Below are 57671 nucleotides of genomic sequence, written 5' to 3'. Positions count from 1 at the left end.
TTGTCGTCGACGTCGAACGCGCGGAACATGTTGACGAGCTTGTCGCGCTGGAACTCACTTGCCACGATGGGCCTTCCTTTCGAGGTCCCCCCTTCTGTCGGGGTCCCCCGCGATCCTGCCCATGAGCGGTCGTACCCCAACGGCGCCTGGTCGCACGGAAGGGCGTGCCCGACTCCCGGCTCATACACCCGTGCCTCGCGCGCCCCGTTTGACGGCCCGGGTTCACCCGTAGGGGTATCCCACAACCCGATCCGGGCCGGCACATGGCGCCCTTCAGGAAATGGTGAGCGAGGGGGACACCCCTTGCCGCACCCCATCGGTCACGCAGATGTCCGACAGGCGGTCAGCGCACCGTCGCCTGCTCCACCCGAGAAGCCTCGGGGGATGTCGTGGCACGTTTGCGCGCAATCCCTTGTCACAGCGACCGTACTCATCGCCCGCGGACGCGGATCGGCGGCCCGGTAGGGTCCACGGCGATGGTGCCGAGCGGTGTGGGAGTGAGCATGGCAGGACGGATGCGGGAAGAGGCGTTCCGGCTGGAGCAGGAGCAGGAGCGTTATGCCCCTCATGTCCGTCCGATCAATGAGCTGGTCGACGCGCTGCGCGGGCAGGACGGGCGTGGCTGGATGCCGTATGTCGCACCTTGGCACGGTGGTGTGGAGGCTCGCGTGCTGTCCGTTCTGCGGGACCCCGGCCCCAAGACGCAGGAGGGTGTCGGGTCCGGATTCCTCTGCGTCGAGAACGACGATCCGACGGCCGAGCTCCAGGCCCTGATCTTCGAGGGGGCGGGGGTCGCGCCACAGGACGTCACTCCCTGGAATGCCTACCCCTGGTACATCAACCGCCTGCCCAAGGCGGCCGAGCTCCAGGCCGGTGTCGAGGTCCTGAGGCAGTTGCTGAGGTTGATGCCGAGGACCGAAGTGGTACTTCTCCAGGGCGGCCAAGCCCAGAGCGTGTGGCGCCGCCTGCTCAAAACACACCCCGGAGCTGTCCGCGACCGGACCCTGGAGGTGATCAGCACCTACCACCCTGGACGACAGGCGCTCTTCGTGGGAGACCGGGAGGAACGCGTGCGCCGTGCCCAACACAGAATCGACTCCTACCAGAACGTCGGTGACGTGCTCCGCAGATCGAACCGGCAGTTGTGAAGTTCCGCCGCGCCGCCACAGGCCAGGCCATCACCAGTACGGCCCTGGCTGCGTCACGCTCGGCTCCGGACGATCGCCGCATCAGCAGGCCCGGGCCCGGCGGACAGGACGTCCGTCGGGCCCGTCGGTGAGCCATGAGCCGTCGCCCAGGGGCTTCATTTCGTACGGGCTGGTCGCCTCGACGGCGATCTCGTCGCCGACCGCGCCCGTTCGGACGTCGACCAGGTGGTGGCGGAACCACTGCTCCCCGCCCTGACTCGCACCACCCAGGACGACGCCTGGCAGACGAGGACCGCCCCGCTGTCTGCGTCGTACACGACCCACTGGTCGACCCCGCTTCCCCGTCGCGCCGTCACGTCCGGCCGATAGACCCACACGGCCCGGCCGTCCAAGGACAGCGCACATCCGGGCCGGTGGCCGTAACGCTCGTCGGAGTACGACTCGAAGGCCGCCGACCACAGCAGGCGCAGCACCAGGACGACCGTGTGGACTCTGGGGCGATGACGGGGATGACCTTCGTGTGGAGCTGTGATCCGCGTGGGAGCCGCACTGGACAGCACCACACAGCGGGCCGCCTGTCCCCCGCCGCGCGTACCCATCAGGGCAGATAGTCGGCGACCCGCTCGGCGAAGGCCTCCGGTGTCAGGACCTCCACGCCGAGTTCGGCGGCCTTGACCGCCTTCGAGCTCGGCTTGCCGTTCGCGGACGGTGCCGCGACGAGGATGGACGTCTTGGCGCTGACACTGCTGCCCGCGCGCCCGCCGGCCTTCTCGATCAGGGCGTTCATCTCGGACCGGCCCAGGCCCTCCAGCGGACCGGCCATCTTGCCGGTGACCACGACGACCTGGCCGTCCAGCGGTCCTCCGCCCTGCGCCGCCGACGGATCCACGGGCTCGACCATGTTCACGCCGGCCGCGATGAGTTTGTCGATGACGGCGGCCAGCGCGGCAACCTGCTCGACGATGACCGGTGCCTTCTCCGGGCCGATCCCCTCCACGTCCTGCACCTCGGCCACGTCGGCCGCACGGATCGCGTCCATCGTGCCGAAGTGGCGGGCGATACGGCGTGACATGCTGCGCCCGGTGCCGAGCACTCCCAGCGCGCAGAACACCCGGTTGAGGGGGCGGGCCTTGGCGGCCGCGATCTGCTCGGCGAGCTTGACCGCCCGCTTGGAACTGCCGGCGGCCGTGGTGAGCTGGTCGACGGTCAGGGTGAAGAGGTCCGCGACGTCGGTGACGTCGCCCGACTCGACGAGGGCCGCCACGTACGTCTTGCCCAGGCCGTCGATGTCGAGCATCTCGCGCCCTGCGGCGTACTCGATCAGCGCCGGGAGCGCGCACGCGGTGCCCTTCGCGCAGCGCCAGCGCTCCTGGGACTTGTTGATGTCCCCTCCGCAGTTGGGGCAGGCCTCGGGCAGCGGAACCTCCTGCGCTCCGGCCGGGCGGAGCTGGACCACGGCCGCCTGGACGCGGGGGATGATGTCGCCTGCCTTGTACACCGTCACGGTGTCACCGAGGTGGAGGTCCCTGCGGCGGATGTCGGCGGGGTTGTGCAGGGTGGCCCGGGTGACGGTGGACCCGTCGATCTCGACCGGGGTGAGGATCGCGGTCGGAGCGAGGACCCCGGTACGGCCGACCTCCCAGACGACCTCCTGAAGCACGGTCTGCCGCTCGACGGCGGGCAGCTTGACCGCGATGGCCCAGTGCGGGAAGCGGGTGCCGAAACCGGCCGACTGCTGCTCGGCGGTGTCGTTCAGCTTGACCACCACGCCGTCGATGCCGACGGGGAGCTCCGCGCGCATCGCGGCGACCGCGTCGATCCTCTCCTGTGCCGCGGCGAGGTCGGCGACGACGTGCAGGCCGGCGGGAGAGGCCGCGGTCGTCTGCACGCCGGCCTCAGCCACTGCGGCCAGTGTCTCGGCGTGCGTCGCACCGGCGGGCAGAAACGGTTCCTCTTCCGTCCCTCCAACCCGCTGCCCGTCCAACTGCCCGTCCAGGGCTCGGTTCAGCTCGACCGCTCCGTAGGCCCAGAACGTCATCCGGAGCCGGTACGGCCGGTCTTTCGCCCGGAGCGTGCCCGCCGTACCGTTGCGGGGGTTGACGAAGACCTGCGCCCCATGGGCGGTGCGAACCTCGTTCGCCGTCTCGAACTGTTCCTGGGTGAAGGCGACCTCACCACGGACCTCGAAGGTCACCGCCTTCGCGAGCTGCTCGGGCAGCCCGTCGATCTGGCCGATGACGTGGCTGACGTCCTCGCCGTGACTGCCGTCGCCACGGGTGATGACCTGCACCAGACGGCCGGCCCGGTACCGGGCGGCGACGGCGGCACCGTCGATCTTCGGCTCGACCGTGAAACCGCCCTCGGGGGCACAGCCCAGACGGCGCTGCACGGAAGCTCCCCACGCCACCAGCCCCTCGGCGTCGAAGACGTTGTCCAGGCTCAGCAACCGGGTGGTGTGCGCGACTTCGCCGACCGGAGCGGCACCGTCGGCGACCAGACCGGTGGGCGAATCCGGGGACACATCGGCGGGGTTGTCTTCCTCCCAGGCCAGTACAGCCAGCCGGAGCCGGTCGTACGAGGTGTCGTCCAGGGCGCTGTCGCCGTCGTCGTAGTACGACTGCGAGGCCTCGCGCAGGCGCCGGAGGGCGGCCTCGTACTCGGCGTGGCTGGACAGATCGGGCATGCTCGACAGCGCCTCTTCGGCGGGAAGAATCGTCATGAGGAGATCCTCTCGCGAGGGTCTGACATTGGCCCGCAGCCGCGAACTGGCGACGACCTCGGTCGCCCAAGGGCCGACTTCTACGCGGAGATCACCGGCTCGACTTGCAGGTGGGGGCTCAGCTGCTCCAGGGGTCAGGCGCCGCGACTGTCCCTCGGCTCCATGCCCGCAGCATCCGGGCCATCCAACCGCCCCAGCCGAAGGTCAGGAGGTAGGCACGCACGCGTGACTGCAGCCCACCGACCGCGGCCGCGAAGGAGCATCACCACCAAGACGAGACCGAACCATGCCGCGGCCGCTCCACCGATGATCAGGCCCCACCGGGCGCCGCCGAAAGCAGCGAACAATGCCACTGTGACGGCCGTTATGGCGAGCCCAAAATGGGCACCGCCGATATCCACCCATAGAAGCGGGAACCCTGCCCGCTGCGTGACTGCGGCCGATGCGGGATTTTCGGGATCAACCTGGATCACCACCTCCGCCCCGCCCTCACTCGCCGCGTGCATGGACGCCAGCAGGAACGCACCGTTCGCCAGGCCGCGCCCCCGCCAGGACGGATAGAGGCCGTAGGCGAGATTCACCCGGCCTGGCGCCAGACCTTCTCCTGCGAAACGCAGATCGATCGTGCCCGCAAGCACCTCGCCAGCACCCTCCCGGATGCCGAACGCCCGGAGTGGACCGGCGGTGCCCCACTGCTCCAGGCAGTGCCGGAAGAAAGCGGCAACCCCCTGTCAGTGGGCGGACCTAGCCTTGCGGTGCAAGCAGATCTCAAGGGGGGAAACGCGGTGTTGACGTTGGACGAGGCAGTGGTCCAGCTTGACGACAGGGCCTCGGCGAAGCGCCGTGCGGCTGCGAAGCGACTGCGCGGACTCGCCGCCCCGTCTGCCGGCCCGTCGCTGCTGCGGGCCCTCCAGCGCGAGGTGCGCGATCGACGGACGTGGGAAACCCAGTACCAGATGGTCATGGCTCTCGGAGCATGCGATCACCGGCCGGCAGTCCCGTTTCTGAGCGATCTGGCTCAGCAGCCCCGGGACGCGACGTCGTTGCACGACGCCCTCGGCGACTCGATCGTGCGTCTGCGCTGCGCCGAAGAGGGAACCTCTGCCCCTGTGCGATGGTGTCTGGACAGCGGGACACCGGAGCTTGCCGACGGGGCCCTCCGAGCTGTCGCCATGCTGCGCTTGGTGCCCGAGCCGGCAACCGTCGACTACATCCTCGACTTTCTCGCACCGTTGGATTCTTACGATGGACTGCGCTTCTGGGCAGCAGCGGCCGCAGCCGGATGGCCGGGTGCGCGGGTCCGCGCGTTCTTGGAGTGCTGCGCGGCAGGCCCACGGGCGGACGTCGCTGATGCAGCGGTCGTATCGCTGGAAGGCACGTACCGGACCTATCGCCCGTTCTAGGGCCCTGGTGGGTCGTATGAGGTGGCTCTTCCGTAGCCTGGTGCGTCCGAACGAGGGGGATCACTTGTCGCGGTATACAGCTGAAGCTGAAGCGGGGATGAAAGGGATCACGTTCCCCGCTTGGCACGGAAGTCACTATGTGACCCTCGCTGAGCTGCTGGTCCGGCTCGGCAGCTTCGGTCTGGAGCTGCGTTGGCGTGTCGAGTGTGACGAGAAGTGGGACCTCACCGCGGAGTTGGAGCGCCGTTCCGCGGGCGACGGCATGGACACCCTGACGCTGCTTTCGCTGACCGCTCCCGGCATCCAGCTGATCGACGCCGAGGCCTGCGGGTTCGCGGAAGGCGTGCTGGTCGTGGTCCTGACCGAATTCGACAGTTCCTTGTGGGACGTCAGGGCTGCCGACGAGCGCGTGCTCAGCGGACTTCGGGTTCACTACCCGGGGGTCAGGGACCTCTGAGCGGGGCCGTCACCCGCTACGGAGCCGAAGGCGGGGGCAGACAGCCGCGTCGACCACCCTGCATGAGATCTGGGACGGTGCGTCTCGATCCGGCACTCGGCGTCCCTTAGGCTTCGGCCGCGCTCAGAATCCGATGCCACATAACACCCACTGGCGGTCATGCGACCCGATCAGCCGTCAGTTCTTCTTCAGCTCCTCCGCGAGCATCACCAGGATGCCGCTGGGACCGCGGACGTACGTGAGCTTGTAGACGTCCTCATAGGTCGCCACACCGCGCAGCGGATGGCATCCGTGCTTCGCGGCTGTCTCCAGGGCTTTGTCGATGTCGTCGACCGAGAAGGCGACGCGATGCATGCCGATCTCGTTGGGACGGGTGGGGTTCGTCTCGATCGCTTCGGGGTGGATGTACTCGAATAGCTCAAGGCGGCCTTGACCGTCCGGTGTCTGGAGCATCGCGATCTTGGCGTGGTTGCCATCGAGGCCGACGGCCGTGTCGGTCCAGTCACCGCTGACCGTGTCACGGCCGAGGACCGTGAGACCGAGGTCGGTGAAGAAGGAGAGGGCTGCTTCGAGGTCGCGAACAGCGATGCCGACGTTCTCAAGTTTGATGGCCATGCACTGCATGCTACCGAGCCGGGCAAAACGGGCGCTTCCGGCATGGGCGTAGCCGACTACTCCCTTGGCTCTCCGATCGGAATCGAGGCTAGTGACCGATCCCGTGGGTCATCGCCGCAGTCGGGGAAGGTGCGACGCCCGACAGCTTCGCCGCGGTGCCCCGGGCGAGCTCGAAGGCCGCCACCGGGTCTCCGTTCCTGCGCCAGGGCTCGGCCCCGCACCACGGGCCGATCAGGCGGAACTGCTCCAGCGCGGCCGCGTACATTTTCGCGCGCAGCATGTGGTGCGCCAGCAGATGCCGCAGTACGGGCAGGTGCTCGTTGTCGGGGGCGACCGCGGCGAGTGAAGCGGCGACCGCGTCCAGGCGCTTCCTCGCCGCGCGTGTGACGGGCTGCGCCAAGCTGTCGGTCTGCTTGGCCAGTTCCTCCAGCGCATGCAGGTGCATTCCGGCGAGGGGACTGCCCTGCGGAGCCTTCCGGACCGCCTGCTCGGCGAACCTCATCATCAGCTTGTCGTTGCCGAACCACTTGGCACACCAGTACTGAAGAGCCTGCCAATGGCCGGAGTAGTGGTACGGGGCGCGGGAGACCAGTCCGTCCCAGAGCGGCTGGAACTGGTCGTGGTCGTACTGGGCTCCGCGGGCGGCGGTGACCATGACGACCCAGGGGCCCGGGTTCTCGGGGTCGAGCAGCGCGGCCTTCCGTGCTTCCGTGATCGCGGCCGGGAGCATGGCCTTGAAGCGGGCCATCCGCTCGCGCGGGACCTTGTTGGCGTACTCGGTCCCTCGGATCTCCCAGGCCTGGTGGACCATCAGGCCGGCGCGGACGGTCGCCGCGTCGCAGTTCTCGGGTCTTGCCGTACGCCACGCCTCCAGCCAGGCCTCGTCCTCACCGGCGACCTGCTGCAGGAGCTCGATCCTGGACCAGCGCTCGTCCCAGTCCTTGCCGGCCGCGTCGACATAGGCTTCGGCCGCGTGCCAGTCACCCTCCCACGCGGCGTCGGCCACGGCCCGCATCTCCTGGAGCCGGTACGGCGCCGGCGGCGGGCCCGGGCGTTGGGGGTCGAGGATCGCCCGGGGCACGAGACCGTAGTCGGCGGCCACGAAGTGCTCACGCACCCATCGGGTGACTCGGCGGGAGTTGAGGAAGAGTCTGAGGAGCACGATGAGGAACACGCCGAGCAAGGCGCCGAAGAAGATCGTCACGGCCGAGAATCATCCGCCATACCGTCACTCTCTGCAAGAGTTCAGGCCATAGGTGGGCCTGGCGGGCTGCCTTGGCGCGTTCGCTGTGATACGCGTATGGGTTCACACGCGCCACCTCTCCACGCGCCGGCATGTCGGGCACTCATGCTCAGCGAGCTCGTGGCGAGGTGTCCGCGCGAGCTCGCGCATCGAACCCGCAGGCCCCCCGGACGCGGTCACTTCAGCGGCCGTACATCGACTTGCAGAGCTCCCCGGCGCCCATGGGGGCCTGGATGCCCTCGGCCTGACGGCAGAGCTGGCGCATTTCGGGAACCTGGCCGCTCGACGGCTGTCGCCTCTGTTGCGGCCGAGGCTTCGTGGGCGTGTTACCGCCCACCGCGACGGGGGCCGGCTTCGCGGGCTTTCGCTGCCCCTTGGCGTTCGGGCGCCTCGTCGGTGCCGTCCGGTGGGCCGGGGGCTGCCGGGCGGCGGGCGCGCCAACAGCACGGTCCCTCTTCGCAGCTTCGGGGACGGACCGGGCCGGCGCCCTCGGTGGCGCGGTGCCCGGCGTGGGGTCGGTGACGGAGAGGTCCTCGCGCGGGGCGGCAGGGGTGAGGGCGGGCCAGGTCGGGAGCGGGGACGGAGGCCGTTCGGCGGCCGGCACGAGGTGGGCGGACCGGTCGGACGGCCGCGGGGCAGGGGCGTGAGGGACGCCTACACATCCGCCGGCCAGGAGCGCGGCGAGGAGGAGACCCGTCGTACGGAGAGGATGCACGAAGATCACGCTGCCCGAGTCGGCCCTCGGCCCGCGAGCGGCACGGGCAGGGTCCACCGTGACGAGTGAACAGGCGCTGCCGGTGGACGTCCGTGGAGCCGCGCCGTTGAGCCTCCGCCGGCGCCACCCCCGGCGCCGGGGTCCGTGACCGCTGCTCCCGAGCTCCGTAGCCGATCCTGATGCGATCCGGCCCCGGGCGTCCGCGTCCCGGGCGGTTCATCCGCTGTCGGTGGGGAGCCAGCAGCCGTGCAGGCCGAGGGGGACCCGGACCGGGATCCTGGCCCTGGCCACGGGTCCCGAAGCCGGGTCCTCGGCGGGGATGACCAGGAGCCAGCTCGTTCCGTCGGTGCGGTCCGTGGCGTACGTCAGCCAGTGGCCGTGTTCCTCGGAGTCGCTGCCCGGCTCGGGCGCGAAGACCGGCTCGCCGACTGCCAGGTTTCCGGCCGGCCAGACGCGGGTGGTGCCGGTTTCGACGTCGTAGAAGCGCAGGGCGTCGTACTCGCCGGACAGGAGATCCGCCTGTCCGGTCTCCGTGGCCAGGGCCGTGTAGCGGTGGCGGCGGCCGATGCGCCGGTCGTCGACCCGGGGGAACTCCACGCGCGAGTCGTCCAGCACCGTGCGGGTCATGCTGCCCGCCGCCGGATCGATGCGGGCCCGCACCAGACCTACGGTGACCGGCTCCGCCTCGGCCTCCGGGGCCTGGCCGACGGTCAGCCTGCTCCACTGCACGTAGTCGAGGACCACCGGGGCGTGTGCGTCGGATCCCTCGTCGTGTGCGTTCACGGTGTGCCACACCCAGAAGGCCTCGTCGGCCGCCCAGACGGGCGCTCCGCCGTCACGCGGGACCAGTACGACGCGGGTGCCGCGCTCGGGTCGCCAGGCGAGCAGCGAGCCGCCCGTCATCACCGCGTCCAGGTCGAAGAAGGCGGGGGCGAGGACGATGACCACGTAGCGGTCGGTCAGGGCCATGTCGTGGATCATCATCGGCTCGTCCATGCCGTCCACCGGCGTCGGCCCCCGGGCGACGACACCGTCGCGCGCGACGACCGACCACGTGAGGTACGGCGGTTCCAGGGCGTAGCAGAAGACGAACATCTCGCCCGAGACCGGGTCGATCTTGGGATGCGCGGTGATGCCCACGGGCAGGGCCCCGCCGAAGTCCTCGCGACCCATCGTCTCCAGGCCGTCGTCGACCCGGAAGGGGCAGGCCGACTCGGCGAGCGCCAGCAGGCGGCCGGCGTGCCGGACGACATTGATGTCGGGGAGGTCCTTGAACGTGCCGGCGAGTTCCGCTCCGACCTGGCCGGCGTCCGGCGTGATCAGCGACTCGACGCCGCCCCACAGGGCCCGGCCGGCTCGCTCCTCCGCCTTCATCGCCGGGGTGCGTACGAAGCGGTTGCGGTAGCGGGCACGGCCTTCGGACAGCCATACGCCGTGCAGCATCCCGTCGCCGTCGATGGGGTACAGGAAGGAGCCGATCGGGGTGAAGCGGGGGTTGGGGCCGTTGCGCAGGTACAGGCCGTCCAGCGTCGCCGGGATCTCGCCCGTGATCTCCAGGTCCACGACGTCGACCTCTTCGGTCACAGGCGCGAACGAGCCCAGCAGGTGGGGGACGCGGGTGGGGTCGAAACGGGGTCGTGTGTGCGTGTTCACTGGGGCCTCCCGGCTGTGCCCGGCCCGCCGGGGTTCCGGGGCAGCGGCATCGGCCACCGCGCGGGGTGCGGGCGTGCGTCACCTTCCAGTGAAACGCGATACGGGTACGTGTGCCACGCGTCCCCGTGAGACCCGAGACTGGCCCGTGTGCCGCGCGTCCCGCGTGTCCGTATCGCGTCGCGGTGGGACGCGATACGGGCACGCGTGTCACACGTCGTGGCCCGGCGCGGCGCGCCGCCGGGTCCCCGGGGTCAGATCCGTGTCGACAGGGGGACCGTGATCTGCTTCAGCCAGCTGCCGGTGGCGAAGTCGCGGGCCTTGACGACGACGCGGTCGTGGAAGACCTCGACCTGGAGGCCCTGGTTGAAGGTGCCGGGGACCGAGACCTCGCCGCCCTGGCCGTCGTCCGTGTAACCCGTCTGCACGGCACCCGTGTTGATCACGGAGAAGCCGTCGAGGTTGGCCGTGCCGGGGACGATCCGGCGGACGTACCAGTCCGAGAGGGCGAGGTCCCAGTGGGTGTGGCCGCAGAAGAGGAAGACGTCCCGGTGGCGGCCGAGGATCCCGAGCAGGCGGTCCGCCTGGAGGTAGTCGCGGGAGTACAGGCGGTTGTGACTGCCGGAGACGGTGTTGGGGAGGGGGTGGTGGGTGATGACCATGACGGGCTTGCGGCGGCGCGCCCAGTACGCGAGGCGCTGTTCCAGCCAGGTGAGTTGGGCCTCGCTGAGCCACACCTCGTCCCAGAGCTCGGGGTCGTGGAAGTGCATGTACTTCTCGGTGCCGAGGCTCAGGACCGGGATGCCGCCGAAGGAGTGCTCCGCGTAGACCGTGTTGCGGCCCGCGAAGCCGTAGAAGCTTCGGAACAGCGAGTCCTCGGTGGTGCCGTTGGGCCAGGTCTCCTGCGCCAGGGTCGACGGGTCACGCCATTTGGGGACGTAGAACTCGTGGTTGCCGATGGCCCAGGCGACCGTCCGGGCGTGGGTGTGGCGGGAGAGCTCGGCGGTGACCGCCGCGTACTCGGCGTCGTACCCGCGCGGCGTGATGTCTCCGGCGACGGCGAGGCCCGCGCTCGCGGGGTTGGTCCGGCGCATGTCCTCCAACGCCACCCCGAGGTCCCGGAGATCCCCCTGGATGTCGCTGATGACGTTGAAGGCGGCGACGGGACGGTGTCCCTGAGCGGTGTGCGTGGGGGACGCCGCACTCGCCGGTATCTGGGAGGCGGCTACCGCGCTCACCGCTCCTGTCGCGACGGTGAGCAGAGACCTGCGATCCACGAGGGGTTCCTCTCGGGCCGGCGGTGACCACCGGAGAGCGCGACGCATCCTGACGCTCCCCCTGATCAAGCCCTGCGCATACGCGTCCGGGGCCACCGCTCTCGAACTAGACCCGTTATGGATACGCAACCTGGCCGACCTGCTCCCCGCCCCCGAGTGTCTGCCGTATGAACGTATCCCTACGGGAGGGCTCGGCCTGCTCCTTCGGATCACTCCCGCGGGCGTGCGATAGGTTGCCCGCCATGACTCGACTCGGAGCTTTCGCCTGGCCACCCGCCCCGATAGTCACCGAGCGGCTCACGCTCCGCCGGTCCGAGGCACGGGACCGCGCGGCGTTCATCGAACTGTTCGCCTCGCTGGAGGTGGGTGCTTACACCGGTGGCGCTCGGCCGCGTGACGCGCTCGAACGCGCGGTGCCCGAGGTTCCCGGGCGGCGTCCCGGCCTGTTCGTGATCGATGTCGACGGAGCGATGATCGGCATGATCACGCTCGACCGGCGCGACGCGGAGCGTCCGGGACACGTGCGCCCCGATGCCGGAGAGGCCGAACTCGGTTACATGGTCCTGCCGGAGGCGTGGGGACGCGGGTACGCCGCCGAGGCCTGCGCGGCGGTCCTCGGCTGGTTCGCCGACGCGCTTCCCGGCGAGCCGGTGGTCCTCTGCACCCAGACCGCCAACGACCGCGCGATGCGCCTCGCGGCGAGACTGGGGTTCACCGAGGTGGAGCGGTTCGAGGAGTACGGCGCCGAGCAGTGGTTCGGTGTGTGGACCCCGGTCACGCCGGCCGGTTGAGCGCGGTCACACCGTAGTGGTGTCCGGCGTCCGCCGAGGTTCGCTGACCGCCGCACCGAGGCCGAGCTCCGCCGTCGGAACGCGGAACGTCTCCCTCAGCCCCCAGGCGCACAGGACGAGGACCAGCGCCGCCGCCGCGGAGTAGAGGCCGACGCCGATCGGGTTGTTGTCGTACGCGATGAACAGCGCGGTCGCGGCGGTCGCGGCGGTGCCTCCGCCCAGCGCCGCACCCGTCTGGTACGTGGCGGAGATGGACGAGTAGGGCGTGGCCGCGGGGAACTGTTCGCCGAGGAAGGCGGGTATGCAGCCCTGCGGCGCTGCCATCAACACGCTCACCAGGACGTAGGCGAGGGTCGCCAGGCCGAGGACATGGCCGTCCACCAGGGGGAAGTAGACGAAGAAGAAGCCCGCGTAGGCGAGGGTGCCGAGGATCACCACCGGCTTGCGGCCCCTCCTGTCGGAGAGCGTCGCCATGGCCGGCACGGCGAGCGTGAAGGCGATCGAGCCCGCCACCTGAAGCAGCAGCGACTCGGTGTAGCCGTAGCCGCGCTCCTCCGCGTACGTCATCGTGAAGATCGTGCCGATGTACGCCAGCGTGCTGTAGCCGAACGCCACGCCGATGGCCAACAGCATCTGGCGCGGGTGCCGCTTGACGGATTCCAGGATCGTTACGCGGGGCGCGCGTTCGGCGCGTGACTCCTCGTGCGGCATGCGGTTGCGGGCCACCACACCGACCAGGACCAGCAGGCCACCCAGCCAGAACGGCGCGCGCCAGCCCAGGCCTGGAGCTGTTCCTCCGGCAGCAGGGTGATCGCGGTGAAGACGCCTGTCCCGATGAGGCTGCCGATGCCGATTCCGGCGCTGCCGAGACGCAGCACGACGAGCATGACCGGTGCGGCGACCCCGACGGTGTCGTACGAGGGCAGGCAGCCGATGAGGAAGGTGCTCCCGCCCATGATCAGCAGCGTCAGCATGGTCCTGCGGCCGATCCGGTCGCCGAAATGACCGAACACGATGCCGCCGAGCGGGCGGGCGACGAATCCGCTGCCGAACGCTGCGAAGGCGACCAGGGTGCCCACCGAGCGGTCGAAACCGGGGAAGAAGACGGTAGGAAAGACAATCGCGGCGGCCAGGCCGTAGATGATGAAGTCGTAGAACTCCAGGCCCGTTCCGAAACCGGAGATGAAGAAGGTGCGCAGGCCTGTGGGCGCTTGGGCCTTCAGGCTGGGCCGGACGGTCTCCGTCATGGCGGGTCCTTCGGGGTGGGAGGGAGCAGCAAGGGATCGGTGGCGGGAAATCGGCGGCGGGACAGGCCGGGGAAGGGCCGGGAGGGGGCGCCGGCCACGTGTAGGTGAGTGCGCGTCGTGTCCGAAGCCCGTGGGGTCAGAGGCGCGCAGCGAACGAAACCCGTGGAGCCAGAGCCGCGCGGTGTCATAACCGCGCAGGATGCGTAGCACGTGGAATCACGACCGCCCAGGCCGAAGCGCGTGGAGTCAGAAGCGCGCGGTGCCGGCCGTCGTGGCCTCGTGGGGAGTGCCGGCCAGGTAGTCCAGTGCGCAGTCGGTCACGTCGAGACCGATCGTGAGCAGGGTCCCCCACTGCTGGTGCGGGGGCTTGTCCTCGTCGGGCCGCAGGCAGACCACGGCGTCTGCCCCGGCGCCGCCGCACAGGGCCTTCGCACGCTCTGCGGGAGCGAGCCCCGGCATCGCGGCGCGGACCTCGCGCAGATGGGCGAGCCGCTCGGTCGTGAGTGAGTCGGCCGGGCCGGTGTCCCCGGCCGCGAGACCGGCGTCGAGGAAGTGATTGGTGTGCAGGAGCCGGCCGTCCTCGCCCACCGGCACGATCGCCAGGCCTGCGGGCGAAAGCTCCAGGCTCGCCGCGGAGGACCCGGCGGTGACCAGGGTCAGCGATGTCGACGCGCTGACGCGTGCCGTCGAGGCGATCTCGAGGGCCTGGTCGAGGGTGTCGGCCTCGTCCAGGATGCGGCGGGCCACCGCGTGCACGGGTACGCCGCCGTCGGCCGAGTCGGACGCGTGGAACAGGATGTTGAAGTGCACGCCCAGCCCGGCGCTGTTGACACCGATCTTGCCCGGGGCTCCGAACTCGGTGAAGAGCTTCACGGTGCGTCCAGGGCTCGGCACCAGTTCGTGCAGGAGCGCGTCCGGGACGAGCAGGTCGTGCCAGTCCCAGGTCTGCACGGTCTGCGGCGCCGCACCTGAGGGCGCGAACACCGCCGTCGAGCACTCCCCCGTCCCGGGCACGGGGCAGGCGGCCAGGATTTCGGTACGGGCTCCGACGGCGGCCACTTTCCAGCGCTCGACACCGGCCGCGTCGGCGCCGCCGCCCGCGAGCACATCCGGACCGTGGCCGACCAGATGGGTTACGAGGCCGACGCCCTGGCCCGCGGTCTGCGGCGCTCCACCATGGGCGCGGTCGGGCTGGTACTGCGGTCGCTCGACGCCCTGGGCGACTACACGCCCGCGGGAGTGGACGTCTTCGAGCGGTTCGTCGGCGCCGCCGCCTCGCAGGCCCTGGCGAGGAACCTGAGCCTCATGCCGGTGCCCGACCTGACGCGGAAGCCGGTTCCCCCGCTCGCCTTCTCCCTGGACGGCTACATCGTCACCAACCCGCACGTCGACGACCCCGTCATCGCGCTCCTCGAGGATCGCGACATCCCTTACGTGACGTCCGGGCGTCCGCCCGGCCGCCCGGACTTCCCGCACTGGGTCTCGGAGGACGACCCCGCCTCTGGCCGCCTGATCCTGGAGCGTCTGGAGGCGGGCGGAGCCCGCACCGTCGCTCTGGTCCGCGGCACCGACCCCAAGTCCTGGAACCTCGAACATCAGGAGACATATCTGAGCTGGTGCTCCGAACACCGCGTCACACCGCGCATGTACGAGCTTCCCGAACGCGCTGGAGTCGAGGGCGGGTTGGAGCTCGCCTCCCGGATCGCGGACGACGGCGTGCCCGACGCGGTCTTCTGTCTCACGGGGAGGCACGCGGCCGGCGTACAGCGCGGGCTCATGGCGCGGGGTGTACGCGTGCCCGAGGACACCATGGTGGTCGCCGGGTCGGACTCCGAACACGCCCGCAACAGCCGGCCCGCCATCTCGGCCCTCGAACTGAACCCGGTCGAGAGCTCGGCGGCCCTCCTCGACATCCTCCAGTCGCTCATCGCCGACCGACCCGCAACCTCACCACGCCTCACCGAGGCCCGCTTCCGGCCGAGGGCCTCGACACGGCGATAGACCTAAGGCCTCTGCACGGTGACAGAGCGGGGCGGAGGCAGGACGGCGCGGGAGGGGCAGAGGCGCCAGGCCGCCGTGGGGGTGGGGCGGAGGCAGGGCGGCGAAGGGCGGGGCGCCGGGTGGTGGGTGCGGTGTAGCGCCGTGTTCCGACCCGGGCGCGGGCGGCCGACGGGAACTCCCGACGCATTGTTCACGGGCCACCAGGCAACCCACGCCCCCTGGTTGCCGTCCTCCGAAGGCGAGAGAGGCACCGGGGAACCGGGGACGGCCGGGTCATCGGCGTCCCCGAGGCGCTTCAGCCGCGCCTTCCCGGTGGCTCACGAGACCGATCGTGAGGAAGACCGCTTTGATACGTGTCACACGCGGCGCGGCCACCGCCGCGGCGTTACTCGCGCTGGCGGCGGTGTCACCCGGGGCGGCGTACGCGCAGCCGTCACCTGGGACACCGTCGACCGGAACACCGTCCCCCGGGGCACCGCCGACCGCGTCCCCCGGGGGACGGGTCGGGAGCCCGGGGCTTCCCGAGGGATGGCGGGTCACCGGGGCCGGGGCGGGCAGGCAGTTGGTCTGGACGTCGCCCGAGCCCGTGCCCATGGGAGACGCCCGGGTCGAATTCCACGCGGGTGACCGGCTGCTCGGGCGTCCGGTGGCGCAACAGGACGGCCGTACCTTCCGGTTGCCCCTCGGGGACGTACGGCTCGAAGAGGGAACGCAGCTGCGGGTGACGGCCGCCGGGCGAGCGCTCGACACGGCCGGAGCCGCGCGCTCCGCGCGTCTCACCCCCGTCGACCCGGCCGCCCGGCCGGAGGCCCCGCTCCCGGTGAACGGGGTGGATCCCGGAGTCCCGGGCCGCTACCGCACCGTCAGCGGCGAATACACCTTGAAGTCCGTGCGGTTGCCCGGATTCCCCGAACCCGTCGAGATGCGCGCCGCGGTCGTGGGACCGGCCGACGCGCCGGGGAAGCGGCCCGTGGCCCTCTTCCTGCACGGGCGCCACACGACCTGCTACACCCCGGGCACCGAGGACATGGGCGGCGAATGGCCGTGCCCGGCCGGAACCAAGCCGATCCCGAGCCACCAGGGCTATCTGCGCGCCCAGCGACTCCTGGCCTCGCAGGGCTACGTGACGCTGTCCATATCCGCCAACGGCATCAACGGCCAGGACCACCGTGCCGAGGACGGCGGCGCCCAGGCCCGCTCGTCCCTGATACGACTGCACCTCGCCCGCTGGGCCGACTGGTCCGCGCACCGGACCGCCGCCCCGGCGGCCGTACGCCGCGCCTCGCCCGCGGACCTCTCGCGCGTGCTGCTCGTCGGCCACTCCCGGGGCGGCGAGGGCGTCAACCGGGCGGCGATCGACAGCCTCTCCCCGCCGCCCGCCGACCAGGACGGCTACCGGGGTCCGGTGCGGTGGAAGATCCGCGGCACCGTCCCGATAGGACCCACGATCTTCGGCAACAACCCGGCCGCCGACGTGCCCTCCATGACCATCCTGCCGGGCTGCGACGGCGACGTGTACGACCTCCAGGGCCAGAACTTCGTCGACGGCACCCGTGGCGTCAGCCGGGGATCGGCGCTGCACAGCGCGGTCTACATGGTCGGTGCCAACCACAACTACTTCAACAGCGAGTGGACCCCGGGACAGGCGCAGGCTCCGGCCTTCGACGACTTCTCGTCCGAGGACGGCACCGACCCGGTCTGCTCCCCCGGCACGCGGACCCGACTCACCGCCACGCAGCAGCAGGCGGCGGGCGCCACGTACATCGCGGCGGCCGCCCGGCTGTTCGTCGGCGGTGACGACCGGGTCCGTCCGCTGCTCGACGGCACCGGCCGCCGCGCGCCCTCGGCCGGTCCGGCCCGGGTCGTCACCCACGCCGTCGGCGCGCACCGCACGCCGGCCTTCCTGCCGGGCCCGTCGGTGACCGTCTCCGGTGCCGGCAGGCTCTGTGCCCAGGTCGACCCCGATCCCGCCCGCGCCTGCCTCGACCCCGAAGCGGGTGGGATCTCGCCGCACTTCGCCCTGTGGGACGCCTCGCCCGAGCCCGGCCGTGACGCCGTCGCACTGCGGTGGTCGAGCCCCGGGGCCCCGGTCGCCGTACGCTCCGCGCGGCCCGTCTCCCTGGCCGGTTCGGATTCCCTCGCGCTGCGGCTGATCGTCCCGCCCAACAGCACGGGCACCCAGCTGGACGTCGCCGTGACCGACTCTTCGGGCCGTCGCGCGACCCTGGGCCGTACCCGGATCGACGGACTGCCGGGCACCACGCGGACCGCCTCCTACTGGGCGCGCGAGGTCCGTGTGCCGCTGTCCGCCGCGGGCAGGTCCGGCCTGGACCTGAAGCGGATCACGACGCTCGAACTGACGCCGCGCAGCGGCTCCGGGAGCGCGTGGCTGATGGACGCGTGGGGCTGGCGCCCCGGCATGCCGGCGGTCCGCCCGGCCACTCCGGCGCGCGTCGACATCGGCCGTCTGTCGGTCGCGGAGGGCGACTCCGGTGTCCGGACCTACCGCGTGCCCGTACGGGTGACCGGTCAGGGCAGCGGCCAGGTCCGCCTGTTCGTCCCCCGGCCGGGCACGGACGAGATCACGTCCCGCGTGGTGACGGTCCGGCCGGGCCGCCATGACATCGACATACCGGTCGAGGTGCGGGGCAACACCCGTTTCGGCTACGACATGACGCACGACGCGTTCGTCAAGGCGGTACGCGGCACCATGGTCGGCGCGCACCGGGGTGGGGTGACCGCACTGAACGACGACAAGATGCCCACGGTGAGCGTGACACCCGTGGCCGGCGATGTGACCGAGGGTGCCCCGCTGACCTGGCGGGTGACGCTGTCCGCCGCCGCGGACGCCGACATCATGGGCGGCGTGACCTTCCTCCCGCCGGCCGGCGGTACGGAGCTGTCCACGGCGGACGTTCCCCGGGCCTGGTTGGAGGAGAACCTCGGCGAGGTGCCGCAGACGGTGACGCCGCTCTCCGGGATCGAGCACGGCGGTCTGTATCTGGGCGCCACCGTCCCCGCGGGCGAGACGAGCGCGCAGGTGAGTGTGCCCACGGTCAAGGACGGCGCCGCCGAGCCGGCCGAATCGGTACGGGCGCGGCTGACCACGTACGACGGTTCCTGGGAGCCCCTCCCGGGGCCGGAGTTCACGGGAACGGTACGGGACGAGCCGTAACGCGCGGCCCCCTGCCGTGATGTGACGCGACGCGAGGGCGCCGGGGACACCCGGCGCCCTCGCGGACGTCCGCGGTCCTGATGGACCGGAGCAGGACGCGGGGCGAGGAAACAGATGTGCGATTGTCGGTCGTGCGTGATAGTCACTACCTCCACGGGGAGGGTGATCACTGGTCTCCCCGTTCGATCATGGCAAGGGGTGGGGACATGGCGTTGCTCGGTGACTTGGGGCTCACGCTGGGGAAATGGGCGGGCAGGCCCGGCGCGCGCGTGCGGAATGACTCCGGCGATCCCGCCGTGGCGCGCGTGCGGGAGGCCGCCGAGGCGGCGGACTGGGCGACGGTGCGGGAGGTGCTCGAAGCGCGTCCCGAGAGTGAGAACCGCGTCGAACTCCTGTGGGCCGTCGGCGACACGGCCGGTGTGGAGCGGTGGATCGCCCCGGTCCTCGAAGCGGAGCCCGAGGCGCCGCTGCCGCGGCTCGTGGCAGGGATCCGCCACATCAGCTGGGGCTGGGAGGCCCGCACCGGGGCCCGTGCCTCGCAGGTCTCGCGGGAGCAGTTCGAGGTGTTCCACACGCGCCTGAGCACGGCCGAGGAGTGGCTGTACGAGGCCGCCGAGCGCGAGCCGCAGTGGACGTCTCCCTGGTACGGCCTCCAGGTGACCGGCCGCGGCCTCCAGGTGGGTCAGGACACGGCGCGACGCAGGTTCGAGGCGACGGTACGACGCGATCCGCAGCATCTGGAGGCGCACCAGCAGCAGTTGCAGCAGCTCTGCGACAAGTGGGGCGGCTCGCACGAGGAGATGCACGCCTTCGCGCGGGAGTCCGCGTTCAAGGCCCCCGGTGGCACGCTGCTCGGCCAGCTCGTCGCGGTCGCCCACATCGAGGAGTGGTTGTCCCTCGACTCCGGGCCGGACGCCGCGTACATACGCCGGCCCGAGGTGAGGGCTTCCTTGCTGGAGGCCGCCGACCACTCGTTCCGGCATCCGGACTTCGTCCGCCGGGGCGGCTGGAACCAGGTCCTCAACACCTTCGCCATGGCCTTCTCGCTCGCCGGGGACCGTACGGCCGCCAAGGAGTGCTTCCGGGCCACCGAGGGCCGTGTCACCGAGTTCCCCTGGTACTACCTGGACGGTTCCGACCCCGCCGCCGCCTATCGCAAGCAGCGTTCGTCGGCCGGACGCTGACCGTCCGGGACATCGGCCGACACCGGTACGGACACAGCCACAGGCGCGGACGGGGACACGGGCACATACGCGGGAACGACCGGACCGCCGAGCGCGGCTTCGCGTCGATGCCCTCGCCGGCCCTTCCGCGTGCCACCGCGCCCGCCCCCGCCCGTCCTCGTCACACCGCCGTCCGGCCTCTCCCCCCGCCTCCGAACCGCCCCCTTCCGCATCGTCGTCCGCTCCCTCCCGGCGCGGGCGCGCCCACCGAAAGACTCCGCCAGGTGCACCCCTCCGAATCCGCACACACCTTCCAGGTCGACCTGCGCGGCCTGGTCGACCTGCTCTCCCACCACCTCTACTCCAGCCCCCGCGTCTACCTGCGCGAGCTGCTGCAGAACGCCGTGGACGCCATCACCGCCCGGCAGGCCGTCGACCCCGGTGCCGCCGGCTCCATCACGGTGCGCACCGGTGACACCCTCACCGTCACGGACACCGGCATCGGTCTGACCGAGGCCGACGTCCACCGTTTCCTCGCCACCATCGGGCGCAGCTCCAAGCGGACCGCCGACGGCGCCCTCGACGGCGCCGGGCTGGACGCCGCCCGTGGGGAGTTCATCGGTCAGTTCGGCATCGGACTGCTCGCCTGCTTCGTCGTGGCCGACGAGATCACCGTGCTCAGCCGGTCCGCGACGGACCCGTCGGCCCCCGCCGTCGAGTGGCGCGGCCACTCCGACGGCCGGTACACGATCCAGACCCTTCCCGCCTCGGCCGTGCCCGAGCCGGGCACCACCGTGCGGCTCACCCCGCGCGCCGACAACGCGGAGTGGACGGCTCCGGAGCAGGTCGTCTCCCTGGCCCGGCACTACGGCGGTCTCCTGCGCCACGAGGTCACGGTCGTCGGACCGCGCGGCGAGACCCACCGGGTCAACGAGGCGCCTCCGTGGGAGCGGAGCCACCGTTCCCCGCTCGCCCGGCGCGAGGCGCTGACCGCGCACTGCCGCGACCTCTTCGACTTCACCCCGCTCGACACCATCGACCTGGACCTTCCGGCGGCCGGCCTGCGCGGTGTCGCCTATGTCCTGCCGACGGCCGTGAGCCCGGCGCAGCGTGCGGGCCACCGTGTCCACCTCAAGGGGATGCTGCTCACCGACCAGGCGCCGGAGCTGCTGCCGGAGTGGGCCTTCTTCGTGCGCTGCGTGGTCGACACCACCAGTCTGCGGCCGACCGCGTCCCGGGAGTCGCTGTACGAGGACGGCACGCTGTCCGCCGTACGGGACGCTCTCGGCGACCGGATCCGCGACTGGCTCACCGGACTCGCCGCCAGCGAGCCGTCGCTGCTGCACCGCTTCATCGACACCCACCACCTCGCGGTCAAGGCGCTCGCCCGGCACGACGACGAGCTCCTGCGGATCGTGCTGCCGTGGCTGCCGTTCGAGACCACCGACGGCAGCGTCACACTCGAGGAGTTCGCCAGGACGCACCGGACGCTGCTGGTCACCCGGAGCGTGGAGGAGTTCCGCCAGGTCGCCCCGATCGCCGCGGCGGCCGGCCTGGGCGTCATCAACGGTGGCTACACCTACGACCGCGATCTCGTGCACCGGCTGCCCGAGATCCGGCCGGGCACGGCCGTCACGGACCTCGACCCGACCACCGTCACCGCCCACCTCGACGCCGTGGACCCGGGCGCCGAACTGCGGGCGGCGGCCTTCCTCTCCATCGCCCGGGAGACGATCGGCGTCCACGACTGCGATGTCGTGCTCCGCGACTTCCAGCCGGTCACCGCGCCGGCGCTCCTGCTCGACAACCGGGACGCGCGCCACGAGCGGACCCGGTCGAGCCTCGCCGCCGAGAGCGACGGCCTCTGGGCCGACATCCTCGGCTCCCTGCGCCAGGAGACGCCGCGCGCGCAGCTCGTCCTGAACCACCTCAACCCGCTGGTCCGCCAGGCGATCACGATCACCGAGCGGGGGCTGGCCGTCACGGCCGCCGAGGCCCTCTACGGCCAGGCCCTGCTGCTCAGCCGCCGCCCGCTCCGGGCGAGCGAGAGCGCCCTGCTCAACCGGGCCTTCATCGGCCTGCTCACCCACGCCATGCACCAGCCCGGCCCGGCCGCACCCGGCTCCGAGCCCCGGAAGGAACTGTAGATGCTGGACACCCCCGAGGCCGTCGTCGAGGCGCTGCGCGAGAACAACGAGCGCCCCCACGGACTGACCCGTACCGTGACCGCGGAGGAACTCGTCGAGGCCGCCGAGCCCTTCGACAAGCCGGACGTCCTGGTCACGGCGCTGCTGGAGCTGATGTCGGCGTACGAGTTCACCGGCGAGCACCGCAAGTCGCCGGTGGCCTTCGCCCGGCTGCTGAAGCTGTGGGACACCGCTCCCGAGTCGTTCAGCCAGTGGGAGGCCCATCAGGTCTTCTGGCGCTTCAAGTGGGTGACGACCTCGCTGCTCCAGGTGCCGAAGATGCCGCTCACCTCGGTCCGGAGCTGGATCGAGCAGATGCGCAGCCGGTACGAGGCTGCCGATCACGGCATGCAGCCGGTGGCGGCCATGCGCTACCGCGTCGCCTCCCACACCGGGACCGGCGTCGCCGACGCCTATGACCTCTGGGCCACCCGGTCCCGTACCGAGCTGAGCGACTGCGAGGCCTGCGAGACCCGGCACTTCGCCTGGCACCAGGTGATGGCGGGCGACGACGCCGGAGCGCTCGACACCTGGCGGCCGGTCCTCGCCGGGGACCAGGGCTGCAGCGAGGAACCGCAGGTGAGCCAGGCGCGCGCCCTGCTGCCGCTGCTGCGTCTCGGCCGCGTGGACGAGGTCCGCTCGCACCATCTCACCGGCTACCGGCGGGTCCGGGGCAACAACGGCACGCAGGAGGAGGTGGGCCTGCACCTGGAGTTCTGCGCCCTCTCGCGCAACGAGGGCCGCGGCCTGGAGATCCTCGCGGAGAACCGCCCGCTGTTCGAGGCCACCGGCGCTCCGCTGGCGCATCTGGAGTTCCTCACGGGCGTTGAGGTGCTGCTCGCCCGTCTCGTCGAGGAGGGGCACGCGGACACCCCGGTGGCCGGCCCGCCCGGCCGGAACTGGACCGCGCGCGAGCTCTCCGCCCACGTACGCTCCGAGGCGGACCGTCTCGGCGCCGCCTTCGACGCGCGCAACGGCACCACGGCCGTCGGCGACCGCCGTCGCGCACGGCTCTCGCAGGGCCCGCTGCTCGACCAGCCCCTGGCGCTCGGGCTGAGGACCTCGGTCACCCGCTCCCCCGCCTCGACGGGTACGGGTGCGGGTGCGGGCACGGCGGACGGCTCGGGTGCGGGCACGGCGGACGGCTCGGGTGCGGGCACGGCGGACGGCTCGGGTGCGGCAGTGTCCGGTGGCGCATCCGCCGGGGCGGAGATTCCCGACGACTTCTTCACCCTGGTGACCGAGGCGCGGCGCATGGCGCGCACCGGGCACCCCGGGGACACCCGGCTCTGGTCCCGTATCGCCGAACGCGTCGCCGACGGCAGCACCCCCCACGACGACCGGCTCGGTCCGGAGGACCTTCTGCGGGCCGAGCTCGCCGAGCAGCACGCGTACCTGCTCTCGCGGGAGGACCGTCACGCGGAGAGCATGGACGCGCTCGACCGCGCCACCGAGTTGTACGAACAGCTCACGATGCCGTGGCAGGCACTCTCCAGCCGGGCGCGTGCCCTCGCGTGGGCGACGGCGCCCGACGCCACCCGCGCCCGCACGGAAGGGGAGGCAGACGCCCCGGGCCCGCGGATCGGGCCCGCCGAGGCCGCTCCCACCGCCGGTGACGCGACGGACGGAGGCACTCCGGCCACCGATGGCGCGACGGGCCACGGCACCGCGCGGCTGGACGCGGACGGGATCCGGTCGGCTCTCGACGCCGCTCTGCGCGAGGCCGAGCGGCTCAAGACCGAGGTCCCGTTCACGGGCGCGCCGCTCGGCGAGGCGGAGGCCGCGTCCGCCTCCGGCGCCGACCTGGCGTCGGAACGCACACTCGACTACCTCACCGTGCTGTACTCCGGTGTCTTCGCCGCCTACCAGGACCTCCAGCGCCTGCTCCCGGAGGCTCCCGACACCGCGTGGGAGCGGTTCGAGGAAGCCGCCCGTGTGCTGCGTTCCGAGGCGGAACGCCTGTTCGTCCCCCACCACGTGGCCAACGCACGGCAGTTCGTCGCCGACATGGCCGCCCAGCGCGGCGACATGGACCTGGCCGAGTCGGAGCTGCGCGCGGCCCTGAAGGACGTCGACGTCTCCGGACGGCCGTGGCGCGGCTCGCGTCCGCGCGCGCTGCTCGCCCAGATCCTGCTCGCCAAGAACGAGCCGGAGGAGGCGACGGAGCTGCTGCACCGGGCGATCTCCGACGCGGTGCGCCACGACGACGCGGAGTTCCCGCTGGCACCGACGTACGCGCTGCTCGGCCACGCGGCCTCGCACCTCGGGGACTCCGGCGCCGCCGTGCGCCATCTCTCCGAGTCGGCCGCGCGGTTCGACCAGAACGGGGCGCCCGAGGAGGCCACCCAGGCACGTCTGCAGCTCGCCGACGTCCTGGTGGGTGCGGGGCAGCAGGCGGACGCGGTCGCCGTACTGGAGTCCGTCCTCTCCGACGAGGTCGCCGCGTCGCTCGACGAGCGTCTGGTCGCCCAGGCCCGTCTCACGCTGGCGCGCGGGCTGCGGGAGCTGGAGGAGTTCCTCCCCTCGGCCGAGGAGTTCCTGCGCCTCGCGGACGCCGTGGCCGGCTGGGAGGACGACGGCCCGATCCGCACTCTGGTGGCCGCGGAGGCGGCGACGACGCTGGCGATGGCCGGCCGTTGGGAGGCGGCGGGCGCGGCGTACGAACGGGCCGTCGCGGCGCACGCCAAGGCGCCGAACCCCTCGCTGATCAGCCACATGATGCGCGAGTTCGCCCGTCTCACCATGCTGGCGCGCGATGCGGAGGGCCTGGACACGGCACTGCGGCACCTGGCGGAGGCCGACGCGCTCCGCGTCGCCGTCCCGGAGGACACGGAGGGTTTCCACGCCTGGTACGAGCAGGGCGAAGTGCACTACCGCCGCGCGCGTGCCCTGGCCGAGGCGGACCGCTTCGCGGAGGCGCTCGCGGAGGCGGAGGCCGCTGTCGACGCCCATGAGCAGGGCGGTCGGCGGGGCGAGATGCCGCGCGCCGAGGCGGTCCGCTTCGCCGCTCTCGTCGAGGGGAACGGCCTGGGCCGGTTCAAGGAGGCCGTCGCCCGCCTCACGACGGCGGCGGCCCGCTGCCGCCGGGCGGACCTCACCGAGGCCGCCGACATCCTCGACGCCCTGCGGCAGGACTATCTGACGCGGCAGTAGGACCGGGAGCGTGGCCGTCTCCGGGATGCTCCACGTGTGCCGGAGACGGCCACCGCCGTCGAGTCCCACAGGGGTCGCCGGGCCTAAAGCGTGTTGCAGAAGGCTGCGTGGCGGGCATTTCCCCTGTATGCGTGGGGTGTTGAAGGCTGAGCCGTTGTGGGTGGAGACGTTCACGGGTCTGCGGATGCGGCAGTTCGAGCGACTGTTGAAGGTCGTGCGTGAACGGGGTGGGAACGGGCCCGGTGGCGGGAGGCCGTGGTGCCTGTCGCTGGCGGACCGGGTCCTGCTCGTGGCCGTCTACTACCGGACGAACCTCACGATGCGGCAGCTCGCGCCGCTGTTCGGCTGCTCGCCGGCGACGGTATGCCGCGTCATTCAGCGACTGCGACCGCTCCTGGCCATCGAGCCCGCCACCCGCCCAGCCGACGTGGCCGACCGGCTGTGGATCGTGGACGGCACCCTGATCCCGGTCCGTGACCGCAAGACGGGGGCGTCCTCACGCAACTACCGGTTCTCGGCGAACGTGCAGGTCATCATCGATGCCGACACCAAACTGGTGATCGCGGCAGCCCGGCCGGTCCCCGGCAACACCGCCGACGCGAAGGCCTGGCGGGACTCCGGTCTCGCCCAGCACTGCGAAGGCGTGACCGTGCTGGCCGACGGCGCCTACATCAACACCGGCCTCGTCGTCCCGCACCGCAAACGCCCCGGCCGCCCTGCTGCCCGGCGAGGAAGAGGACAATGCCGAGCATCGCAAGGTCCGAGCCCGCGTCGAGCACGCCTTCGCCCGCATGAAGCACTACAAGATCCTTCGCGACTGTCGCCAGCGCGGCAGCGGGCTCCACCATGCGGTCCAGGCCGTCGCCCACATGCACAATCTCGCTCTGGCTGCATGAGCAGACTGGCCACGATCCCCGGTCTGACCTGCCCGGACACGACCTTCTGCAACACGCTTTAGGGTCCGTTGCGAAAGTGGCTGGGGAGGCAATCCCGCATGCCCCCCGTCGCTACGCTGGTTGCGACAGCGACGCAGGGGGCAACGGTGGGGCGAAAGGCACGACGGGCCGCAGGGACGCAGTCCTTCACAGATCTGCTCCGGCGTCCGAGTCGTCTCATCGAGCAGCTCGCAGGGGACGCTCGGCATCGCGCCGAGGAGGACGTCGTCGCATTGAACGCGGGAGAGGCTCGCGAGGTCTCCGCGTTCGTCCGCGACGGCCACCGCTTGCGGCAGGGATCGCTGATTCTGGACCCTGCCGCAGCGTCGTCAGTGGTGTGGCGGCCGTTTCGAGTCCTCGGCGGACCCGGTGAAGACATCGCCTTGGTCGCTCCGTTCCACGTCCATGGGGCCGGCCCAGTCACCGGCCCGGGAAGTGTCGCAGTCGACAAGGGAATGTTCCGTCTGCTGTCCCTGCAAGCCGCTGATCGTTACTGGGAACTCGCCATCCCCGCCGCGGACGTTGCTCTGGTCCGTGCTGCGCTGTGCGGGGACGGTACCCGAGGCTAGCCAGAGAGCCGCTGCTTATGGGCACCAGTCCGAAGTGCTTCACAGCCACTCGTTGAGGACCGCGACCAGCACGGTCGCTTCGTAGCGGACGGCGAGTTTGTCATACCTGGTGGCGACCGCGCGGTGGCGCTTGAGCCGATTGATGCCGCACTCGACTGCGTGCCGCTGCTTGTAGTCGGCCTTGTCGAACCTCGGCGGCCGACCGCCGAGGGAACCGAGCTTCTGTCGGTTGCGGACCCGGTCTGCCGGGACTGGGATCGTTGCCTTGATCCCGCGTCTGCGCAGGTAGGCGCGGTTCTTGCGGGAGTCGTACGCCTTGTCGGCCCGGACTCGGTCCGGTCGCTTGCGCGGCCGTCCCAAACCGATCCGGGGAACTCGGATCGCCTCCAGGACCGGCTCGAACTGCGGGGAATCGCCTCGCTGGCCGGCCGTGATCAAGACGGACAGCGGCTTCTGTCCCTGCTCGCCAGCGAGGTGGATCTTGCTGGTCAGACCGCCACGCGATCGTCCGAGCCCGTGGTCGGCCGGCTCGACGGCAATCCCGCCCGGCGGCTCCTTCTGAAGATCCCCCTTTTCGCCGCCCCGGCGGCGTGCTGATGGGCCCGGCAGACCGTCGAGTCGACATTCACGTCCCAGGTGATCAGGCCCTTTGCGTCCGCCTCAGCCTGAAGCCGGGTGACGATCCAAGCCCAGGTGCCGTTCCGCTGCCAACGCCGGAAGAGGCCGTAGACGCGATCCCACGGACCGTACCTCTCAGGCACGTCCCGCCACGGGGCGCCGGTCCGAGTCCGCCACCGTATGCCGTCTATCAGCTGTCGCCGAGTCCACACAGGCGGACGACCCGGCTTGATGCCCTGCGGCAGCAACGGCTCAAGTCGGGCCCACTGGCCATTCGCCAGATCCCCACGTCCCACAGAAGGTGATCGTCCATGGCCAAGATCCACTTTCACAACAGACCCTAGTGGTCGGGCTCGGAAAGCAGTGCTTTCCCGCGCGGTGCTCTTGCTCCGGCTCCCTGCACGGCCCCCATGTCGCCGAGGCTGTGCTGGGAGCCGGAGCACGGCCGTGGCCCGTCCACGAGGGGAGCCGCGTCCCGCACCTGGAACGGTGCTGGCGTGAGTGGGTGGGGTCAGATGCCGTCGAGGCCTCGGTCGAAGGCCACCGGGCAACCAGGGCCTGTCTGAAGTCGTGATCACTGGAGGCTGCGTATCCAGATCATGGCTCAAGGGTCATCATCGGAGTCACGTTAAACGAGACGTTCCTCCAGTTCGGCGACCATGTGAGCGATTTGCGAGGCTTGTACGGGAGGCCCAAGGGCCGGATCCGGCTTGGTCGGTCTGCTCAAACGCCTCGGGGAAGATCACCCAGAGACAGTTGAGTACCCGTACTCACGTGCCGTCGATCCGGCACGCACAAGATGTGCACATGAAGCGAATCTTCGGCACGCACCGTTACCTCATCTCCGTAACTGCCCTGTGCGCACTGGCCCTCACCGCATGCGGCACCACCCAGGCCGACGACAGCGGCCCCGCGACGGCGGCCAAGCCCGCGAAGGGCGCCGACGCCGCGGCGGCTCCGAAGCCGGATGCCGAGCCCGGCCCCGAGGAATCCGCTCAGCTGCTCACCTTCATGACGTTCCTGAACAAGGTCGCCGAGCCCTGCTCCCCCGACCTCCCCAAGGAGCCGCCGCTCGCCGACGAAGCGCCCGTCACTCCGCCGGCCTCTCTGCCGCCCATCCCCGACGGGCCGCCCTCGCCCGACGAGTTGAACCCGGGCTCGTACAAGGGGACCGAGGAGGACAAGAAGGCGGAGGCGGACCTGGAGGCCAGGAACAAGTGCGTCACCAAGGCGCACACCGACCGCGTCACCAAGGCGCTGAAGGGACTCAAGGCCCCTGCGCAGGTGCGCGGCTCGCTGAACCGCAGCGGATACGTGGACAGCGTCCTGAAGACGCGCGAGCAGCCCGGCACCGGGACGCGCTTCAGTCTGGACCTGGGCAGCGTGTGCCTGACCGGCACGGCCGACGGCAGCGCGTCCCCGTCCGTAGGGGGCCACGAGGTGCTGGACCCGGAGAACCCCTGCCCCCGCCTCTGACCGGCCCCGGAAAAACCCCTGTCCCCCGCCTCCGAACGGCCCGGCGGGACGTCAGCCTCCGACCGGCCCCGTCGAGGCCCGGACGACCAGTTCCGGGTCGAGGAGAAGCTCCCCCGTGGGCACGTCCCGGTTGCTGACCAGCGCGATCACACTCCGACTGACTTCCAGGGCCAGCCGGTCCGCGGCTGGCGGACCGTCGTCAGCGCAGGATCGGCAATCGACGTGCTGTCGTAACCGACTACAGGAACGTTTCCGGGTACGGAGAGAACCTGTCGGCGCACGCCCCGGACCGCCCCAGCGCCATGAGTCGTACTCGCCGGTTGTGACGGTTGCCCCCTCTACGACGCGAACTCCGTGACGAACGCGACCAGTTGGTGCTTCAACTCGACCTGGAGTGGCGGGCGTTCGGGCGTGGACATGGTGCGCGGCCACACCACCGACGGGCGTGCGACGACCGGCTGGGGCAAGGAGAACAGCTGGGTCATGCCGATGAAACAGATCGTGGCTGGGAGCCTAGGGCCTGTAGGAAAGTCGTGATCACTGGAGGCTGCGTATCCAGATCACGGCTCCGCGTAGGTAGAGGCCAGCGAGGTAGCTCGCGGGCGTCTTGTCGTAGCGGGTCGCGATGCCGCGCCACGCCTTCAGCTTGTTGATCAGGCGCTCCACACTGTTGCGGCCTTTGTAGAGGTCGACGTCGTGGGCGACGGGCCGTCCGCCCCGGCGGCCCTTCTTCTTGCGGTTGGCGGCCTGGTCGGCCTTCTCCGGGATCACGGAACTGGAACAGCGCGAACACCGTGCTGCACTAGGGCAAGGACGGCGCCCTGACCGGCCCGGACAAGGAACACGCCGAGACCTCGATGCTCGCGCTGCACTTGCTCCAGTCCGCGCTCGTACACGTCAACACCCTGCTGCTCCAGGAGGTCCTCGCCGAACCGGCCTGGGCGAAAAAGCTCTCGGACGATGACCGGCGCGGGCTCACCGCGCTGTTCTGGTCCAACATCAACCCGTACGGCACCTTCCGCCTGGAAATGGACAAGCGGCTCGACCTCGCACCGCTTCTCTCGGTGCCCCGTCCCAGCGCCCCGGCGGACGCCTCCGACCAAGCCCTGGCGGAGCCGAGGTGAACCCCGTGCCGACGGGCCGGTGTCTGTACCGGTCCTGGGGGCCGGCGGGACAGCCGATCTCGGCAAGATTGATCTTGAATGGTGAGAGGACCCTGCCGACGCCGTGAGGGGAAGCCGGGACCCGGCTTCCCTTCACATGTGCTCCCGTAGTGGGACTGGCGTCTGTCAGGTCACCCGGCGGCGGATCCACCAGGCGCAGAGCCCGGTCAGGGCCAGGGCGAGGCCGAGGTAGAGCCCGGTCTCGGCCCATTGAAGGGTCCAGAAGTTCCCGGCGGGCTGGTACGTCACCTGCTGCTGGTAGCCCTGGGCACCGAGGTCGGCGATGCAGCCGTCGAATTGCCGCGCGGTGGGCGGGCCCGACTCGGTGCGCAGGCACTCGGCGAAGGACGACGGCAGGGAGGAAGGCTGACCGGCGGCGTTCAGCGTCTGTTGGGAGGTTTCCCAGGCACCGGGCACTTCGGGATGCGCATAACCGCGCTATCCCGCGAAGGGATCTTCGAGGGTGGGGACGCACGGTGACAGCAACCACTCGGTGTGCCGGGTGACTTGTCCGCGAGCCATCCTGAGGACACGGACCTCGTTCTCGTGCCCCGGGGCTTCGTCGTCCCGCACATGGAGCAGGCCGTACGAGCCGGGGGCGACCGCGCCGACGTGGTCGAACAGGTCGGGAATCTCGGGTGAGGCGTGGTTGGAGAAGCCTCCGACATGGAGGAAGGCCTCGCCGTTCATCCAGCGAAGGTCGAGCAGGTACGGGCTGTCGATCGCGTCGATGCGGTGCCGCAGATCCTCGACGATCGCGGCGAGCCGAGCCGGATCGTCGTCGGCGGCGCTCTCGTGGACCGTGAGCCAGCCGTGGTACTCAAACATGCCCGGAGCCTATCGGCGGTGCCGGAAGCGGGCCCGGTGGAGGCGAGGGGACGGTCGCGCAGCTGTCCGCGCCGCCACCGGCCGTCCGCGCCGCCACCGGCCGTCCGCGCGAGAGTCCCGCGGAAACTCCCAAGGTGGGGCGGAACCGGCCGGATTCGAACCGGCGTCCTCGCGATTTTGGAGACCGCGCGCGTCGACCTCTGCGCTACGGCCCCGCCCGGTCGTGATCTTAGGTTCTGGGCGCGGGTCCTGTCCCCGGCATTTCGGAGATACGCATACGTCGTCGCCGACCACGGCAGGCGGCAGGCAAGATGGGTGCCCATGACGGGTGGGCGAGAAGGACTCGAAGAGCTGCTGCGGCGGGCCGGACTCGAGATCGTGGGAGACGGGCGGATCGAGGAGGTCATACGGCCATGGGCCGCCTGGCGGCCGGTCATCTCCTACGAGGCCGAGCCGACCGTGACCGTACGGTCGGACCGTCCCGAACTGGTCGCCGAGCTCAACGAACAGTGGCACCGGCTCGCGGTCGACCTCGGGATCATCGGTGAGGACGGCGCGTTCCTCATCAGTGCCGCCGTCGGTGCGGCCGGGGGCGGGCTCCCCAGATGGACCCGGGTGCGGCTCACCGACCGGTGGGACCTCGCCGGCGTGCTCGGTACGCGGCCCGGGCAGCCGGAGTTCGTCACGCTGTCGACGGACGGGGACGCACTGATCGGGGCGACCACCGAGGAGTACGACGTCTGGCTCGTCACGCGGGACCGCGTCAAGGAGCGGCTGGAGGAGGCCGCCCGGGCGGCGGCACGGGAGACCGCCGAGGACAGGGAAGCCGCCTGGGAGTCGCTCTTCCGTGGGCCACGGGTTCTGGGAAGACTGCGCGATCTGTGGGCGGAGGGTCTGGCGCGCAACCCAAGCACCACCGACGAGCTGCGCGTCGAGCTTCTGGACCTCTCGCGTCACCTTCTGCGGCGCCCCTTGCCGGAGGCGATCGTGGAGGCGGCGATCTCTCACCCGGAGCGGAAGGTGCGCGGACTGGTGGCCGAGGCGCAGCCGAACATCACCGGCCGGCAGTGGGCCCGTCTGATTCTCGGCGAGCACGACGACCTTACGCGTGAGAACCTCACCTGGCTCGCGGCGGACCGACGCGCCCGGCTCACCGACACCGCGTACGAACGGCTCGCCGCGGACCCGTCCACACCGGTCCGCGAACAGGCGGCCCGTCTTGCGGGCCTGCCCGCTCCCCTGCTCGCCGCCCTGGCCGCCGACGACGAACCGTCCGTGCGGGCCGCGGCCTGTCCCGGGGCCTGGCCTCATCTCGACGCCCCGGCCCGGAGCAGGCTCCTCGGCGACCCCGACCACAAGGTCCGCGCCAGAGCGCTGCTCCGCCACCACCAGGATCATCCGATGCCGCGATCGGTCTTCGACTCCGAGAGCCTCGGAGTCGACGTCATGGGCACCTGCCTCCTCGCGCGCGATCTCGCCGAGCATCTCGCCCACCACGACGATCCCGCCCGACGCCGGGCCCTCGCGTCCCACCCGCGGCTGGACCCCGACCTGGTCGGTCTCCTCTCCCGCGACGGTGACGAGAGGGTCCGCCTCGCGGTCTCCACCCGACCCGATCTCACCGAAGGGCAACGAGCGGGCATCTCCATCGACTTCGATCCGCGCGTACGGTGCTCTCCCCTCGACTGGGTCGTGTCACTGCACGAGGACCCGGCCGCCATGCGCCGCCTGAGTGCCTCCTCGCACCCTCTCGTCCGCAGGAGCGTCGCCCGGGCCAGGCACCTCCCTCCGGACGTCGTCGAGCTCCTCGCCGACGACGAGGACCGCGTCGTCCAGCTCTTCCTGGCCGAATCGTGCGAGGACGCGCCCGCCGACATGCTGCTGCGGGTGTGGCGGTGGTGGACCGGCAGTCCCAGCCACCCGGACCGCCCCCACGGGCATCCGAACTTCCCCCGCCGCGACCTGGTCCGCCACGCCGGCGATCCCGACCCCCGGATGCGTCGACTCGCCCTGGACGACCCCGAGTCGACGCCCGCGCTGGTCGAACGGTTCAGCCGGGACGGCCACGAGGAGGTTCGTCACCGGGCCGCGATCGACCCTCGGCTGACGGCCGCTTCGGCGGTCCGGCTGCTCGACGACCCGCACGAGCACATTCGCCATGCGGCGGCCGCACACCCGCGGCTGCCGGCACGGGTCCTGGTGCGGCTGCTGCGGGACGCGAGGGACGCGGAGGCGGCGGCCGGGAACCCGGCCTTGCCCGTACCGGTCATCGAGCGGATGATCCGCCGGCTACGGGAACCCGGACAGACGCCTCCCCGTGCCCATGATCCGAACGCGCCCTCCGCGTGATCACTCGTTCGTGAGTTCCGCCGTTCTCCCGTCCTCCCGGCCGCCAAGCTGACTGCGGTGGCGCGTGACCTGCGCCGCAACCGTAGGAGTGCGCTGTGGAGGGGGAGAAGTCATGACGCGGGAAGCCGGACGTCGCGGGGGTCCTGGTGAGCAGGCGGTGCTGCTCGTGGCGGGGCTCGCCGATGTGGCGGTGGGCACGCTGGGGTCGGCCATCGGGATGGTGCGGGGGCTGGCACGGCGCTCGGACACGGCAGAGCTGCTGACGGAGGCCGAGCGGGATCTGACGGCACGTGGACGCCTGGTGCTGGACCGCTGGGCGACCGTGCCCCCGGCGCATCTGGAGGTACTCGCCCGCCAGGTGCTGGCCGGCCGGGTGAACGACGGTGACTGAACGGTGGGAGTCCGTCGCCTTCAAGGCCCGGGTGGACGAGGTGCTGCACCGTTTCGTCGCCGACGAGGCCGATCTGCTGGCGGCGGTCGATCCGGCCCTGGGGCCGGTGGCCGAACAGGTGGAGTCGGCGGTCGCGGTGGGAAAGCGGCTGCGGGCGGCGTTCTGTTACTGGGGCTGGCGGGCGGCGCGGCAGCCCGACAGCGACGCGTTGGTGCGGGCCGCGGCCTCCATGGAGCTGGTGCACGCGGCCGCCGTCGTGCACGACGACCTCATCGACGACAGTCCGCTGCGGCACGGGCGGCCCACCGCCCAGGTGGCTCTCGTGGATGCCGTACGACATCATCCACGGCCGGCCGAGGCCGCGCGGTCGCTGGCGATGCTGGTCGGAGACCTGCTGATGTCGCTGGCCGGGCAGCTGTTCGCCACGAGCGGTCTGCCCGCCGCCTATCTCGGCCGGGCCCGCCCTCTCTGGGCGGCGCTCGCCCGCGAGCTCATCGCCGGTGAGTGCCTGGAGATCCTGCACACCGGCGCCGGTCCGGACACGGCGGCGTCACTGAAGGTGATCCGTTACAAGACGGCCAAGTACACCGTCGAACAGCCCCTGTTGATCGGTGGCGCCCTGGCCGGGGCGGGCGAGCGGCTCCGCGAGGGCTACAGCGCCTACGGGCTGCCGCTGGGCGAGGCCTTCCAGCTGAGGGACGACCTGCTCGGTCTGTTCGGGGACACACGGCACACCGGCAAGGCCAACTCCGACGACGTACGGGGCCATCGGCCCACCGCCCTGCTCGCCGAGACCTGGCGCATCGCGGGGTCCGACGAGCGCGAGCGACTGCGCGGCCTGCTGGGCCGGCCCGACCTGGACGAGGAGGGTCTGGAGGCCGTACGCGAGGTGATGCGTCGGCTCAAGGCGCCCGATCGTGTCGAGAGCATGATCGCCGTCCGGGTCGAGGAGGCACTCGGTGCGCTGCGGGAGTGGGACGTACCCGCGCCCGCCGCGGCTGCCCTCACGGCCCTGGCGCACTCCGCCTCGGTCCGCCTCTCCTGACACCCCTCACGCACTCCGCCCCCGTCTCCCTGCCGCCCTTCGCACGCCCTCGCGCACTAGGAGTCCCGCCGTGCCCCACACCGACGCGTCCATGAAAGCCCTCCGTCAGTCCGGTGACGAACTCGCCGACGCCACTGTCGCCACCCTCTTCGAACGGGGCGAGATGGGGACGTTCAACACGCTGATGCGCTTCTTCTCCACCGCCGGCGCCCCCGTGCCGGACGGTCTGCCCGATGTCGCCAGGGAGTACTTGGAGGCCACGAGCGCCCCGCCCTCCTGGGTGGACTGGGACGAGATGGAGCGGGCCAGGCTGTTCTTCATCGACAACAACGTGCACATCGCCACCGCGCTGTCCTTCGCGTCCATGCCCGCCTGCTACCTCGTCCCGCACGTGGCGAAGCTGCTCTCGGCGACCCACGGTCTGAACTATCCGTCCACGCGCATGGCGGCGACCGGCCAGTTCACCGTCTATCTGATGCAGCCGGACGCCTTCGAGGCCGGCAGCCGTTTCCTCCCCGCCGCGCAGAAGGTCCGTCTGCTCCACGCCTCCATCCGTCACCACCTCACGCGCGAGAACCGCTGGGACACCAGGGTGTCGGGGGTGCCGATCTGTCAGGAGGACATGATCGGCGGGCAGATGTTCTTCTCGATGCTCGTCCTCGACAGCCTGCACCGCCTCGGCATCCACATGACCGAGGAGGGAGCGGAGGCGTACTACTACGCCTGGCGGGTGGTCGGGGCGATGCTCGGGGTCGACCAGGACGCCGTCCCCAAGGACCTCGACGAGGCACGTCGATTCCTCGACCGGTACATGGTCCGGCACATGGGTCCGTCGCCCGAGGGTGCCCATCTGACCCGGCAGCTCATCGAGCTCTACGAGGACATCGTGCCCGGGACCCTGTTCGACCCGGTCGTCCCCGCCCTCGTCCGCTACCTCGTCGGGGACACCTGCGGCGACTGGCTGGAGGTCCCGAGCACCCCCTGGGACACGCTGGTCAAGGCCGTGCCCCATCTCCTGGGCGTACTGGAGACCATCGAGGACCGTTCCCCGTTCGGCGCCTGGGCCCTGGACCGGCTCGGCCACCTCACCACGCTCTTCGAGCTGTCCTCGCTGACGCGGGGGCGCGTCATGCACTACGCCGTGCCCGAGGACCTCAGGAAGGAGTACGGCGTCCCCGATGCGTCCTCCCGCACCCGGCGCTGGAGCCCGCCCGCCCCCACGTTCTCCTGAGGCCTGGCCCGTCCGACACCGCGCGTCGCAGCAGACCAGGTCTTCCGGTGCGTGCGTCGAGCGTGCGGTCCGGGCGGGGCGGACTCGACGGGGATCGGCACACAGGCCCTAGGTTCTTCTTTGAGAGTGCCGATGGCTCCGGCCGAGCACCTGCCCGGCCGGACGGGCCGGAGAAGAGGAGCGGTGACAGTGGCGATGCGGGAGTATCCGCTGGTGGGCGGCGCGGTGGAGGTACGGGGTGCGCTGGACCTGGAGAGGACGGCGGCGGGGGTGATGCCGCGCCGGTTGCCCGCGTGGACCAAGGAGCAGTACCAGGACCCGTCGGTCTACGGGGGAACGTTGATGCCTTCGGGGGTGCGGCTGGTGTTCCGCACGGATGCGCGGGTGCTCGAGTTCGAGGTCGTCACCTCCACGGGGCAGCTGGACGGTGACCCGCGGCCCCGGCCGACCGGGATGCTGGAACTGACCGTGGACGGTGTGCTTGCCGGGCGCCGACGCGCGCCGTTGGGTCATGTGGTGCGGATGGCGGGCCCCGGGACCGAGCCGCGGCTGATACCGGGGAAGCCGGGGACGGCACGTTTCGCCGGGCTGCCGGCCGGTATGAAGGACATCGAGCTGTGGCTGCCGCAGCAGACCCCCACGGAACTGGTGGCGCTCCGTGCCGACGGTGAGGTGCTGGCACCCCTGCCCGACGGCCGGCCCCTCTGGGTGCACCACGGAAGCTCCATCAGCCACTGTCTCGAAGCCGACGGCCCCACCGGCACCTGGCCCGTGGTGGCGGCGTCGCTCGGGGGCGTGGAGGTGACCAACCTCAGCCAGCCGGGCAACGACATGCTGGACCCCTATGTCGCCCGGACGATCCGCGACATGCCCGCCGACCTGATCAGCCTCAAGACAGGCGTCAACATCGTGGGCCTGGCCACCTTCCGGCTGCGGACGTTCGGCCCGGCGGTGCACGGGTTCCTGGACACGATCCGGGACGGCCATCCGGACACCCCGCTGCTGGTGATCTCCCCGGTGAGCTGCCCGGCACTCGACGGGTGTCCCGGCCCGACCTCGGTGGGCCGGGACGGGAAGATCACCGCGCTGGGCGACCCGGCCGATCTGGCCAGTGGGGCCTTGTCGCTGCAGGTGGTCCGTGACGAGCTGGCGAGGATCGTGGAGATCCGGCAGGCCCACGATCCTCATCTGTACCACCTCGACGGACGTGAGCTGCTCGGCCCGGCCGATGTGGACGACCTTCCCGACGGTCTGCACCCCTCCGCCGCCGCGTACCGCCGGATGGGCGAACGCTTCGCCGCTCACGCCTTCGCCGACGAGGGCCCGTTCCGTGCCCGCTCGCACAAGCTGCCGGCGCCCGAGACGGGAGGCACCGAAGGGGGGCGGATGTGAAGATCAGGCACGCGCGGCGGCTCGCGAGGCGTTCGGGCCGTCCCGCGGCGGGCCGGTGCCCGGGGTTCATCCCGGTCAACCCTCGTCTCGATCAACGGTGTTACTGCTCTGCGGCGGCTTCCGTACAAGCACTGTCGCCAGCCTCCTACTCGACGGTAACCTGCGGGCCCGACCGCGGCTTGGGGGAGTTGTATGGGTACCGTCACGACGTTCGATCCCGTCGGTGAGCACGAGAAGACCCGGGCCGCGTTGCGGGCCGTGGTTCCGCGCCTGGTCCGGCTGTTGCGGGAGGTTCCCGATCCGGACGCGCCTTCCGGCGTCCCGCTGTGGACGGTGGGCGATGTCGGTGCGCACCTCGCGGGGGTGTACCTCGCGTACTCCCTCGACTTCACCGACGATTCCGTGGAGTGGGACAGCCTCCTGCCCCCGGGCGACGGGCCGCTCGGCGAGCGGATCGCGGCCGTGAACGCCACCACCATCGGCCTCTTCAGCGGCGAGGAGCGCGCCCGTCTCGGCGACTTCGTCACCGAGCGGAGCGCGATGTTCCTGCACGCCACCGAGGGCCTCTCACCCGGCACCCCCGTCGCCGCGCCCTGGCTCGGGAAGGAGGTGACGATCACGCTGGCGGCAGCCACCGGTCTGATGCTCAGTGAGACCCTCGTGCACGGCCTGGACATCGCGCGCGGGGCCGGACGCCCGTGGCCGATCGGCCCGGAGGAGGCGAGTCTCGTGCTCGGCCAGTCCATGCCGACGATGATGCCGCTCGCCCTGGACACGGCGAAGGCTCAGGGCGTCAGCATCGCCTTCGACCTGGCGATCAAGGGCGGTCCGCGGCTGGCCGTCGTCGTCGACGGCGGGACGGCGACCGTGACCCGTGACGCGCCGCCGCGCACGTACGACTGCAGGATCACGGCGGCACCGACCACGTTCCTGCTGGTCTCCTTCCGGCGCGCGCCCGTCTGGAAGGCGATCGCGAGCGGCCGGATGCGGGCGGGCGGCCGCAGGCCGTGGCTCGCGATGCGCCTGGGCGAGCTCATCGCCACCCCTTGATCCGAGGGGTACGAGGGAGACGAGGGATCGGAGGTCACGGGGTGCGGGGGGGGGGCTGGCAGGGCCGGGGGTACGGGGGCGACCTCCCCGTACCCTCACAGGTCGCGGCGCTGTACCCCGACGATCGCGACCGCCGCCGCGCCCAGCGCCCACACCACGTACACGGTCCAGGCTCCGCCCGTGCTCCAGGGGAAGTCGGACGGGTCCGGCGCACCGATGTCCGCGAGGCGGGTCCATGCGCGGAAGGGCAGGGCATGGCCCGCGATCGCCGACCAATGGCGGTCCTCCGAGAGGACGTTGGGCAGGACGAGGACGACCGCGACCGTGGTGATCATGGTGGCCGCGGTATGGCGGATGACGGTGCCGAGGGCCATTCCGGCGAGCGCGGACACCGGGGCCAGCAGCGCCGAGGCGAGGACGACGCGCTGGGCGCCCGGTTCGCCGAGCGGGACGCCCACACCGCGTCCGTCGAGGATCGCCTGGGTGAGGAAGAACGAGGCTCCCGCGACGAAGACGCCGAAGGCGGTGGCGACCGCTCCGACGACGACCGCCTTGGCGCCCATCACCGCACGGCGGGCCGGGACGGCCGCGAACGTCGTACGGACGGTGCCCGTGCTGTACTCCCCCACCATCGCGAGGGCGCCGATGGCGCCGAGCGCAAGGACCATCACCATCGCCGCGTTGCCGGTGAAGGCCACCTGGAGCGGCATCCCGTCCCGGACGAACTCGATCCGGTCCGTCGCGTTCTCCGCCGTCCAGTACTTGTACATGTCGTAGGCGGTACCCGCGTTGAAGGCGATCACGGCGAGCGCGGCGGTCCCGTACGCGATCCAGGTCGAGCGCAGGGACCGGAGCTTGACCCACTCGGCGGCGACCAGGTCGAGGAACCGGGGGCGGGGCTCCGGGTCGCCGGAGCGGGGCGCGACGGTGTGCGTTCCCTGCCGGGAAGCGGGTGTGCGGGTCATCGAGGTCCGGGTCATCGGGATTCTCCTGCGAGGTACTGGACGCTGTCGGCGGTGAGTTCCATGAACACGTCCTCCAGGGACGCGGACCGGGTATGGAGCCCGCGCAGCGGGACGGTGTGCTTCAGGGCGAGTTCCCCGATCCGGTCCGCCGTCAGTCCGGTGACGGTGAGCTCGTCGCCGTCCCGGTCCACCTCCGCACCCTCGGCCACCAGCGCGGCCCGCAGGACGGCGGCTCCCCGCGTGCTCACCCGAACGCTCCGGCGGGTGCCGCGCGCGGAGAACTCCGCGAGGCTCTCCGCCGCGATCAGCCGGCCCCGGCCGATGACGATGAGCTCGTCGGCGGTGTGCTCCATCTCCGACATCAGGTGGCTGGAGACGAACACGGTGCGGCCCTCGGCCGCGAGCCGCTGGAACAGCTCGCGCACCCACTTCACGCCCTCGGGGTCCAGACCGTTCAGCGGCTCGTCGAACAGCAGCACCGGCGGATCGCCGAGCAGGGCCGACGCGATGCCGAGCCGCTGCTTCATCCCGAGCGAGAATCCGCCGATGCGACGTCGTGCCGCCTCGGCGAGACCGACCTCCCGCAGTACCTCCTTCACGCGCTGCTGCGGGATGCGGTTGCTGCGTGCCAGGGCTGACAGCTGGGCCTCCGCGCTGCGCCCGCCGTGCACGTCGTGCGCGTCGAGGAGCGCACCGACGTGACGCAGGCCGCGGGGCCGCTCGTGGAAGGGACGGCCGTCCACGGTGACGGCGCCGCCGGTGGGCCGGTGCAGACCGAGGATCATCCGCAGAGTCGTGCTCTTGCCCGATCCGTTCGGCCCGAGGAACCCGGTCACCCGGCCCGGGCGGACCGTGAAGGAGAGGGCTTCGACGGCGGTCGTGCCGCCGTATCGCTTCGTGAGTTCATTGACTTCGATCACACGAACAAGGTGCCAGCGGGCCACCCCTCCCGTCGTCCGACCGCCGCTGACAATCCCCGGACCCGGGTGTCGACCCTGGTCGTACAGCCACAGGTTGACGACCCTTCGGGTGTGGCCGCCTACGATCGCGGGAGTCCGCCTCGCCGGCCTCGGCGTCCAGCCGGTGTTCGTTCCCACGCGGTCCGGCCGCGAGCCGCCGGATTCAGCGGGTCCACTCCTTCAGGACACCCGCGACCTGACGAACATCGATCCGTCCCTCGGCCACCCGCTCCACCAGGTCGATGGCCTCCTCGGCCGACACGCTGACCGGGTGCCCGGACGCGTGGAGATACGCCGCGGCGACCACCACGCCGTACAGCTCGTTGGAGTGCTCGAGGGCCGGAACCCGGACGAACTGCTCCAGGAGCGCGGCCGCCCGGTGATGCGGCTGGTCGTAGACCGGGGTGTCCATCACCCGGAACGCGTGGCGGGCGCGGGCCGCCTCGAAGGCTCCCCAGTCGGAGATCTCGGGGTCGCCGGGGATCTCCTGCTGGGCGACGTCGAGCAGCCAGGACAGATCGATCTGGAGCAGCACTCTGTGACCGCCCGCTTCAGGCGGCGTCGGCGCTGTGCTTCGTGGGGCGACCGAATCGCTCCGCGAAGGCCTGACCGTGCTCCGCGACGAAGGAGCGGGCCCCTTCGAGGAAAAGCGTGCGCGTCAGGTCGGCGTCGAGCACCCGGCCCGCGTAGTCCTCCGCAGGCACGTGCTTCTCAGCCGCGACGCGCTCCAGCGCCTCGTACGCCTCGTCGCTGATCTCGATCCTGATTTCCCGTGCCATGGGACCACGGTAGCGGCCCGCCGCCGGGAGCGGCAGGGGAGGGACGTCACGGGCAGCACGCCCGCCGCCCCGGTCGCCGCTCCCTCGCGGTGGGGGCGCCGACCTGTGATCGGATGGGGGCATGGATTCTCGGACCCTCTACCTGTTCTGCAGCGCCGCCCCGCCCGTCTTCGACGTCGCCCGTGTCATCGAGGAGGCGCAGGCCGACGGCTGGGACGTGTGCCTCGGTCTCACCCCCACGGCGGCCCGCTGGCTCGCTCACTCGCTCGACGGCCTCGCCGCACTCACCGGCCACCCCGTGCGCTGGGACTACCTGCTTCCCGGCGAGCCCGACACATGGCCCCGGGCGGACGCGATCGTGGTCGCGCCGGCCACGTTCAACACGGTGAACCACTGGGCGCTCGGGATCACGGACAAGTGGCTGGTCGGGGTGGTGGCGGAGGGCATCGGGAAGGGGACCCCGATGGCGATGATGCCGTGCGTGAGCTCCGCGCTGGCCGCCCATCCCCAGTTCGAGCGGTCGATCGAGACGCTCCGCGGTGCGGGAGTCGGAGTCCTGTACGGCGAGGGCGGGTTCGAGCCCCACGAGCCGGGTCAGGGGGACCCCGCGGCCTATCGGTGGCGCGCCGTTCTGGACGCCGTCGCGGAGGTCCTCCCGGTCGGTTCCTGACCCGAAAGGCGGGAGGAACGGCCGCCGGGCGCCTTCGGCGTGCGGGATGAAGATCAGTCATCATGACGGCAGACCAGAGCGGACCGGGCCGGACCGGGGGAGGTCGCTCTCGCGCGCGCCGTGAAGCGGGCCCTCCGTCGGGCAGGGCCCGGGCGGAACCACGGGGGGCACGGATGCGGGGCAACGGCGAGACGGTGTTGCTGGACGTGCTGACCGGTGCGGCGGAGGCCGCGCCCGGTCAGGAGATCGTTCATGTGGACGGGGACGGCGGGGAAAGGACCGTCTGCCACAGCGCGCTGCTCGCCGAGTCGCTGCGCGTCGCGGGAGGGTTCCTCGCCGCGGGCCTCTCGGCGGGGAGCCATGTGGTGCTCCCGGCCGAGCGGAGCGAGGAGTTCCTGCCGCTCTTCTGGGGTGCGGTCGCCGCCGGGCTCGTACCGGTGCCGCTCGCACCGGACGTACGGCGGGTGCTGCCCGTCCGGGAGTTCCTCGGCCGGCCGCCGATCGCCCTCGGCGCGTCCACCGCGCCCCTGCTCGGCGCCCTTCCCGACTCCGTACTGCCCCTGATGTTCGACGGGCTGCGCGAACACCCGGCTCCTCTGCGGCTGCCCGAGCGGGCACCCGGCGACGTGGCGTTCCTGCAGTTCTCCTCCGGCAGTACGGGGGCGCCGAAGGGGGTCGAGCTGACACATTCGGCGGTGCTGGCCAATCTGGCGCAGATCCGGGCGGCGGCGGGCATCACCTCCGTGGACGTGCTCGCCACCTGGATGCCGTACTTCCACGACATGGGGCTGATCGGCACCCATCTCGTGCCGCTGTCGGCCCGGATCAAGCAGGTGCGGATCGAACCGCTGACGTTCGCCAAGCGACCCGTACGGTGGCTGGAGGCGGCGGCACGGCACCGGGCGACGCTGCTCTCGGCCGCGAACTTCGCCCTGGCTCTCGTCGAACGGCGCGTGCCCGAGGGCTCCCTCGACCGTCTCGACCTCACCTCCGTACGGATGATCCTGGTGGGCGCGGAGCCCATATCGCCCGCTGTGTGGCGGGCGTTCGTCCGGCGGATGCGGCCCACCGGGCTGGCGGCGGACGCGCCGCAGCCGGTCTACGGCCTCGCCGAGGCCACGCTGGCCGTGACCTTCCCGCCGCCCGGCGAGGTGGCCCGGCCGCTCGCCCTGGACCGGGCGGCGCTCGGCCGCGGGCGGGCGGTGGACGCCGCACCCGGCCCGGACGCCGTGGAGCTGATGGACGTGGGCAGCCCTGTGCGCGGGTGCGCCGTACGGATCACCGACGCCGAGGGCGAGGCGGTGGAGGACCGCCGGGTCGGCCATGTCGAGGTGCGGGGACCGCAGTTGGCCCGCGGCTACCACCGTGCTCCCGAGGCGACGGCGGAGACCTTCGTCGACGGGTGGCTGCGCACCGGTGACCTGGGGTTCCTTCGGGAGGGACGGCTGTGTGTGACCGGCCGGTCCAAGGACGTCGTCTTCGTCGACGGGCGTACGTTCCACGCGGCGGACCTGGAGGAGGTCGCGGCCGGCGCGCCGGGGCTGGTTCGATGCCCCGTCGCGGTCGTGGGCTCCGCCGATCCTGCGGGCGGCGGCGAGCGGGTGGTCGTCTTCCTCGCACCCCCGCCACCCCGGGCCGACGTGACATCCGCGTTGCTGCGCGAGGTCGGCCGGCGGGTCCGCGAGGCTTTGGGCCATGACGACGTGAGGGTGCTGGCGCTGCCCGTACGGGCGATTCCGCGGACCACCAGCGGGAAGGTCCGGCGTGGGGTGCTGCGCGAGCGGTTCGAGGGCGGGGAGTATCCGGAGATCGCGGGGCGGGGGGCTGTCGGGGTGGCGGGGGGCGTTCCCCTGCCGGGGGGTGGGTCCCAGCCGGGGGCAGGGGGCGGGTCCCAGCCGGGGGTGCTGGACGGCTCCCTGCCGGGAGCACCGGGCAGTTCTCTCCCTGTGGCCGGTGAGGTCCACGCAGTCGGCACGGGCGGCGCGGTCGGATCAGTCGAATCGATCAGATCCGGCGGGTCGCGCGGCGACAGCGGCGCGCAGCCGGGCGACGTGGCTCCGGGGCCGGGGCCGGGGCCTCGTTCCCGGCCGGACGTCGAGGCGGTCGTGCTCCGCGTCTGGGCCCGGGTGCTTCTGCTGCCGGCCGAGGAGATCGGGCTGTACGACGACTTCCGGGCGCTCGGAGGCTCGTCACTCAAGGCCATGGAGGTACTGGCCGTCCTGGAGGACGAGTTCGGCGTACCCCTGCGCCCGTCCGACATGCGCGACCACACCACGGTGGCGGCGCTCGCCGGTCTGCTGCTCGCCGCCGGCGACCCCACGGCTCCGAAGACTCCCGACGGCCTCCCGTCACGTGTACCGCCGCACGGGCCGACCACCGCCGACGGCGTCGAGCCCTTCGTCCCCGCGGACCCCAAGCCCCACGTCGCCGCCCCCGTCGTCGCCGTGTCCGCCCTCGCGTGTCGCTTCCCTGGTGCCGACACGCCCGAGGCGTTCTGGGACCGGCTCCTCGACGGCTACGACGCCGTCACCGGCGTACCCGACGGGCGGTGGACGGACCCGTCGGACCGCCATGCCCGCCGGGGCGCCTTCCTCGACGAGCCGGCCGGGTTCGACGCCGGGTTCTTCGGGATCGGTGAGGAGGAGGCGCGGGCGACCGACCCCCAGGCACGCGTTCTTCTGGAGCTCGCGCACGAGGCCCTGGAGCGGGCCGGTTACGCCGGTCCGCGTCGCCGGGGGCGTCGGGTGGGTGTCTTCGTCGCGGCCGGCGACAGCGGCTACCGGCGTGTCCTCGAACAGGCCTGCGGTGAGGCGCGGTTGCCCGCGTCGGCGCTGACCGGGAACCTTCCCAACATGCTCGCCGCCCGCGTCGCGCACTGCCTGGACCTGACCGGGCCCGCGCTAGCCGTCGACACGGCGTGTTCCTCCGCCCTCGTCGCACTGCACCTGGCGCGCCGCAGCCTCCAGGCCGGCGAGTGCGACATCGCCGTCGTCGGCGGCGTACACCTCAACCTCACACCGACCGGGTACGCCCTCCTGGAGAAGGCGGGGGCTCTCTCCCCGACCGGGCGCTGCCACGCGTTCGGCGCGGCGGCCGACGGTTTCGTTCCCGGGGAGGGCGGCGCGGCCCTCGTCCTGACCCGTCTCGACGAGGCCGAGCGCGCCGGTGATCCGGTCCTCGCGATCCTGCGAGGCACCGCCGTGAACAACGACGGCCGTTCGCTGAGCCTGATGGCGCCCAATCCTCTGACGCAGCGTGAGGTCATCGCGCAGGCGTACCTCGACGCGGGGATCGACCCTGGGAGCGTCTCGTACGTGGAGGCCCACGGCACGGGCACTCCCGTCGGCGACCCCGTCGAGGTGCGCTCGCTCGCGCATGCCTTTCCTCCTCTTCCCGACGGACGGCTCCGGCTGCTCGGCTCGGTCAAGACCAACGTCGGACACCTGCTCAACGCCGCCGGCATGCCGAGTCTCGTGAAGGTCGTCCTCGCACTCGGACACAGGCGGTTGCCGCCGTCCCCACTCCGGGCCGCGCCCGCACCCGCGCTCGACCTGGCCGGTTCGGGCTTCGCCCTGGTGGACGAAGTACGCGACTGGGAGGCGCCGGGCCCGCTGCTCGCGGGAGTCAACGCGTTCGGCTTCGGGGGCACCAACGCCCATGCCGTACTGGAAGAACCACCCGCCCGACCGACAGCGCACCGGACACCGTCGGCCGGTCCCCGGCTGCTCACTCTCTCCGCGCACGGGACGGACGGGCTGCGTGCCGCCGCTGCCGCTCTCGCCGGCCGTCTGCGCACCCGCCCGGGCCTCGACGAGGGCGACGTCTGCGCCGCCGTCGCCCTCGCCCGTGACGAGGGCCCCGATCGCCTCGCCGTCGTCGCCGACGGGGATCTCGCGGCCCGGCTCGAAGCCGTACGCGACGGAGACACGCCCCTCGGCGCGCCCGTACGCGCCCGGGCGCGTCTCGTTCTCCTCCTTCCCGGGCAGGGGGTACGGCCGCAGGGGCGGGCCCGCGCGCTGTACGCCGACGCCCCCGCGTTCAGGGAGGCGCTCGACGAGGCCTCGGGCCACGCGGGTGCGATCGGCGGACGCAGTCTCGCCGCCTGGTGTCTCGACCCCGACGTCTCCCCCGACGCGCTCGCCCGAACCGATGTCGCCCAGCCCCTCCTCGTCGCGTACGGGGTCGCGCTCGCCCGCCAGGTGCGGGCGTGGGGGATCTCGCCGGACGCGGTCGCCGGGCACAGCGTCGGTGAGATCGCCGCGGCGTGCGTCGCCGGGACGCTCTCGCTCGCCGACGCCGTACGGTTCGCCACCGAGCGCGGGCGGCTGATGGCGGAGCTGTGCGCGCCCGGTGCCATGGCTGCCGTGCGCTGCGACGAGGAGACCGTCGCCGCGCTGGTGGCAGAGGCGCGGTTCGGCGGCGCGCTGAGTGTGGCTGCGGTCAACGGTCCCGACCAGGTCGTCCTGGCCGGGACCGAGGCCGCCGTCGAGCGTGCCGTGGCCGCGCTGTCCGGGCGAGGGATCACGGCTCGCCGCCTCGCGGTGTCGCGGGCCTTCCACTCCCCGCTGATGGATCCGGCCCTCGGCCCGCTCGCCGAAACCGCGGGGAGTCTTGTGCTCCGGCCGTCGGTGACACCGCTGATCAGTACGGTCACCGCCGCGTGGCAACCGGTCCTGGACCCCGCGTACCTACGGGACCACGCCCGTCGCCCGGTGCGCTTCGGCGCGGCGGTGGAAAGGCTGCTCGCCGACGGGTACGACACGTTCGTCGAGCTCGGTTCCGCCGCGCTGGGCGGCCCCGTGCGCGCCGTCTCGGCGGCGCATCCACGCGGAGCGGGGGCGGTCGCGCTCGCGGCCGGTGACCGGGACGGCGCACGGGGCCTCCTGGAGACGGTGGGCCGGCTCTGGCAGCGGGGCGTGCCGCTGGACCGTACGGCGATGGATGCCGGGCGAGGGCGGGTCACCGTACCCACGTACCCCTTCCAGCGGCGCCGTTACTGGCCCGGCGCCGCTCCTCGGCCCCGGCCGCTGCTGCACCGGATCGAGTGGACCGACGCCCCGACGACCGTCGGCGCCGGTCCGCGTACCGTCCTGCTCGCCGGTCCGGACTCGGCACTCGCCCGCGCGTTCGCGGACCGTCTGACGGGGCGGGGTGTCGAGGTCCGGCGTGCCGGGAGCCCGCTGCCCGACAGCACCCGGACAGCTGACGGTGGCGCCCTGTCGGGCCGTGGTCCGCTGCCCGGCCCTCGTACCGCGACCGACACCGGTCCGCTGCCCGACGGTGGGCCGACGGCCGACGGCGGTCGGGAGCTGGACGGCGGTCCGGCGCTCGACGGCGCGACCGCCCCGGAGGTCGTCGTGCTGCTTGCCGGTCCGGCCGTGGAGCCGGACTCCGCCGACGCGCTCGACGCCGCGCATCGGACCATGGTCGCGGAAGTCCAGGGCCTGCTGCCGGAGCTCGCGCTCCACCGCCCACGCGTCCTCGTCGTCACCGAGGACGTCCACGTCACCGGCGTCGGGCCGGAGCGGCCGCGCCCCACGCAGGCGGTCCTGACCGGGCTGACTCCGGCACTGCCCGAGGAGTTTCCCGGTGTCGCCGCACTCAGTGTCGACCTGTCCTCCCAGGAAGGGATGGAAGCGCGGCTCGACGCACTCGCCCACGAGCTCGCGGCCCGGCCCGCTGCGCCGGAGGCGGGGCGAACCGCGCCCGCCGTCGCCTGGCGGGCCGGTCGACGCCTCGGCCGGAGCGTCGAGCCCGTCGACACGGCTGCCGAGTCGACGGCTGACGGGACCGCCTCGGTCGCCGTGGAACCCGCGTCCTCCGAGGCGGCGCTGCCCGCCGACGGCGTGTATCTCATCACCGGGGGCGCCGGAGGGGTCGGCCGCGCGCTCGCACGGGACCTCGCGGGGCGGGGACGGCCGACTCTGGTGCTGACCGGGCGCTCGGCCGAGCCGCCCGCCGGACTCCTCCCCGAGCTCCGCGCGCTCGGCGCCACCGTGGAGTACCGCGCCGCCGACGTATCCCGCGAGGCGGACGTCGACGTGCTGCTGGCCGGGCTGCCGCGGCTCGACGTGCTCATCCACGCGGCCGGAGTGGTGCGGCCCGGCACGCTGCGGGCCAAGTCGCCCGATGAGGTGGCCGCGGTGCTCGCCGCCAAGACGCGGGGTACGGCACTGCTCGCACGGGGACTTCGCGAGCACGACCTGCGTCCTTCCCTGTGTGTGGCGTTCTCCTCGGTCGCTTCGGTCCTGCCGGGTCTGTCGGGGGCGATCGGCGACTACGCCGCCGCCAACGCCTACCTCGACGCCTTCGCCGCCGCGGAGCATGCCGCCGGCCGCCCGTGGAAGGCGGTGAACTTCGCCGCGTTCGCCGATACGGGCCTCGCCGCCGGTACGGGGCTCAGCTCCGGCACGGGGCTCAGCTCCGGCACTGGGCTCAGCCCTGACACGGGGCTCATCTCCGGCACTGAGCACGGCACTGCCGTCGGCACGGGGGCGGGCTCGTCGGCCCGGGCCACCGGCGCCGCGCGCGGACCCGCTCCGCTCGCGACCGGCGCCGCGCTGGAGGCTCTGCGTGCGGCCTGTGCCACCGACGCCGCCCGGCTGATGGTCGCCGACCTGGCCACGGGGGCCACCCGCCGTACACAGGCCGCCCCCGTCGCATCCCCGTTCCCGAAGGACCGGCCCCCGCACGTCATGTCCCACCCGGCCCCGGCCCGGTCCGATGCCCTCCCACGTGCGGGCGGCCACCACGCCGAGGAGGCAGGCACCGCCGTGGGCGTCCTTCGGCAGCTGCTGTCCGAGGCGCTCCGGGTGTCCCCGGACGAGCTCGGTGACGACGTACCGCTGCTCGGCCTGGGCCTGGACTCGCTCATGGCCGTCGATCTGGTGAAGCGCCTGGAGAAGGAACTCGACCGCGCCCTTCCCATCACCCTGTTCTTCGAGCACCGGACCCTGGGGGAACTCGCCGACCAACTCGGCAGCGCCGAGGGCCACTCCTCCGTTTCCTTCTCTCAGCCGTCCGGGCCGGCGGACTCGGCAGACGACAGCGTCCCCTTCCCCCTGACTCCGGTCCAGCTCGCCTTCCACGCCCAGGCCGGGCTGTCCCCGGACGTCGCCGCCTACGGGTACGTGACCCAGGACGTGCGCGGCCCGCTCGACCCGGAGCTGCTCGGCGTGGCGCTCGGTCGGCTCGCCGACCGTCACGCGATGCTCCGCATCCGCGTCGCACCCGGGGGATCTCTGCCCACGCAGGCTGCCGTGCCTCCCGGCCCCGAGGGGCGGATTCCCGACTGGTACGAGGTCCGTGACCTGCCCCGCACCCACTCCGTCGACGAGGAGCTGTCACAGCTCGAAGAGACCCTGTGCAATCGCCCGTTCGACCTCGCCGTCGAAGCTCCCATCCGCGCGGTGCTCGCCCGCACGGGAGACGCCGACTCCGCCCGTCTCGTGCTCCTGGTGCATCACGCCGCAGCCGACGGTTACAGCCTCAACGTCCTCGGCGAGGAACTCTGGGACCTCTACACGGCCCTGTCTCAGCGGCGCGCCCCCGAACTCCGGCCACTCACCGCACACTTCGCCGCCCACGCGGCACACGAGCGGGCCGACCGGTCGGAGGCGGACCTCGCCGAGGACCGGGCGTACTGGCGTGCAGTGCTCGCCCGCCGGGGCGAACCGCTCGCGCTCCCGTACGACGGCGATCCGCTGGGTCTCCCCGAACCTCCGCTCCTCGCCCACCAGGTGGCCCCCGGCCCCGAGCTGTCGGCCGCGCTGCGCGAACTGGCGGCCGCACACCACGTGTCCCTCTTCCACCTCCTCCTCGCGGCGTACGCACGCTGCCTGTCCCGGTGGAGCGGAGGCCGGGAGGACGTGTCCGTGAACGTCGCGCGGGCACGCCGCGAGACGCGGCTGCCGGGCATCGACCGGCTGGTGGGGCCGCTGGCCGACACCCTGCCGATCCCCGTCCACGTCGGCCCGGACGACTCCGTACGGGCGATCGCGGTACGGCTCCGTGACGCATGGCCCGAGAGCGAACGGCACGGCAGGCTCACCAGTCTCGACCTGGCCGGGCTCCTTCCGACGGACGGGACGGGACCGCGTACGGCGGCGCCCGCGTCGTTCAGCTTCGCGCGGTTCCCGGTCTCCCTCGCCCCCGACTGCCCGGTGGAGGTCCGCCCGGCCTCGGCCGGAACGGCCACGGCCGCCACCCGGCTGAGTCTGCTGTGCTGGGAGTCCGACGGGGCCCTGTCCTTCTCGTGGAACTTCCCGGCACGGCTCTTCGACCGGACCACGATCGTCCGACTGGCCTCCCAGCACCTGGCCGAACTGACCGGGGCGGCCGCGCTCTCGCGCTCCGCCGGAGCATACGAGTCCGCTGGCGGAGCCGGGCGAACGATGCCGGCACCTGTCCCCGAACTCCCCCGCCACACCGAGCTCCCCCTCCCGGAGTTCTCCCACCCCGCCGACGACCCCTCGGACATCGTCGCCCGCCTGCGCGCGCAGGCACGGGCGACCCCGACCGCGGTGGCCGTCGACACGGGTGACGGTCGTACCGTGACCTACGCCGAACTGGACCGGGCGTCCGGCGCGCTCGCCGCCCGGCTGCGCGCCCACGGCGTGGCCCCGGGTGACCTGGTGGGACTGCTGACCGAACAGGGCGCCGATGCCGTGACCGGCGTGGTCGGCATTCTGCGAGCCGGGGCCGGATGGGTTCCGCTGGACGCCGCCCATCCCCCCGTACGCCTGGCCGACCAACTGAGCAGATCCCGTGCCGGTGTCCTCGTCTGCCATGCGGCGACCCGGGCGTCGGCGGCAAAGCTCGCCTCGGACACCGGCGTCGCCCTGGTCACGACCGACGACCGCTCGCCCGAGCCGTCCACCGACGGCGCCGAGCCTGCGGCCGCCCCCGGCCCCGACTCCCTCGCCTACGTGATCTTCACCTCGGGCTCCACCGGGCGCCCCAAGGCGGTCCCGATCACCCGTCGTTCGATGACCAACTACCTCGACTGGGCGCTGGCCACCTTCCGGTACGCCGAAGGCGACCGGCTCGCCCAGACGGCCTCGCTGTGCTTCGACGCGTCGGTACGACAGCTCCTCGCGCCCCTGCTCGTCGGCGCCACCGTGGTCGTCCTCCCCCGGCAGCTGCTGCGGGACCCCGAGGCGCTGCTCGACCGGGTCGAGCAGGCCCGTATCTCGGTGTGGAGTTCGGTCCCCAGCCTGTGGTCCCGGCTGCTGGAGGCCGCCGAGACCCGGATACGGGAGGGCGGGCCGGCACCGGACCTGTCGGCTCTGCGCTGGATCCACGTCGGCGGCGAGGCATTGCCGCCCGCCCATGTGCGGCGCTGGTACGACCTGTTCGGTCCCGGTCACCGGATCGCCAATCTGTACGGGCCCACCGAGGCCACCATCAACGCCACCTTCCACATCATCGAAGGCCGCCCCGCCGACGACGTCCGGTCACTGCCCATCGGGACGCCCCTCAGCGGCACGCGGATCGACGTGGTGGCACCGGACGGGCGGCGCTGCGCGCCGGGTGAACCCGGCGAGCTGCTCATCGCGGGCGTGGGGCTCACTCCCGGCTATCTGCACGCGCCGGAGCTGACCTCCGCCGCGTTCACCGAGCGCGACGGGCGCCGCTGGTACCGCAGCGGCGACCGGGTCCGGCGCGACGAGCGGGGCGTGCTGGACTTCCTCGGCCGGATCGACGACCAGGTCAAGATCCGCGGGCACCGGGTGGAACCGGGCGAGATCGAAGCGGTGCTGCTCACGCATCCGGCGGCGGCCCGTGCCGCCGTCGTGCACCGGGACGGGCGGCTCGGCGCGTTCGTCGAGCTCAGACCGGGCGTGACGGCACCGGATTCCACGGCTCTGCGCGCCCATCTGGCGGGGACACTGCCGGAGTACATGCTGCCGGCCCGGATCCATGTCATGGCCGAACTCCCGGTGACCGGGACGGGGAAGATCGACCGTGCGGGGCTCGGCACGCCTGCCACCGGTACCGGCGGGCCGGTGACGACAGCGACGCGGGGGACGGCCGCGACGGGAGGGGAGACCGCACCGGGAGGGCCGACCACGCCGGATGAGACGTCCTCCCCAGGAAGGGCGTCCACGCCAGGAGGGACGGCCACGCCGGGACGGACCGTTCCGGCGACGCCGACCGAGATCCTGCTGGCCCGTGTCTGGTCCGAGTTCCTCGACGCGGACGAGGTCCGGCGCGAGGACGACTTCTTCACGCTGGGCGGTGACTCCCTGCTCGTCCTGCAGGTCTTCGCCCGCCTCCGCGAGAGGATCCCGGCCCTGCCCAGGCCCACCGTCGTGTACCGCCACCGCACGCTGGCCGCGCTCGCCGCCGCCATCGACGGCGTCGCCCACGAGGGGCACGGCGTCGCCGACGAGGGGCCCGGCATCACCGGCCAGGCCCCCTGCGTCGGCGAGGGCTCACACGGCGGCCCGTCGCCCTTCCCTCTCTCCCCCTCCCAACGCGGATTCCTGCTCGCGGAGGCGATGGCGCCCGGCTCCCCCACGGCATGGCTCGCCGGACTGCGGATCGACGGGCCCCTACGGACCGCCGCGTTCCAGCAGGCCGTCGACGTCTGCGTCGCACGCCATCCGATGCTGCGGACCGTGTTCCCCGCGGGAGCCAGGCCCCCCGTCCAGCAGGAGCTTCCGCCCAGCCTGCGACTCCCGGTCGACTTCGAGACCCTTGCCGAACCCGGCCTGCTCGCGTCACGGATCGCCGACGAGCGCGCGCGCCGTCTCGAGCCCTGGGCGTGGCCGCTGCTGCGTCTGCGGATGCTGACCCTCGGGCCCGGACTCGACGAGCATGTGCTCGTCGTGCACGCCCACCATCTGATCGGCGACGGCTACAGCGTGGCGCTGCTGGGCCGTGAGCTGCTCGCCGTCTACGACCGTGTGGTCCGGGGGGAGCCCACCGAACTCCCGCCGCTGCGGGGCACGTTCCGCGACCATGTCGCCGCGCGGGAACGCGCGGCCGCGTCCGACGGCCCCCGCCGGGCCCGGCTCGACACGCCGTACCGCCGCCCGGTTCTCTGGCGCCGCGCCCGAACCGGCGCGCCCGACAAGGACCCGGAGGCGGCCCCGTACCGCTCCACCGGTTTCACCCTCAGCACGACCGAGGTCGCGGCGCTGCGCCGGATCGCCACCGACGCGGGTACGACGCTGTTCGCCCCGGTCCTCGCCGCGTACTACCGGACGCTGGCCGTCGCGACCGGGCAGGAGGATCTGATCCTCGGTCTGGCCGTGTCCGGGCGGGACGACGCGCATCCCGATGCCCATCTGGCGTTCGGCCCGTACGCGGCTGCCGTACCGCTGCGGCCGGGCCCCGGATCCCGTGAGGGGAGGAAGGCCGGGGAGGCAGAGACGGAGCGCCGTACGTTCGACGAGGACCTGCGCGCGGTGGTGGCGGAGGTCGAGACGGCGCGTGCGGAGGGGGTACGGACTCCCCGGAACGACGGTGGGCTGCCTCCGGTGGCCCAGTTCTTCTTCACCTTCCTGGACTTCTCCGCCCTCGGCCCGATGAGCGGCGACATGCTGAGGATGCGGTGGGACGATGCCGACTCCGTCCTCGCGCCGCCACCGGTGGGGACGGACACGTTCCTGGCGGTGCGGCCGGTGGGCGACGGAGAACTGCGGGTGACACTTCGCGCGTCCGCGTCCGCGTTCCCCGACGAGGCGGCGTTCGCCTCCTTCGCCGGCGCCCTGCGGCGCGGGATGACGGAGGGCACGGAGCGTACGAGCAGCCCGACGCGGCACCCGCGTCGGGCAGCGTTCCGCGAGGGCCCGTCTCCCGACGTCCTGGACTCCGCGCTCATCGGGTACCTTCCCCCGCCCGGCCGGCTCACCGCGCTCGCGGCCCTCGGCGAACCCACGGACGGGGCGGTGCCACGTGAACAGCTCCGCGAGCTGCTCTTCCCGGGTGGGGGTCCGCGGCTCGTGGAGGAGATCGGCACACCGCTCGGCCGGTCCGGGTTCGTCTGCCTTCCCCTGTTCGCCGACGAGCTCGCCTCGACGCCCGATCTCGCCGGCCGCACGGCCCGGGCCGTCGCGTACGCGGCGTCGCTGGGCGCCCGGAGCGTCTCGCTCGCGGGCATGATCCCGTCACTCACCGCGTACGGCTTCGGGGTCCTGCGCGAGACGGGCGCCGACACGGCGACCGCGCTCACCACCGGGCACGCGGCGACCGCCGTTTCCGTGGTCAAGACCGTCCAGGCGGCCCTCGTCAGGACGGGCCGTGAACTCGGCGGCCTCGCCGTCGCCGTGGTCGGCCTGGGCTCCATCGGGAGGTCGTCCCTCGAACTGCTCCTCACCCTCGCCGACGCGCCGCCCGCCAGGCTGCTCCTGTGCGATGTCGCGGGCAGTGCGCCGCGGCTGCGGACCCTGGCGGAGGAGCTGACCGCCCGCGGTCTCGCCCGGAACATGGAGATCCACGAGTCCGGCCCGGCCGCTCTGCCGGCCACCGTGTACGAGGCCGATCTCCTGGTCACGGCCGTCAGCGGAGGGGACACGGTGCTCGACGTGTCGCGGCTCCGGCCGGGCGCGATCGTCGTCGACGACTCCTTCCCGCACTGCTTCGACACCACGAGGGCGCTGGCCCGGATGCGGGAGCACCGCGACGTCCTGATCGTCGGCGGCGGCCTGCTGACCGTCGGGCCGCTGGAGCGGCGTACGGCGCCGGGGCTGCCGGCGGCCGCGGCGGCGGGATACGCGGCCCGGTCCTGGCTCCCGGGCACGATCGCCTCGTGCCGCCTGGAGTCCCTGCTCCATGCCGCACATCCGGAACTCCCTCTGGTCCACGGCCTGGTGGACGCCCGGCTCGCACGGGCCCACTGGCGGGTCATGGAAGCGGCGGGCATCACAGCGGGCCCACTGCACCTGCTCGGGCAGGCGGTCGCCACGCAGCCCGAGGACCTCGACGGCTTCCCGCCCCTACGGCGCACCTGACCCACCCGGACGACGGTCCCCGACCGCCGGCACCCGAAGCAGCGGGGCGCCGGCGGTCGGCAGGGTGCCGGTCGCGCGGGACGGACGACGGCGGAGCCCGATGACCCACTCACCGCGCTGACAGCACTGCACCCGCCCCACACAGGAAAGTGCCCATTTCCCGCAGGAGTTGGCGGGAAGACGTGCGCGAGATGGAGGAGGTGCGGAGAGAATTTTAAGAAACCTTGTTGAATAACGCTTTACCCCTGGTTCGCTCTTGATTTGCTCCTGCCAACCCGCACAGGGTTTCTCTCGAACGTTTGACGCCCCACACGTCAACACGAGGAGAGAACCACCTTCATGGCAACTCACAAGCGATCCCACGGACTTCGCAACGCGGCCATAGCCACAGCTACCGCTGCCACGGCCGCCGCCGCACTGTTCGCGGGGAACCTCGCCGGGGCGGCCGCCCCGGCCGAAGGGACCGTGCACGGACTCGGCGCCCCGGGCGCCGTCTCCGGCAGCTTCGTCGTCATCCTCGACGCATCCGCGAACAAGGCGGATCTCGCGAAGAAGTACGGCGGCACCCTCACCCGCTCCTACGGCTCCGAGGTCAACGGCTTCTCGGCGTCCGGTCTGTCGGTCGACGAGGCCAAGCGCCTCGCCGCCGACCCCGCCGTCGGGACGGTCGTGCAGAACAAGCACTTCAGCATCAAGGAGACGCAGGAGCAGCCCCCGTCCTGGGGTCTGGACCGCATCGACCAGGCCGACACCGCCGGCGACCAGAAGTACACCTACCCCGACAACGGCGGGGACGGGGTGACCGCGTACGTCATCGACACCGGCGTCCGGATCTCCCACCAGGACTTCGGCGGCCGGGCGACCCACGGCTTCGACGCCGTGGACAACGACGACAGTGCCGACGACGGCAACGGCCACGGCACCCACGTGGCGGGCACCATCGCCGGCACGTCCCACGGAGTCGCCAAGAAGGCCAAGGTCGTCGCCGTCCGCGTCCTGGACGACAACGGCTCCGGCACCACCGACCAGGTCGTGGCGGGCATCGACTGGGTGACCAAGAACCACTCCGGTCCCTCGGTCGCGAACATGAGCCTCGGCGGCGGCGCCGACGAGGCGCTGGACGCGGCGGTGAAGCGCGCCATCGCCTCCGGCGTGACCTTCGCCGTGGCGGCCGGCAACGAGTCCTCGGACGCCGGACAGGGCTCGCCCTCCCGGGTGCCCGAGGCGCTCACCGTCGCCTCCAGCACCAAGGACGACGAGCAGTCGGACTTCTCGAACTTCGGCTCCGTCGTCGACCTGTACGCGCCGGGCTCGGACATCACGTCGGCCTGGAACGACAGCGACACCGGCGTCAAGACGATCTCCGGAACGTCCATGGCCAGTCCCCATGTGGCGGGGGCCGCGGCCCTGTACCTGGCCGCCAACCCGTCGGCGACGCCGGCCGACACGGCCGCCGCGCTGACCGGGGCGGCGACGCCGGACGCCATCAAGAACGCGTCCGCCGGCACGGCGAACAAGCTCCTGAAGGTGGCGCCGTAACCTCGGCGCACGACGCGCCGGGGTGGTCCCTCCCGTCGCGGTGAAGCAGTGAAGAGGTGGCCCTCCACACACCCGTGGAGGGCCCCTTTTCTTCGCTCGGTGCCGGATACTGCTGCGATGCCGCAGATGCCACCCGCCGTGCAGCCCGAACCGATATCGGCCGACCCGCCGCACCGCGCGGACCGCACCTTGCTCACCCAGTCCTGGCTCGACCTGGCCTTCCTGCACTGGGCCGTGGACCCCGCCGACGTGGCGCCGCTCCTGCCCGCCGGCACCGTGCCCGACACCCTCGACGGCGTCACCTATGTGGGCCTCGTCGCCTTCCGGATGCACCGGGTCGGCTGGTTCCGCCTCCCCGGGATCCCCTACCTCGGCACCTTCCCCGAGACCAACGTCCGGCTCTACTCCGTGGACGGTCACGGACGCCGTGGGGTGGTCTTCCGCTCGCTCGACGCGTCCCGCCTGATCCCCGTCGCTGTCGGACGGTGGGCGTTCCGCCTCCCGTACGTCTGGTCGCGGATGAGCGTCCGGAACGAGGGCTCCACCGTGACGTACAGCAGCAGCCGGCGCTGGCCCGGTCCCCGCGGGGCACGCAGCGCGATCAGTGTGGCCGTGGGCGAGCGGGTCGAGGAGCCCACCGCGCTCGAACATTTCCTGACCGCCCGCTGGGGCATGCACAGCTCGTTCCTCGGGCGGCCGCTCTATCTCCCCAACACCCACCCGCGCTGGCCGCTGCACCGCGCCCGGCTCCTCGATCTCGACGAGACGCTGCTCGCCGCGGCCGGTCTGGGGCGGCCCCTCGGCGCGCCCGTGAGCGTGCTGTACTCTCCCGGCGTTCCCGTCCGCTTCAGCGGCCCGCCGCGGCGTCCGGACGTCGTGTCCGTCCCGCGCCCACGCGACGGACACGCATCCCGACAGGAACACGGCTACGGCGGATAGCGCGCTCCCGCTTCAGAACGAGACGATTCCACCTCAGCGCGGGGGCGATCCCGCCTCAGCGCGGGGCGATGCCCGCCTCGGCCGCGGCCTTGATACGGGCGCCGAAACCGTCGGCGTCCTTGCGGGCGGCCGCGAGGGCCAGGCCGACGAGGAGTCTGCCGATGCCGTGCCCTTCGAGGACGTTGTAGAACCGCACCCGGGTCCGGCCGTTCGCGAGGGGCTCCAGGTCGTAGCCGCCCTCGGGTGCCGTCACGCGGTTCTTCGAGACCTCGGACCACCGGAGCTTCACGGGGGCTTCGAACGCGGTGACGCGGATCTCCCTGGCGGTCTTCATCCCGGCGTCCTTGACGGTGCTGCGGAAGACGGTGCCCACGGCGGTCGGGGCGTCGGGAACCCGCTCGATCCTGAGCACCCGGGGACTGAACTCCGGATCGTTGCGTCCGTCGGCGAGGAAGGCGAAGACCTCGTCGACCGGCCGGTCGACCTCGAACGTCGCTTCGAACTGTCCTGTCATGGGGCACCCCAGATCGGTCGATCCGCTGATCGGTCGAGCCGCGCCCCCGCCCGCGCGTCCGTCGACGAGGCGTTCGCTCTCGCCGTACCACCGCCACTGCCGTAGCGGCATCACGACCCTACGTGACCACCGGGCACGCCGCCCGGCGAGCGGCGCTGTCCGTCAGACGTCGCCAGCCGGTACGTCTCCGCCGCCGTGCCGCCGAAGACGGCGGCCCGCTCCGCTTCGCCGAGCCCGTCCGTGAGCTCTCGGGCGGTCGCGAGAGTCCGGCCGTACGACGCCGCCAGGGTGCAGACGGGCCAGTCCGAACCGAACATCAGACGGTTCGGGCCGAACGCACCGAGCAGGGTGTCGGCG

General features: G+C 72.1%; 40 protein-coding genes, 1 tRNA gene and 2 pseudogenes (2 of these 43 cut by a window edge). 21 read left to right on the top strand and 22 right to left on the bottom strand.

All coding sequences use genetic code 11. The features are described from left to right. Nucleotides 1-65, bottom strand: partial view of an EF-hand domain-containing protein gene (locus ACH4MY_RS10430; RefSeq protein ID WP_398000336.1) — the 5' end (the start) only. Its footprint begins 481 nt before the window's first position; 65 of the gene's 546 nt are visible here — the first part of the coding sequence; it begins with the start codon at nt 63-65; its stop codon lies beyond the left edge, outside the window. A 438-nt stretch (nt 66-503) separates the two neighbouring features. Here ACH4MY_RS10430 and ACH4MY_RS10425 point away from each other — a divergent pair, with 438 nt between their 5' ends. Continuing rightward, on the top strand, nt 504-1148 hold the full coding sequence (locus ACH4MY_RS10425) for a uracil-DNA glycosylase (RefSeq protein WP_398000333.1): 645 nt from the start codon (nt 504-506) through the stop codon (nt 1146-1148). A 598-nt stretch (nt 1149-1746) separates the two neighbouring features. On the opposite strand, the gene ligA is transcribed toward ACH4MY_RS10425, so the two are convergent. Next, nucleotides 1747-3867 (bottom strand): NAD-dependent DNA ligase LigA, encoded by a 2121-nt coding sequence (gene ligA, locus ACH4MY_RS10420; RefSeq protein ID WP_398000330.1) that lies wholly within the window; start codon nt 3865-3867, stop codon nt 1747-1749. A gap of 134 nt (nt 3868-4001) precedes the next feature. Further along, entirely contained in the window at nt 4002-4526 is a 525-nt protein-coding gene (locus tag ACH4MY_RS10415; protein ID WP_398000591.1) for a GNAT family N-acetyltransferase, read from the bottom strand. 883 nt (nt 4527-5409) lie between these two features. Between ACH4MY_RS10415 and ACH4MY_RS10410 the strand changes: the two genes are divergently transcribed. Further along, nucleotides 5410-5727 (top strand): hypothetical protein, encoded by a 318-nt coding sequence (locus ACH4MY_RS10410; protein WP_398000327.1) that lies wholly within the window; start codon nt 5410-5412, stop codon nt 5725-5727. A 177-nt stretch (nt 5728-5904) separates the two neighbouring features. On the opposite strand, the gene ACH4MY_RS10405 is transcribed toward ACH4MY_RS10410, so the two are convergent. The 4 genes from ACH4MY_RS10405 to ACH4MY_RS10390 all read right to left on the bottom strand — a co-directional run bounded on the left by ACH4MY_RS10405 (nt 5905) and on the right by ACH4MY_RS10390 (nt 11227). Further along, nucleotides 5905-6342, bottom strand: a complete 438-nt coding sequence (locus tag ACH4MY_RS10405; protein WP_398000325.1) for a VOC family protein — start codon at nt 6340-6342, stop codon at nt 5905-5907. An 88-nt stretch (nt 6343-6430) separates the two neighbouring features. After that, nucleotides 6431-7546, bottom strand: coding sequence for a hypothetical protein (locus ACH4MY_RS10400; protein WP_398000323.1), 1116 nt, complete (start codon nt 7544-7546; stop codon nt 6431-6433). Nucleotides 7547-8516: 970 nt separating this feature from the next. Further along, nucleotides 8517-9953: a carotenoid oxygenase family protein gene (locus ACH4MY_RS10395; protein WP_398000320.1), complete on the bottom strand. Its 1437-nt coding sequence runs from the start codon at nt 9951-9953 to the stop codon at nt 8517-8519. A gap of 251 nt (nt 9954-10204) precedes the next feature. Then, on the bottom strand, nt 10205-11227 hold the full coding sequence (locus ACH4MY_RS10390; protein ID WP_398000318.1) for a metallophosphoesterase family protein: 1023 nt from the start codon (nt 11225-11227) through the stop codon (nt 10205-10207). 242 nt (nt 11228-11469) lie between these two features. Here ACH4MY_RS10390 and ACH4MY_RS10385 point away from each other — a divergent pair, with 242 nt between their 5' ends. Further along, complete coding sequence (locus tag ACH4MY_RS10385; protein ID WP_398000315.1) at nt 11470-12018, top strand: GNAT family N-acetyltransferase; 549 nt, start codon at nt 11470-11472, stop codon at nt 12016-12018. 6 nt (nt 12019-12024) lie between these two features. On the opposite strand, the gene ACH4MY_RS10380 is transcribed toward ACH4MY_RS10385, so the two are convergent. The 3 genes from ACH4MY_RS10380 to ACH4MY_RS10370 all read right to left on the bottom strand — a co-directional run bounded on the left by ACH4MY_RS10380 (nt 12025) and on the right by ACH4MY_RS10370 (nt 14372). Then, the gene (locus tag ACH4MY_RS10380) at nt 12025-12762 is read right to left on the bottom strand and encodes an MFS transporter (RefSeq protein WP_398000588.1); all 738 of its coding nucleotides are present in this window, start codon (nt 12760-12762) and stop codon (nt 12025-12027) included. Then, nucleotides 12687-13265: a hypothetical protein gene (locus ACH4MY_RS10375; protein ID WP_398000312.1), complete on the bottom strand. Its 579-nt coding sequence runs from the start codon at nt 13263-13265 to the stop codon at nt 12687-12689. Before ACH4MY_RS10375 ends, ACH4MY_RS10380 begins: the two co-directional genes overlap by 76 nt. Nucleotides 13266-13511: 246 nt before the next feature. After that, nucleotides 13512-14372: a C45 family autoproteolytic acyltransferase/hydolase gene (locus tag ACH4MY_RS10370; protein WP_398000309.1), complete on the bottom strand. Its 861-nt coding sequence runs from the start codon at nt 14370-14372 to the stop codon at nt 13512-13514. A 9-nt stretch (nt 14373-14381) separates the two neighbouring features. Between ACH4MY_RS10370 and ACH4MY_RS10365 the strand changes: the two genes are divergently transcribed. From ACH4MY_RS10365 to ACH4MY_RS10340, 6 genes and pseudogenes are all read left to right on the top strand, one after another. Continuing rightward, complete coding sequence (locus ACH4MY_RS10365; protein ID WP_398000307.1) at nt 14382-15266, top strand: LacI family DNA-binding transcriptional regulator; 885 nt, start codon at nt 14382-14384, stop codon at nt 15264-15266. Between the two features lie 346 nt (nt 15267-15612). Next, nucleotides 15613-18441, top strand: a complete 2829-nt coding sequence (locus tag ACH4MY_RS10360) for an alpha/beta hydrolase family protein (RefSeq protein ID WP_398000305.1) — start codon at nt 15613-15615, stop codon at nt 18439-18441. A gap of 206 nt (nt 18442-18647) precedes the next feature. Further along, nucleotides 18648-19625, top strand: coding sequence for a hypothetical protein (locus tag ACH4MY_RS10355; RefSeq protein ID WP_398000302.1), 978 nt, complete (start codon nt 18648-18650; stop codon nt 19623-19625). A 263-nt stretch (nt 19626-19888) separates the two neighbouring features. Continuing rightward, complete coding sequence (locus ACH4MY_RS10350; protein ID WP_398000299.1) at nt 19889-21751, top strand: HSP90 family protein; 1863 nt, start codon at nt 19889-19891, stop codon at nt 21749-21751. After that, nucleotides 21752-24943, top strand: a complete 3192-nt coding sequence (locus ACH4MY_RS10345; protein ID WP_398000296.1) for a hypothetical protein — start codon at nt 21752-21754, stop codon at nt 24941-24943. A gap of 127 nt (nt 24944-25070) precedes the next feature. Then, nucleotides 25071-25839: pseudogene (locus ACH4MY_RS10340) on the top strand (transposase family protein). Nucleotides 25840-26486: 647 nt separating this feature from the next. Here the strand turns inward: ACH4MY_RS10340 and ACH4MY_RS10335 are convergent. Next, nucleotides 26487-27361 (bottom strand): IS5 family transposase gene (locus ACH4MY_RS10335; RefSeq protein ID WP_398000293.1). Its coding sequence is split into 2 segments (ribosomal slippage): nt 26487-26968 and nt 26968-27361, totalling 876 coding nucleotides; the frame shifts between segments, so codons are not numbered across the junction. Between the two features lie 511 nt (nt 27362-27872). Here ACH4MY_RS10335 and ACH4MY_RS10330 point away from each other — a divergent pair. Beyond that, a complete protein-coding gene (locus ACH4MY_RS10330) occupies nt 27873-28541 on the top strand; it encodes a hypothetical protein (RefSeq protein ID WP_398000290.1) in 669 nt (222 codons plus the stop codon). A gap of 338 nt (nt 28542-28879) precedes the next feature. On the opposite strand, the gene ACH4MY_RS10325 is transcribed toward ACH4MY_RS10330, so the two are convergent. Together ACH4MY_RS10325 and ACH4MY_RS10320 are read right to left on the bottom strand one after the other, a co-directional pair. Beyond that, the gene (locus ACH4MY_RS10325) at nt 28880-29026 is read right to left on the bottom strand and encodes a hypothetical protein (RefSeq protein WP_398000287.1); all 147 of its coding nucleotides are present in this window, start codon (nt 29024-29026) and stop codon (nt 28880-28882) included. A 52-nt stretch (nt 29027-29078) separates the two neighbouring features. After that, a pseudogene (locus tag ACH4MY_RS10320) lies at nt 29079-29438 on the bottom strand (hypothetical protein); the annotation flags it as partial. Between ACH4MY_RS10320 and ACH4MY_RS10315 the strand changes: the two are divergent. Beyond that, entirely contained in the window at nt 29399-29665 is a 267-nt protein-coding gene (locus ACH4MY_RS10315) for a Tn3 family transposase (protein WP_398000284.1), read from the top strand. The pseudogene ACH4MY_RS10320 and the gene ACH4MY_RS10315 overlap by 40 nt on opposite strands. 165 nt (nt 29666-29830) lie before the next feature. Here ACH4MY_RS10315 and ACH4MY_RS10310 read toward each other — a convergent pair whose 3' ends face one another. The 3 genes from ACH4MY_RS10310 to ACH4MY_RS10300 all read right to left on the bottom strand — a co-directional run bounded on the left by ACH4MY_RS10310 (nt 29831) and on the right by ACH4MY_RS10300 (nt 30747). Then, nucleotides 29831-30121, bottom strand: a complete 291-nt coding sequence (locus ACH4MY_RS10310) for a hypothetical protein (RefSeq protein ID WP_398000281.1) — start codon at nt 30119-30121, stop codon at nt 29831-29833. Between the two features lie 21 nt (nt 30122-30142). After that, nucleotides 30143-30532: an Imm7 family immunity protein gene (locus ACH4MY_RS10305; RefSeq protein ID WP_398000279.1), complete on the bottom strand. Its 390-nt coding sequence runs from the start codon at nt 30530-30532 to the stop codon at nt 30143-30145. A gap of 140 nt (nt 30533-30672) precedes the next feature. After that, nucleotides 30673-30747 (bottom strand) — tRNA-Trp (locus ACH4MY_RS10300). 106 nt (nt 30748-30853) lie between these two features. Between ACH4MY_RS10300 and ACH4MY_RS10295 the strand changes: the two genes are divergently transcribed. The 6 genes from ACH4MY_RS10295 (at nt 30854) to ACH4MY_RS10270 (ending at nt 37990) form a co-directional block, all read left to right on the top strand. Continuing rightward, nucleotides 30854-32881 (top strand): PE-PGRS family protein, encoded by a 2028-nt coding sequence (locus tag ACH4MY_RS10295; RefSeq protein WP_398000276.1) that lies wholly within the window; start codon nt 30854-30856, stop codon nt 32879-32881. A gap of 112 nt (nt 32882-32993) precedes the next feature. Further along, nucleotides 32994-33272, top strand: coding sequence for a polyprenyl synthetase (locus tag ACH4MY_RS10290; RefSeq protein WP_398000274.1), 279 nt, complete (start codon nt 32994-32996; stop codon nt 33270-33272). Then, nucleotides 33265-34317 (top strand): polyprenyl synthetase family protein, encoded by a 1053-nt coding sequence (locus ACH4MY_RS10285; RefSeq protein ID WP_398000272.1) that lies wholly within the window; start codon nt 33265-33267, stop codon nt 34315-34317. Before ACH4MY_RS10290 ends, ACH4MY_RS10285 begins: the two co-directional genes overlap by 8 nt. Nucleotides 34318-34387: 70 nt before the next feature. Then, nucleotides 34388-35548: an oxygenase MpaB family protein gene (locus ACH4MY_RS10280; protein ID WP_398000269.1), complete on the top strand. Its 1161-nt coding sequence runs from the start codon at nt 34388-34390 to the stop codon at nt 35546-35548. 195 nt (nt 35549-35743) lie between these two features. After that, nucleotides 35744-36940 carry a lipase gene (locus ACH4MY_RS10275; RefSeq protein WP_398000585.1) on the top strand — a complete coding sequence of 399 codons (1197 nt, stop codon included), beginning with the start codon at nt 35744-35746 and terminating at the stop codon, nt 36938-36940. A 192-nt stretch (nt 36941-37132) separates the two neighbouring features. Beyond that, entirely contained in the window at nt 37133-37990 is an 858-nt protein-coding gene (locus ACH4MY_RS10270) for a maleylpyruvate isomerase family mycothiol-dependent enzyme (protein ID WP_398000267.1), read from the top strand. Between the two features lie 95 nt (nt 37991-38085). On the opposite strand, the gene ACH4MY_RS10265 is transcribed toward ACH4MY_RS10270, so the two are convergent. The 4 genes from ACH4MY_RS10265 to ACH4MY_RS10250 all read right to left on the bottom strand — a co-directional run bounded on the left by ACH4MY_RS10265 (nt 38086) and on the right by ACH4MY_RS10250 (nt 40693). Continuing rightward, nucleotides 38086-38970, bottom strand: a complete 885-nt coding sequence (locus tag ACH4MY_RS10265; protein WP_398000264.1) for an ABC transporter permease — start codon at nt 38968-38970, stop codon at nt 38086-38088. Continuing rightward, a complete protein-coding gene (locus ACH4MY_RS10260) occupies nt 38967-39875 on the bottom strand; it encodes an ABC transporter ATP-binding protein (protein ID WP_398000262.1) in 909 nt (302 codons plus the stop codon). The genes ACH4MY_RS10265 and ACH4MY_RS10260 overlap by 4 nt, the downstream gene beginning before the upstream one ends. 202 nt (nt 39876-40077) lie before the next feature. Then, complete coding sequence (locus ACH4MY_RS10255) at nt 40078-40449, bottom strand: fic family toxin-antitoxin system, toxin component (RefSeq protein WP_398000260.1); 372 nt, start codon at nt 40447-40449, stop codon at nt 40078-40080. Between the two features lie 16 nt (nt 40450-40465). Then, on the bottom strand, nt 40466-40693 hold the full coding sequence (locus ACH4MY_RS10250; RefSeq protein ID WP_398000257.1) for a hypothetical protein: 228 nt from the start codon (nt 40691-40693) through the stop codon (nt 40466-40468). A gap of 121 nt (nt 40694-40814) precedes the next feature. Here ACH4MY_RS10250 and ACH4MY_RS10245 point away from each other — a divergent pair, with 121 nt between their 5' ends. The 4 genes from ACH4MY_RS10245 to ACH4MY_RS10230 all read left to right on the top strand — a co-directional run bounded on the left by ACH4MY_RS10245 (nt 40815) and on the right by ACH4MY_RS10230 (nt 56800). After that, complete coding sequence (locus ACH4MY_RS10245) at nt 40815-41363, top strand: flavoprotein (protein ID WP_398000255.1); 549 nt, start codon at nt 40815-40817, stop codon at nt 41361-41363. Nucleotides 41364-41536: 173 nt separating this feature from the next. Then, nucleotides 41537-54322, top strand: a complete 12786-nt coding sequence (locus tag ACH4MY_RS10240) for an amino acid adenylation domain-containing protein (RefSeq protein ID WP_398000252.1) — start codon at nt 41537-41539, stop codon at nt 54320-54322. A gap of 339 nt (nt 54323-54661) precedes the next feature. Then, nucleotides 54662-55861, top strand: a complete 1200-nt coding sequence (locus tag ACH4MY_RS10235; RefSeq protein ID WP_398000250.1) for a S8 family peptidase — start codon at nt 54662-54664, stop codon at nt 55859-55861. A gap of 117 nt (nt 55862-55978) precedes the next feature. Next, nucleotides 55979-56800, top strand: coding sequence for a YqjF family protein (locus tag ACH4MY_RS10230; protein ID WP_398000248.1), 822 nt, complete (start codon nt 55979-55981; stop codon nt 56798-56800). Between the two features lie 55 nt (nt 56801-56855). On the opposite strand, the gene ACH4MY_RS10225 is transcribed toward ACH4MY_RS10230, so the two are convergent. Together ACH4MY_RS10225 and ACH4MY_RS10220 are read right to left on the bottom strand one after the other, a co-directional pair. Next, nucleotides 56856-57314: an SRPBCC family protein gene (locus ACH4MY_RS10225; RefSeq protein WP_398000246.1), complete on the bottom strand. Its 459-nt coding sequence runs from the start codon at nt 57312-57314 to the stop codon at nt 56856-56858. Between the two features lie 110 nt (nt 57315-57424). After that, nucleotides 57425-57671 carry the 3' portion of an amidohydrolase family protein gene (locus tag ACH4MY_RS10220; protein ID WP_398000243.1) on the bottom strand. Its footprint extends 665 nt past the window's final position, so only the last 247 of its 912 coding nucleotides appear in the window; the start codon falls outside the window, past its right edge; it ends in the stop codon at nt 57425-57427.

The sequence above is a fragment of the Streptomyces sp. NPDC017246 genome, from assembly GCF_044331325.1.
Lineage (GTDB): Bacteria > Actinomycetota > Actinomycetes > Streptomycetales > Streptomycetaceae > Streptomyces.
The sequence above is the reverse complement of the archived record's forward strand: the minus strand, read 5'-3'. Positions and strand labels throughout refer to the sequence as shown.

Coding starts and splice junctions, on each gene's coding strand:
- ACH4MY_RS10405 (WP_398000325.1), bottom strand. CDS start 6,342: ATGGCCATCAAACTTGAGAACGTCGGCATCGCTGTTCGCGACCTCGAA.
- ACH4MY_RS10275 (WP_398000585.1), top strand. CDS start 35,744: ATGCGGGAGTATCCGCTGGTGGGCGGCGCGGTGGAGGTACGGGGTGCG.
- ACH4MY_RS10345 (WP_398000296.1), top strand. CDS start 21,752: ATGCTGGACACCCCCGAGGCCGTCGTCGAGGCGCTGCGCGAGAACAAC.
- ACH4MY_RS10230 (WP_398000248.1), top strand. CDS start 55,979: ATGCCGCAGATGCCACCCGCCGTGCAGCCCGAACCGATATCGGCCGAC.
- ACH4MY_RS10250 (WP_398000257.1), bottom strand. CDS start 40,693: ATGGCACGGGAAATCAGGATCGAGATCAGCGACGAGGCGTACGAGGCG.
- ACH4MY_RS10265 (WP_398000264.1), bottom strand. CDS start 38,970: ATGACCCGGACCTCGATGACCCGCACACCCGCTTCCCGGCAGGGAACG.
- ACH4MY_RS10385 (WP_398000315.1), top strand. CDS start 11,470: ATGACTCGACTCGGAGCTTTCGCCTGGCCACCCGCCCCGATAGTCACC.
- ACH4MY_RS10355 (WP_398000302.1), top strand. CDS start 18,648: ATGGCGTTGCTCGGTGACTTGGGGCTCACGCTGGGGAAATGGGCGGGC.
- ligA (WP_398000330.1), bottom strand. CDS start 3,867: ATGACGATTCTTCCCGCCGAAGAGGCGCTGTCGAGCATGCCCGATCTG.
- ACH4MY_RS10325 (WP_398000287.1), bottom strand. CDS start 29,026: ATGACCCAGCTGTTCTCCTTGCCCCAGCCGGTCGTCGCACGCCCGTCG.
- ACH4MY_RS10225 (WP_398000246.1), bottom strand. CDS start 57,314: ATGACAGGACAGTTCGAAGCGACGTTCGAGGTCGACCGGCCGGTCGAC.
- ACH4MY_RS10315 (WP_398000284.1), top strand. CDS start 29,399: ATGCTCGCGCTGCACTTGCTCCAGTCCGCGCTCGTACACGTCAACACC.
- ACH4MY_RS10330 (WP_398000290.1), top strand. CDS start 27,873: ATGAAGCGAATCTTCGGCACGCACCGTTACCTCATCTCCGTAACTGCC.
- ACH4MY_RS10270 (WP_398000267.1), top strand. CDS start 37,133: ATGGGTACCGTCACGACGTTCGATCCCGTCGGTGAGCACGAGAAGACC.
- ACH4MY_RS10245 (WP_398000255.1), top strand. CDS start 40,815: ATGGATTCTCGGACCCTCTACCTGTTCTGCAGCGCCGCCCCGCCCGTC.
- ACH4MY_RS10240 (WP_398000252.1), top strand. CDS start 41,537: ATGCGGGGCAACGGCGAGACGGTGTTGCTGGACGTGCTGACCGGTGCG.
- ACH4MY_RS10290 (WP_398000274.1), top strand. CDS start 32,994: ATGACGCGGGAAGCCGGACGTCGCGGGGGTCCTGGTGAGCAGGCGGTG.
- ACH4MY_RS10295 (WP_398000276.1), top strand. CDS start 30,854: ATGACGGGTGGGCGAGAAGGACTCGAAGAGCTGCTGCGGCGGGCCGGA.
- ACH4MY_RS10305 (WP_398000279.1), bottom strand. CDS start 30,532: ATGTTTGAGTACCACGGCTGGCTCACGGTCCACGAGAGCGCCGCCGAC.
- ACH4MY_RS10235 (WP_398000250.1), top strand. CDS start 54,662: ATGGCAACTCACAAGCGATCCCACGGACTTCGCAACGCGGCCATAGCC.
- ACH4MY_RS10425 (WP_398000333.1), top strand. CDS start 504: ATGGCAGGACGGATGCGGGAAGAGGCGTTCCGGCTGGAGCAGGAGCAG.
- ACH4MY_RS10375 (WP_398000312.1), bottom strand. CDS start 13,265: ATGACGGAGACCGTCCGGCCCAGCCTGAAGGCCCAAGCGCCCACAGGC.